Source organism: Vibrio sp. sp1, from assembly GCF_016920955.1.
Lineage (GTDB): Bacteria > Pseudomonadota > Gammaproteobacteria > Enterobacterales > Vibrionaceae > Vibrio > Vibrio alginolyticus.
Genome location: NZ_CP060590.1, coordinates 1728222 through 1785892, shown reverse-complemented (window position 1 = coordinate 1785892; position 57671 = coordinate 1728222). Strand labels below are relative to the sequence as shown.

Here is a 57671-nt window from a genome sequence, read left to right as displayed (position 1 = left end):
GAAACGCAAGCAATTAAATCAACACCTTTTGCCTTTAGCTCATCAGCTAATACCACATAGCCTGGTAGATGAGCTTCTGAACAGGTAGGGGTGAATGCGCCAGGTACAGCAAAGAGTACGACTTTCTTGTTCGCAAACAGTTCTGTAACGTCGTGGTTAACCATACCATCGGCAGTCAACTCACTAAGAGTTGCAACTGGTAGAGCTTGGCCTTGTTGAATCATGATTCTATTCCTTTTTGTGTGCTAGTTTAGCTTTCTCAGTCTAGCGTTTATAAATGCGGTTAACCACAGAGTCTTTGTAGGGTTTTAATACCTACGCGTTTGACCTAAGGCGTGGCACTATGTCTTTATTGCAACGCTTCGTGCTGGTTTACGTATTGGCTAACAAGGTGACGATATTTCGCCTTTAACTCGTTATCGATAAAGCTGGCATCAATCGCGTTCATTGTAAATTGGGCAAGTTCACTCTTACTCATTGGATGTGCGTTGTTGACGGCCAGAAAGTTATCCGTCATGTAGCCACCAAAGTACACAGGATCGTCTGAGTTAATCGTTACGGCGACACCTTTTCGTAGCAAATCCACAATATTGTGATCTTTCATATCGTCGAATACACATAGCTTAAGATTCGATAACGGACACACTGTCAGTGGCATTTGGCTTTCGATTAAGGATTCAACTAATGCTTCATCATCAACACAGCGAACACCGTGATCCACGCGGCTCACGTAAAGCATTTCAATGGCATCGCTAATATTTTGTGCGGGGCCTTCTTCTCCTGCGTGAGCAACGGTAAGTAAGCCTTCTTCTACTGCTTGTTTAAATACGCGCTTGAATTTAGCTGGCGGATGACCTTGTTCTGAAGAGTCTAGTCCAACACCAATGATCTTATCACGGTGTTTCAGAATAGCCTGTAGGGTCTCTATGGCGCTCTCTTCTGAAAGGTGACGGAGAAAACACGCAATAATTTGCGAGGTAATGCCAAGTTTTTCGTGACCATCTTTTAGCGCACGAGCGATTCCATTGATAACAGTGTCAAAGTCTATGCCGCGTTCTGTGTGTGTTTGAGGGTCAAAAAAGATTTCGGTATGAATAACGTTGTCTTCTTTACAGTGCAGTAAGTATTCCCAAGTGAGATCGTAAAAATCTTGCTCAGTACGCAGAACTCCCGCTCCTTGGTAATAGAGGTCGAGAAATGATTGTAAGTCTGTGAACTGATATGCGCTGCGTAGTTCACTCGGAGAAGAGTAAGGGATCTCGATGCCGTTTCGTTTTGCTAATTTGAATAAGAGTTCCGGCTCAAGTGAACCTTCGATATGTAAGTGCAGCTCTACTTTTGGAAGACCTTGAATAAATGCGTTCATATTCCACCTTATGTGTATTGTGGATGCAGTTACTCTAAGAATAGGTATAGATAGAAATAAATCGAACGCTATCACAAAGAGTAAGACCCACGATGATCTCAACTCTTCGTAATCAGCACTTTGCGGGAACTGGTAGAGACCCCCAAACCATATCATTGGGGTTATACGAAGCAAACGAGAGGGATTATACGCAAAAATATCGCTTTGGCTATACGCAAATAACCTAGCTGTCATTAGTCACGGGGTTTCCTGTGAGCGAAACGACTATTTGCAAGTCACTTGAGTATAGAGGAGCCAGTTGTTTTTGCGTGTGTGAGAGGCACGTGTAATTAGAAGAGTAGTCTAAAAGAGTGGAGGTTCGTTTGAGCAAAGGTAGGTGGCGGTACCTTGCACAACGATAAAAGCAGAGAAAGCACTAGAGAGCATTTATAGATCGAATAACTTATCAAATTCTCTTTGTTCCATAATGTCTTCTATGCGGCGTCGAGTTTTCTGCTTTACCGCCGCCGCGTTTTGTTCAGACTCTTTTTTGTCTTTTTCTGACTGCTTCTTACTTTTTCTAGCCATTGGATACCTTCCAAATTAGTTGCATTATCCATTAATGCATGAAAACTGAATCAGTTAACAATAAAACTTCCTAACTTTGAACCTGAATCACAGAGAATAGTTCCAGATTGCGTTTTCTCACAATATTCAAAATCGATCATGAAGCTATGAGAAAGAAGTTTCGGTAATACGTGCCTTCGTAAAATATCACCATTTAATTGATGTATTTTAGCGTTCCAAGAGGTTTGAGGTTGTTCTAAATTAAATTCAATTTCTAACATTTATTCTCCTGTTTTTTATTGATTTTATCTTTGTTAAGTAATTGATACCAATGCCTTTGACGGCCAGTTCTTTTTGAGGACATGATTTTTCCTATAAATAATAAATTAAGCAGTACTATTCAGTTTATTTTAGATAGCACAAAGCAATGCCTAAAATTAGGCTGAGTGATTGATGAAAGAATATTTTTGAAGGAGAGAGGTTTGGTGCAGCATGGGCATGCTACACCAAGAAAAGCAGTCTTATAGAGGAGTTACTTCAGTCGCTTGAGGACCTTTTTTACCTTGCTCTACATTGAAGCTTACTTTCTGACCTTCAGTCAGTGTTTTGAAACCGTCAGAAACGATAGCGTTAAAGTGTACGAATACATCTTGGCCGCCGTTGTCTTGAGATAGAAAACCGAAGCCTTTAGTTTCGTTAAACCATTTTACTGAACCAGTTACTTTAGACATAAAAATACCTTTGAATTAAACATTAAAATTATGATTTGTTTTGTGGATCTTTTCTAAGCTATTGAATGTTCAATCAAGAGGAAGTTGTACGCAGGTGTCTGAATTGGGGATTCAAGATTTTACTGAGAGGAAACTTAAACTAAATGTTGCATTAACAGCTCTCTTCTAAGAGCCAAGGCACACTATACACCTTGTTTAGAAAATAGCTACATTTATTTTAGATAAATTAAATGTGCTCATTATTAACTCGATAAATTGTATTGCTCGAAAAAGTTGAATAAGTAGAACGAATAGTATGGCTCATAATTTTAGCTCATCAACCTAAAATAGAACCTTATCGATAGCCATAGATTGAACATGCGATTTGCAAGCGGTCACATAGATAAACTAGGAGAACTAGTATGAGTACATTCAGAGACATTCGTCAGCTTATTCCTGCGCAAGCTACTGCTGATGGTGATGGAGTGAAAATTCGCCGAGTAGCGGGTTTCAATCATGCTAGCTTTTCTCCATTTTTGATGATGGATGAACTCAAATCAGAAGACCGTGCTGACTATATCGGCGGTTTCCCTCCGCATCCGCACCGCGGTATCGAGACGCTTACTTATATGTTGAAAGGTCATTTCCAGCATCGTGATCATATGGATAATGTTGGCGAGCTTCGTTCCGGTGGTGCACAGTGGATGGCAGCAGGAAGAGGCGTCATCCATAGCGAAATGCCTATTATGAAGGAAGGCGAACTGCATGGTTTCCAAATTTGGATTAACCAGCCTGCGAAAAATAAGATGCAGCCAGCTCAATATCATGACTTTCAACCTGAAACGATCACTGAGTTTGATACTCCGAATACGGGGGTTGTACGTTTGATTGCGGGTCATATGACTATAAACAACGAACGAATTCAGGGGCCGCTAACAGAGACAGGTGTTGCTGCCACGGTAGCCGATTGGAGAGCGATGGGTGGTCAAGCTTTGAATTTGAACACGGAGCAAGATAACAACATGATGCTCTATGTCTATAAAGGTCGTATTCAATTAAGAGGTCGTGAGATCAATCAAGGCGAAATGGCCATTTTATCGAAAGGTGAATGGGTTGAATTGCAGGCCGAAAAAGAGAGTGGTGCACTGATCTTTATTGGTGAGCCAATTAATGAACCTGTGGTGCATTATGGCCCTTTTGTCATGAATAGCATGGGAGAGATAGAACAAGCCATCCAAGACTACAACTCTGGGTTGTTTGAAACTTACTAGTTTTGACAGCCTACTCGCTTTTTCAGTTAGCGAGCAAATTAAAACAGTTTTGAGCCTGAATATTGGGCTCGACCAGAAGCAAATACGATAATCCACTGCCATCGAATTTGCGTTAGCCACGTTTAATCCACGTGGCTTTTTTCTACTTCTGACTCCAGCGTATGATGGCTTCCTTTCCTGCTTCAATTCCTAACTCATAAGCATGACGCAGTGGTGCTGGCGATCGACTCAGCCGTTTCAACTTGAATGTTTCAGGAGGACACACTTGAATGATTTCGATACCAGGTGGAGGGTTGTTGATCAGCGCTAAGGTCTGATTGTAGCGAACTTCACGTGTCAACATCGGTTCAATTAATCCGGGCGTTTCTTTCAACATCCTCTTAGTTAGGGCGCTGAATCTTCCTCTTGGCTTTTGATAGCTTGCGGGCTGACTGCGTAAAACCATAATCTTTTTGGCTCCTCGCTTTATTGCTTCTGCAACAGGAAGTGCGTCTGAGACGCCACCATCAACGTATTGAATTCCGTTCAGTGATACGCCATTTCGGTAAAGTACAGGCAGTGCGCTGCTGGCTTTCATTGTTTCTGCCAAGTCGTCGACATCAGGAAGGTGGTACTCCGCTTGCCCATTGTCTTGACGCGTCACGCCTAAAAAGAAAGGTCGTGAATCAGCTTTGAGCGCAGATTTATCGATGCCAAGTTCTTCGAGGGTGACATTCCACATCCAGTCTAAGTTCATCATATCACCACCACGTAGAAGTTGAGATGGAGAGATAAATTCTTTTCTTAAGCTGTAATCGAGGTAGATTTTTAAGTTACGTCCGGGCATTTTAGCTAAGTAGGCAGCCAAGTTGCTAGCACCCGCAGACACTCCCCAAAAGCTATCAAATGGAGAGAACTCGCTAGCAAGAAAATGATCGAGTATGCCGCATGAAAATACGCCTCGCATGGCTCCACCTTCGACAATCAATGCTCGAGAGCCTACTTTTTCCATCACTTCGCTCCACTCTTTATCAATCGGATAATAGCGTGCAGCTTAACGCATAATGGTTTTATACCCAAGTGGGCCAAAGGTCTAGGTTGCGTTCCTTTGAATAAAAAGGGCATCAACGGATGCCCTTGTCACTTTTAGCCTATGGAATTGCGGGTAATTGAGTCGCTAATTTAGTGAAGGAGACCGAGCGAATTAGCCCCCTTACATAGAGCCATACCTGTAGTCCCATACTGATCGTTGTTGGAATAGTTTGATGATCACTTGTTAAATAGGCATACAAACACTATCCAGAGCGTTGTAAGCAAAAGTAATGGGGTGAATACTTTCTGGATAGAAGCGCCATCAGTTAAATTGTAAATTTTGATGGATTCATTATAGAACGCTCGTTTGAATTCTTTGAAGCTAATGTCGCTCTTCGCATGCGACTGTTCATAGTGCTGGTGCGCAGCGTCCGATAGCTGGTATTCCAAGTCTTGGAGCTCGTACTCCTTGTTAAAAAACGCATCCCAAGCCGAAAGGCGGGCTATCGTTTTAGGAGATGGATCCCCATTTAGTTTCTCTAGACGCTTAGCATAAGCTGCTTGATATTTATCCACGGTATATTCCTGTCTGAATAGACGTTGAGTTAGAACATATGTAAAAAGAAAAATAAGTAATAAAAGGTTTTTTACGTTCTATACCTGTGATAAATGCTAAAAAGTTCAATGCTCTAGCACTCCGATGTCGCAAATGATATTGATGGAATTGCTCTGCGACAAATAAAATAATTACTCTAGATAACAACGAATTTTTGTTGTTTTTTAAAAAAACTGATCATGAGATTGAGTGGGGAGTTTTACCGAGAAGAATTTCGCTACTGTAACTCTCTATATTTACTCAAAAAGAGAAAATCTTAGAAGCTTTCTTTGATTGATGTGAGATATTTTAGGTCGAAAAGCATTAATTTTGGCTATGATTATAGTTCGTCTTTTTGTTGTTGAACTCTACTTCGAGGGGGAAAAAATCCATATTTCGAGCATAGGATAGCTCGCTTTTTCGTTACGTCGTTCTTGGAGTTTGAGTCAGTGACGACGCTATGAGTCTAGCATCTTGAACTCGATTGGGCGTATTAATTAATTATAAAAGTAAAGCAGTGCTGAGCTAGGATAAACTTCAACGTAAAGGTGACGGTATGAATATACAATCAGCCATTATTGAATATGCGATAGCGATTATAGGCTTACTGTTGACGGGCGTTACCCTCTGAGCATGACTGCCCAGAGGATAGAAAGCGCATTAGCTTTTTGCTAACGATTGATGTTGTATCGAGCCATTGCAGCTTCTTCTGACGATACAACCGTTTTACCAATTGGTGCGAGTGAAATAACCGCTAGCTTGAGGTGTTGGAGCGCAAACGGAATGCCGATTATGGTGACAAAGCATGCTGCGGCAGAAAGTACGTGACCGATAGCTAACCAAAGGCCTGCAAATACAAACCAAAGGACGTTACCAATAACGCCGAGCGGACTCGTGCCAATGTCCATTTCATTGGTCAATTCATCGCGTGAGATGGCCTCTTTACCGAATGGGAAAAAGGAAAAATTACCCATAACGATACACGCACGCCCCCAAGGTATTCCGATGATGCTAATAAAGGCCAAAATACCAAAAAACCACCATAGCAACCCCATAAATACGCCACCAAATACAAACCAAATGATGTTACCAAGTGTTCTCATTCTATTTCCTTTATTCTTGAATGTGATGATACAGATACCTGAGAGCACCGTAAAACAAATCTAAACCGTCTGTTTTGTCGATGTGTGCTTTTGTGCCCTCATTCACCTGATTGATAGAATAATCGCCGTAGTCTTAACAGAGAATGAATGCCTTCCTTAAGGCAAGTCTTTTTAGTATAGAGCGTAATACTCAATCAAGCATATAGCCAAGAATCGCATTATCTAGAGACAACTTTCTCGAGATATTGACAAATTTGCTCTGCCAATCGATGGCTGGCAATGTTGCGTGTTACTACTTCATCAGCAATATTTCCAGACTCAACGACGCCAAACCAATCGAGCAACATCGAATGGAAACCTTTACTCGTCAGCATTGGCGTCCAGTCTTTCAAATTGATTTTTTGCTCTTGGTTAGCTTGCCATAGTTTGCCTTCAACGAAGGAGTCGAACTCAACTGCCTTGTTTGCATAACAAGCTTGAACGCGCTCTGTAGTGATACCGAAGTGGCGATTCATCGAGGCGTGGAGCAAAGTATCTCCATGTTGCCACTGAATATCTAAACGCGCCAACTGACCACCTTCAAGTTGATGAGTTACATAAGCATCTTTTAGATCGGCTTTGGCTGTGACGTTAACGCTGTCTAATGGGTGAATAAAATCATCAAATATAAAGGTACGAACATCCCCCGGTAGTTGGTGACGGTTCTTTTCCCAGCGTAGCGACTTTAAGTCATATATGTTGCCTTGCTGCACTTGTGGCATATGTTGGTTGTAAAGTGGAATGTGACGACGGTTAAAGCCCACATAGAGTGGCTGTCTCTCTTTTTCGGCAATGTCGTACAGCTTTTCCACGTCATCAGCACTGTTCGCTAATGGTTTGTCGACAAAGGTTGGAATTCCATGCTGCAGAAAAAATGCCGCTATTTGAGGGTGTACGCTTGTTGCCGCATGAATCATGACGGCATCGACGCCAAAGTGTAGAAGTTGCTGGTAGTCTTGGCAGATCTCTGAGATTCGATACTGCTTAGCCAGGCTCTCAAGTGTGTTTGGGTTGCGGGTACAAAATACAAGTTCGATATTTGGAAGCTGAGTGATAACAGGAAGGTATGCTTTCTGAGCGATATCCCCTAGACCAATAATACCAATTTTCATCCTAGTCCTTATCTCGATGTATGGGTCGCGGACTGTCAGTATAACGCTTGGCGCGGCGATGAGTTTAAATACCTTGTTAGAAAAAGCCTGATTCACACTTTGAGCCAGGCTTTATTGAATGATTTAGGAAACGGCTCGGCAGGCTTTGAATATATCTAACTTGCTATCGTAGGCTTGAGTTTGTACATCCATAATGCCTAATAAAGAGTGGAACACGTTATCATGTGAGTATTGGCCTGCATTCTGTGCTTGTTTATACAAACAGTCGGTATTGATCTGCTTCGCTTGTTTAAAGCCCGAAGACAGCCACATAATCAAAGGAACGCGTTTTTGGAAATCTGGTGCAAGGCCATAAGGCATACCATGTAAGAACAATCCGTTTTCGCCTAGTGACTCACCGTGATCCGATATATAAATTAGCGCGGTATTATACTCAGACTCTAACGCTTTAAGTTTTTTGATGGTTTCTGCCAATACATGATCGGTGTAGCGTATTGTATTGTCATATGTGTTCACTATTTGTTCGATGCTACAGTTTTCGATATCTGCACGTGGACAGTCTGGTTTAAAGAAGGCGTTGTCTCTTGGGTAACGCTGAAAGTAGGTCGGACCGTGGCTTCCTATAAGGTGCATGGCGACCACTCGGTTACCGTGCATATCCGCGACTTCCTGATCAAAATGATCTAATAGCGCCATGTCGTAACAAGTTTGGCCATTACACATAGGGCTTACTTGCTTTCGATCCACTTCGATTTTCTTGATCTTGTGGGCTACTTCTTTATCCCCACCGTCATTTTCTTTCCAAATGAGGTCAACCCCGGCGCGCTGCATTATATCGAGAGCATTGTCCTGGTTATCCGCTTTGGTGCGTTCAAACTCGTTTCGCGTGAGCTGTGAAAACATACAAGGCACAGATACAGCAGTCGCGGTGCCACAAGATGCGACGTCTTGAAATGAGATAACATCCAATTTACTAGTATAAGGGTTTGTCTCTCGTGTATAGCCATTGAGTTGGTAGTTCTGCGTTCGAGCGGTTTCTCCTACGACAAAAACCAGTAGTGTTGGTTTGTGCTGTGCTTGCTGTACGGCGCTATCTGACTGCTTTGCATCTGTGCCGATTTCTCGATATGGCTGTGGCGTGGTGAAATATTTCTCCTTCACATACCCGGTCGCGCTGTAAACGAACTGGGTGGGTATGATGATTTTTTTTAGGTGGCTATTGTTGCGCCCTACAGATGCGTAGTCTTGATAGTACACGCTGGCAATGACGGCGATGACAGCTAGCGACGACAGCATCGATACTAATTTGGTAACAGAGAAGTACAGTAATTGGTGACGTTGAGATTGCAGCTTGACCTTAAAGACAATTATCGCTGGGATAACTCCCATAATCAGCGTCCAAATTACAGAGTGAGCACTCAGGTAAGAACTCGCCTCGCTCGAATCGGTTTCAACAATATTGGCAATCATTCCAGAATCGAAAAGTGTGCCATAGTTATAGCTTGCGTAGCTCACCATACTTGAAACAATGATTAAAATTATAAAGAACGGCTTGCCGATCCAAGGCCAACTAAATAAATTAAAAAGGAAATTGAGCGCGGCAAGAAAGAAAATTGGTATTGTGATAATAAATCCAATCTTGACATTATCTAAGTGTGTAAAGATGCCGATCAGTTCTTTATAAATAGGGATATTTACGACGAGAGCGAAATACAGCGCCAACAGGAAAGTAAAGGTAACGTAAGAGATACCTCTCTGTTGTAAATCATGTGTCTTCATAATGAGTGTCTTGAATAAAAATTAGAGCAAGAACGAAGCCCAAATAAAAAGGGCAAGAGTTAACGCAACAAATACTGCTGCTGAACCAATATCTTTGGCTCTACCACTGAGCTCGTGCCAGTCATCGCTAACACGGTCGACAACCGCTTCTACGGCGGAATTAATGAGTTCGACGATCAATACCAAGAACAGGCTACTGATCATCAGCACTCTTTCGTATGTGGTGACAGGAAGGAAAAAAGCACAGACGGAAAGCACCAAGGCGAGAATCAATTCTTGTCTAAAAGCGGCTTCGTGTGTCCATGCGGCTTTCAATCCTTGAAATGAATAGCCGGTCGCATCCATGACACGGCGTATACCTGTTTTACCTGGCTTCAAAATATGACCTTACTATTTAAGCATTGGGATGGAACACATATCCCAGAGAGGTAACGAGATTAATCGTTACAGCGTGAAACATTTGTGAATAGAATCCATCGCGCGATAATTTAAGAAAAGTGCTTATTTAATCAAGATCGTAGACGGTATAGCCTTTGTTCTGGAGACATTTACGCAATACGAGAGATTGGGTTTTGGTTGAATCATTTGTTCCACTCAAAGCACCAGCTCCAGCTCCTACAGCACCGCCGGCAGCAGCACCGACAGCCGCTCCACCTAATCCGTCTTCTAGCGCACCAGCAGCTGCGCCGATCAATGCGCCTGTAACTGCCCCATTAGTGGCTTCAGATTTCGCTGCCTCTGATTTGTCGACATTTTCTGCATAGCCTTGGCAGTAAAGAAAGTCTTGTTCATATGTACTAGGGTCAACATTGGTCATGTCGACGACAGGTTTTTGGTTGTAGGCGCAAGCTGTAAGCGTAGAAGTAAGCGCCATAATCAGGATAAAAGATTTATACATGAGTACTATCCATTTAGTGTGTGAATCTTATGGATTAAATGTACACTGTTTTATTGTTGGGCTCTGTCGCTTGAGTGTATTGAAGTGTCGTCTTCTGTAAACGGGGTAGGAAGGTTAAGTTAACTGTCTGATTTTTTGAGGCTAAGTGTGAAGCAAGCTCCTCCAAGTGGGCTATGGCAAATCGAAACTTCTCCACGTTGAAGCTCCATTATCTGTCTGACAATCGCCAAACCGAGCCCAAACCCGCTCGTCTTTTTGTTGCGAGATTCATCCGCGCTGTAAAATGGTTCGAATAGATGAGGCCAATGCTTTTCTTCAATACCTATGCCATCATCATGAACATTGATGAAGCAGCGGTGCTGATCGTGTTTTATCTCCACTAAAATCTGCTTATCTGCGTACCGCATTGCATTGCGCAGCAAGTTATCTAAGGCTCGCTTTAACAATTTTGGGTCAGCAAACGCGAGAACGTTTTCTGAGTTTACTTCTTGAAGCGAGATAGCGAGCGTAGTCTCTTTTTGCCATCTCTGTCGTAATTCTTTGACTAAGTTGAATAGGACGACTTCTTCTTGAGTTTGTAATGCTGTGTCAGGACGCTCCATCTTTGCGTAGTAAAGCAATTCTTCAACCATTTCTTCCATCTCGTCAATGTCTTCGACGATACTGTAAACATACTTTTTCTGTTGTTCAGTTAAGGTTGAATCCGATAACAAATCTGCTTGCCATTGTAAGCGGAAGATTGGGGTACGCAATTCATGTGCAACGGCGTTAGTTAGCATTTTATTGCTAGTGATCAAGCGAGATACTTTATCGGCCATCGTGTTAAAGCTTTTGTTTAACGTCCCAACAGACTTAGCGCTTGAGGTACTAGCTCGAGCCTTGAAGTTACCTGAGGCAAACTCAACGGTCACTCTCTCTAGCTCTCGAATCCGACGGCTTAAGAACCAGATCAACAATATGCAATACAGAGCAAATCCAGCTAAAAAGAACAACCAAACGATATTGTCATCAAAGTTGGCAGCTTTAACCACAGGGCTATTCGGATTATCGCTCATTTTAAAGATAGGCGTGCTCGCATCTAGGCGGAACCAGATATCCCTTTCTTCATCGTAAGCGACGTTAACGGAGGTATCATTTTCAAACGCCTTTTTGATGTCTGTTGGAAGCTCTTCAAGCGTATGAGGCACCAACAAACGATGGCTTGATGTGGCAAATTGTTCCAACTGTTGTTGAGTATATTCTAATCCGTGTTCTTTATAGATAGGGTAGATCAGATCGTGAAAAGCTTGACCCTCATGCTCTTGTAACAGGTAGTCATAATCTGTGTTGATCTCATAAACTAAGAACTCGTATCCCCACAAGCTAGCCATAAACAGAATGATAAGGCCAACAAAGCTTTCCAGATAAATCCGTCTCATTATTCATTCCATGCATCAGGCATAAATAGGTAGCCTTTGCCGCGAACGGTAATGATTTTTTGTGGTGAGCAAGAAGCATCGCCTAGCTTCTTTCTCAGTGTCACTATGCGATTATCAATGGTGCGGTCTGTTCCATCGTATTCAATACCACGCAGTGTTTTGGTCAGCCACTCGCGTGATAGTGTTTTTTCAGCATGCGTTGCAAGAACCCACAACAAATCGAACTCGCCGTCTGTCAGCGCAATTTCTTCTTGGTTCATTACGCACGATTTACGCAATCGGTTTAAACACAGAACACCAATTTGTAGGCCGTTTTCGGACTCGGTAGGCGCCGCCTCTTTTCTTCTTAATAGCATGCGAATACGAGCCAGCAATACGCGAGGTTTGATGGGTTTAGTAACAAAGTCATCTGCGCCTATTTCTAATGCGGCGACATGATCGAAGTCATCATCACTTGCTGTCAGCATCAACACTTTGCCTTTGTAGCATTCTCGGATTTGACGACATACACTCAGACCATCTTGCCCGGGTAGCATCAAATCTAACAGCACCACGTCTGGTTGTGTGTCAATAATCGCATTGGGTGCGTCCGTCCCATTGTCGATACATTTGACCTGAAAACCTTGTTCAACAAAATACTCTCCCAACATAGTTTGTAATTTGGGATCGTCTTCCACAATGATTAGAGATGGTTTGATTTGTTGTGCGTTCATTTAAGTGATGTATACAATATTTAATATCAATGGAACTTAAACAAATTTACGAATTATTTCAAATAAAGCTTTCTCAGAATAAGGTTATCGGATGAGTTAACTGGATAAAATTGCCAATTAATGATTTAAATCTAATCACCAATCACATTTCGAGAGATGTAAAAAGGCGCAACGTTTGCGCCTAGGTATGGAATCTTAAAGCGAAATTACCGCTTATTCGGTGGTACATACGACGCTGTTGTCGCTGCCAAATGCATTTGGAACGTAAGCATCAGCTTGTGGGTCATTTTCCCACTTCGCGTCATCGAGCAAGTAACGGAACTGAACATTCTGCGCTTTAGGTAAGCGGGTTTTAAATTTAAACTGACGACTTTTCTTCACTAATTTCATCGGTTCTGGTTGCCAGTTGTTGAAGTCTCCAGCAATTTGGACCGAGTCCCACTGATCTTTATCTAGCTCGAACGTGACTTCGACTTCATCTTTTGTCTTAAAGAATCTCTTTTTAAGCATTGATCTTTCCTTGTTCGTACAAAAACTGTTCTAACTATTACTCGTGTTTCATAATGATTTCAAGTTTTATCGAATTGTTGCTGGTATCTGATGAGGGGAGTATCCGAACGGTGAATAGTTCGTTGTGCTGGTTTCGTGTACTGAGGGATCGTTAGAGAGAAAATTCACTAGCCTAAAATGGTCAAAGAACAGAGTTTGTTAGCGAGCCGAGAGTCCGTATCTTGAAGTCAAACCGTTATCATGTATTATCTTAAATCACCATTTTCCTTGATGTAGCTATGTTGAAGTTTAACCGTACATTGTTGACTGCGATAGTTTGCTTAGTTGCTATGCTTTTGAGTAGTGTCGCTCCTGTGGCGCAGGCTTCCGCTCCGATGAAAACAATTGAAGTACGCGATCTTATTGTTCAACAGGCTGCTCTGCACAAACAACTTGGCGTCAATGACGACTGCGTAGAATCACATCACGATGAGTCAGCCATCAATAAGGCACAACAATCTCACACGAGTTGTAGCTCTTCCTGCATGGTCAAAATTCCCGCCAACTTATCTCAAAACGACTTACTGCTTCTTCCTTATAGCCTTGCCTTGATTGATAGGCCTCTAGTCGAAAAAGTAGTGACAGTGATCACCAAGCTTTATCGTCCTCCGATTGTTTAATTCCTCATCTCAAATTACTTGGGGTTTACCCTTTTTTACCAAATGAAATGATTTGGCATTTGAATGCCACAAGGAAATAAACAATGAAAAAACTACTTGCCTTATGTAGTGCACTTTTACTGACTTTTACCGCTCATGCAGCGCAATTTGAAGAAGGGAAGCACTACAAAGTTCTGGATGTTAAGAAAGCATCGAAACCTGTTGTGACGGAATTCTTTTCTTTTTATTGCCCACATTGCTACAAGTTTGAGTCGCTTATTGAGCGTTTAAAACCTGCTCTGCCAAAAGAGGCAAAGTTTGAAAAGGTGCATGTGGGGTTCATGGGCGGAGATATGGCGATTCCGATGGCCAAGTCCTACGCGACGATGGTGTCGCTCGGTGTTGAAGATACAATGATTCCTGCCATGTTTGCCCAAATTCATCAAAAGCGACAAGCGCCAAAAGACGAAGCTGAGCTGAAACAACTCTTCGTTGATAATGGCGTAGAAGGTAAGAAGTTTGATGCGGCGTACAACAGTTTCGCCGTAAACTCAATGCAGAAAGGTTTTGATAAGCAATTCTCTGCCAGCACGTTAAGAGGGGTTCCGGGTGTGGTTGTGAACAATAAATACATTGTTTTGGCCAACGAAATTCGTACTTACGACGAGTACAATCAATTAGTTAATTACTTATTGACGCTGTAACTATAAATAGCATCGATACTTAAAAATGGCGACAGTAGAGTCGCCATTTTTTATGCTTATCACACTCGTATTATCTAAGAACGCTTGTACATGCTTGAGTCGGAACACTAGTCATAAATATGGCATGCGGATAAAACAAGCTAGCAGCAGTGATTGCAACATTACATGGCTGAGCAATCGTAGTTTTAATCACATTGGTAAGCACAGCACCTGTATTATTTACTGTTTGAGCGGCGGCTTGCTGTGCCTGGTAAGACACGCAACCTGTCGTTGCATTGATCACCGCAGTGCTAAACAAAAGTTTGCGAAAAAACATATTCATATCCTTTGTGAATGCTTTGAATTACTTATATGTGGATTGATTCATAAATGAAACAAAACAGTGTTCAAAATATGTGTGCATTCACGAAATGAACATTGTTTTATAAAAAGACGTTTTTTTGTGATCTTAGTACTGGACAGACCAGGTTATGAAACTAAAGCCAATCCGTGCATTACGATTACGCCGAAGGTCAGTTTGCTCCTCATTCCTTGATATCCCTTGGGCTCGGCGTCTTGTTCGACTTTCCTCACGAGCTTTTCTGCATACCAAACAGCAAGGTACCCAATTGCTAAGAGTAGGGTTGCGACTGCGTAATGTTTGTGGCCCTGCAGTAATGCGCCCCAAGCCAGTAAGACAAAAAGGTTGCTGAGAATTAATATATTTCGGCTAAGGCGATGGTAGTAATGCTCAATGCCATTACCCCAAAGGATGCCGGATAAAAAACTTAATATAACGGCGCTATATGCGATGAAAAATTGCTGACCACTTAAATTGAAGAGTGAGATGTCAGTGAAAATCAGCCCTAAACTAAACACAAATGGAACCAGGCCTAAGTAACCGAGTTGTAGCATGGTTGAGCGTGTTGTCATGGTCGTCACCTTATAATTGTTGCTCTATCATATTGGTAAGCGTAGTACTTGTCGGTGATGTGGAGCTTGGAAAAGTAGCAATAACTTTACCTTCAGAGCTAATTAGAAACTTGTAGAAGTTCCATTTTGGTTTTATGCCTGCTTGGTTAGTAATCTGGTTGAAGACTGGGTTCGCATCTACACCTAATACTGAAGAGCGAGCCATCATTGGAAAGGTTACCCCGTAATCGAGATAACAGACTTTCGCAGTGTTCGTTTCGCTTCCTCTATCTTGTCGAAAGTCATTGCTCGGGAAACCGATAACGGTGAAGTTTTGGTCTTTGTAAGTTTGATAGAGGGTTTCTAACTGTTCGAACTGAGGAGTGAAGCCGCACTGGCTTGCTGTATTGACGATTAGTAGTGTCTTTCCCTTAAAGCTTTCGCATAGATCGACTTCTTCCGTTGAGTTTAACAACCTTTGCTTACCTTGAAGAATATCAGGGCACTCAGATGCAAGAGCAAGCGAATTCATGGAGAGAAAGCTAACGAGAGCGGCGAAGTTCAGTAATCCTTTCATGGTGTTGTTCCCCTTGTTTTCAATAAGTATAACTACTTAAGTGCAAAGAGGATCGATCAAAAAAGCCGCACAAATGCGCGGCTTTTTCAAGAGCTGAGATCTGACTATGCCAGTTTCAACTCGAACTGGTTCAGGTACATTACCATATCTTCAATCGTCAGTACCGGCATGTTGTGCAGGCGACCGAATGCTACGATCTCCGGTGCCTTTGCCATCGTGCCATCTGGATTGGTCACTTCACACAGTACGCCAGCGGGTTGAAGCCCTGCCATTTGCATCAGATCAATCGTACCTTCTGTGTGACCACGGCGAGTCATTACACCACCTGGACGTGCGCGCAGAGGGAATACGTGACCCGGGCGAGCAAGATCTTCCGGTTTTGCGTGCGGGTTTGCCGCCGTTTTAATGGTCGTTACGCGGTCTGCTGCTGAAACACCCGTTGTTACACCAACTTTCGCTTCAATAGAAACCGTAAATGCGGTTTGGTTTGCGCTGTTGTTGTTTACCACCATTGGAGGCAGTTCCAGTTTGTCTGCTTGAGCATCTGTTAAGCACAAACAAACGATGCCGCTACATTCGCGGATCATCAATGCCATTTGCTCGTTAGTGAGGTGCTCGACTGAATAAATGATATCGCCTTCGTTTTCGCGATCTTCATCATCAAGAAGCAGTACGCCACGGCCTTCTTTTAAAGCGATAAGTGCGTTTCCAACGCGAGTAATTGGGTCGCCGAATTCGGCAAGTAGTGATGACTGATTCATGGTTAACTCCTAAATTTCACCAGAATCAGGGCGGTATGAGAGATCGCCGTAAAATACGATCAAAAAGAAGTGCACCAGCATTCTTAGCGATCTGACTCGCTATGCTGGTGTATTCTTATTCTCTTTCATCCGGACTATAACCGTCGGCTCTGGCATCTCACCAGATCTGCTGACCTCGACGAATCGAGCGCTCGCGGGCTCACTTGAAAAAGTATACCGCCGGTGGGGAATTTCGCCCCGCCCTGAGAACAATTAAAAATGTACCACTTCATCCAAGTTGTGAAGAAGTGGAGCTAGGATAGTACTGCGAACTGAATAGCTTGGAAAGTCGATTCCATCTGTATGATGGAAAAGTGTGCTATCGACGGAAATAATCTGTGCGAATAAAGTGATCAATCTGCTGCGGCACGAAGGTGTTGTAAATCAGGCTCGTATGCGTTTGCTTCACTTCGATATGATCTTGCATACCGTCCAGTCTTGTCTCTTCTACGGTAACGGTACCGTCCGACATGGTGTTGTCATTACGGATCAACAATGGGCGAGCGCCAATCGGCATCGTTCCTGCGATACTGCCGAGTTTTTGAGGGAAATCCCAGGCGTCATCATGTTTGTTTAATCCGTGGTGTGGCGAATTGCCTAAAATTGCACCCAATCCGAGATCTTGAATTCGACCTACAATGGACGCGCCTTTAAGAGGCGAACCGATAGCGACAACATGAGAGATTAAGTTAGTACTCGGTTTTCTGTTGGCGAGATAGCGCTTAATCATCAAGCCTCCCAAGCTGTGTCCCACGAGCACGTTTGTGGTCAGTGGATTAAGCGAATGATCAATAGAATCAAACAGTGAAGACTCATCGATAGCAACAGTGTTATAGCTGAGTACTTGCGTTTCGTATCCGAGTTTTCTCAGCTTTTGGCTAAGAGGCTGCATGACCAGCCCATGCATATAAAGACCATGTAAGATGATGATTTTCATAATACCTCCTAGATTTATGACGTCGTAGATATCCTACTCTAATTAACAAAGAACTACTTGTGCTTTGTGGTGCATATTTACGTTTTGCTGCAAAGTTTGACTGCTGTAGCAAGCGACTCAGCCCAGTAAATCCTGTACTTGTTGTTGCAATTGATGACGATTTAAAGACGCAGGACTTAACACTTCACCGATAACAACATCCACTTTTGACCAAAAACGAGTCGGTCGTTTTGTGAGAGCATGTCCGCCTTTGTGGCTGAAAAAAGAACCCCAAAGCCCTTTTAACGCCATAGGGATGACAGGAACAGGGTTACGTTCAAGGATTTTCTCTACACCAGGGCGAAACTCACCCAATTGACCGTTAGACGTTAAGCGACCCTCAGGGAAGATACAGACAACCTCACCGTCGTTAAGTGCTTGTTCAATCTGTTCAAATGCTCGTCGGCAAGTGTCGGCACACTTACGTGGAGAACAGATCGGGATAACACCGGCATGACGGAATACATATTTAAGAACAGGTAGCTCGCTGATGGATTTGTCCATCACAAAACGAACCGGGCGAGTAGAGGTTCCCATCAAAATCAATGCATCGACATAGCTAACATGGTTAGCCACGATTAACGCAGCACCTTGTTCAGGAATATGTTGGCGCCCCTTTACGGACACACGATACATACAATGGCTGAGTAAATAACTGATAAAGCGTTGTGTGAATTCCGGTACTTGACGATAGACATAGATTGCCACGAAGAAGTTACCTATTGCCATCATGACAAACAGTTCCACAATAGAAAGCTCTAGTACGCTGAGTACAACGATCGAAACCAAAGCAGACACCACCATAAACAACGCATTCATGATGTTGTTAGCAGCAATGGCACGTGCACACTCCCCTTTGTTTGAACGCGATTGGATGAACGCATAAAGAGGAACAATAAAGACACCGCCGCTTACACCAACAAGGAACAGGTCAATCATGACGCGTAGATGTTTTGATTCAGCAACGAAGTTTTGCACATCATAAAAGTGCACCGGAAGTGATAGATAACTTGGGACTGCCCATAGCAAGTCGACGCCAAAGACTGTCAGACCAAGGATACCGAATGGCAAAATACCAAGCTCAACGTGGTTGAAAGAAAGTTTTTCACACAACCAAGAGCCAGTAGCGATACCAATGGAAAACAATGCCAACAGTAAAGAAACGACAGTGCTATCTGCGAACAAATGTTCGCGTGCGAAGTTAGGGAATTGAGTCAGGTAAGTCGCACCCATGAACCAAAACCAACTGATGGCTAGAATAGACATCCAAATGCCTCTCTGTTTTTTTGCCACTTTTAACGTGTTCTTTAAACCAGAAATCGGTTCAAACTTCGTTTTGTCAGTCGATTGGCTAGGCATCGTTGGAATATTCACACTGCTCATAAACCCAAGCAAAGACAAGGCAATCACGACACAAGAAGCAATCAAGGTACCATTAGGAATGGCTAACAGCAGGCCTGCACTAAGCGTACCTATAAGAATCGAAAGGAACGTGCCCATTTCAACCCAAGCATTTCCTTTAACAAGCTCATTTGGTTTGAGCGCTTGTGGTAGCAAGGCGTATTTTACGGGACCAAAATAGGCCGACTGAGTGCCTGTCATAAACAGCAGAACCAGCATCAGCATAGCACTTTGGGTCGCAATAGCGGTTGCTGCGCAAGACATGATAGCCAGTTCGATGAGCTTTAGACGTCGGATTAAATTGGCTTTGTCCATGCTGTCAGCGACGGCACCAGCATGCGCAGAGAATAAAAAGAAAGGTAGGATGAATAAGCCTGCCGCCAAATTAACAAATAGATTAACGGATATTGGTAAGTTATCAATTTGGCTGTATGTCACCATCAATAACAGAACGTTTTTGTAGATGTTGTCATTGAGTGCGCCAAGACACTGCGTCACAAAGTAAGGAAAAAAGCGTTTTGAGAAAAACATGCTGGCTCCGATTAAACAAAGTCGAATGAGATGGGAGCACTTTATGCTCAATGAACGATTAAACCAGCTTTCTCTTTCAAGTGACGTTGTAAGCCACCAAAAGTAACGAAATTCGTTACTTTTATTTCCATTTGTTTATTGAGTTACTAATTGCGAGACTTATTGGTGAGTTTTCTTTCCCATGGTTCAAACAAAGGGAACGTCCAGCGACGCATCGCAATAATCAGAGAGGTGCCGTGTTTTTCGTCCATATCGAGAGAGCTATCACTTTGGCAAGCCTGATAAAACTCATCGATGACCTTTTGCAGTTTCTGTTGTAGCTTCTTGTTGCTTGGTACACTCATCAGTCCTGTTGCCATGGAGAACTTTTCATCTTCACCAGAAAAGTAGCTTTGGAAAAAGGCGTCTTGAACTTGCTGTTGGAAGAACCGTTGAATAGGGCCGCCCATCTGCCACTTAAATGTCGGAGATATACGCAAACGAATTTTGTTATTTGGCTGCAAGTCGATGATGTTCAGCCGATCCAAATGAGCAAGCTTTTGCACCAGTTCCAACTCATTGAAGGTATATTGCTGAACGATTTGTTCAAACTGATAGCCATTTACAACACAGATCGCCACGAGCAGCAGGGCTTTATCGTCAACCAGCTGCTTTTCTTGCTCTAACGTTAGCGACTCTAGACCTTTATTGTGCGCAGCCGCGAGCTTAAATAGTTCCGCCATTTCTAAACCAATCAATTGGCAAATTCGTTCTAAGCGCTCAAGGCTAATGTGCTGACCTTCAGCGAGTAAACGTTTGACGCTTCCTTCACTTAAATCAAGGTGTTGTGCAACATCGGCATAATGCAGCCCAGTTAACTTTAGTTGGCGTTTAAGCTCTTTAATTAACGTATAGCTTTCTGACATTTACGCTGTTACCTCGTCGTGTAACTGCTCTAGGTACGTTTGCATAAAGGTTTTGCGTTTTTGCGCTTCGCGTCTCGCTGACTCCGTGTTCATGGTTTCAGCGATTTTGAATAACTTGGTCTGAAAGTGATCCAGAGTGAATTGTTTATCGTTAAGTTCACGTTCTTCGGCAAATATATCGCTGTCGTTGTAAAGTTGCGCGTTAAATTGAGTGCTGACTTGAATGCATCGCGTCACGCCAATTGCGCCTAAAGCGTCCAGACGGTCGGCATCTTGGACGATTTTGGCTTCCAACGTATTTGGCCTGATGTTTGCGCTAAAGCTGTGTGCCTCTATCGCATGAGCAATGGCATCATGATATTGCTGCGGATAATCGATACTCTCTAAAAATGCGACCGCTTTTTTGGCTGCGATGATTGAGCTCTCTTTGCGATTTGGGTGATCTTTCGGGTAAGTAAAGCAATCATGCAAATAGGCAGCCGGTAATACAATCGCGATGTCTGCATTTTCTTCTTTGCAGAGCTGTTTCGCTGTTTTGACCACGCGTTTTACGTGTTTAAGATCATGAGCTGCATCTACTTGCATCTCTTGCTGCATAAATTCCAAAAATTGCGGTTCTATCTGGCTTAATGACGTCATGGTTCATATCTACAACTAAAATGAAGTCAGAAGTATGCCCAACGCTTAGAATAATTTCCAAGTGCGATGGTGTAATTGAGATTCAACCACCAGAACCTTGTGCAACGTTTGGTACTGAGCCGTTTTATATGGCCTTTCAATGTGTTCAGTGGTTTATGAGACAAGAATAGACAGAGCGAGCAGTGATGTTTACCAGTAGAAAAAAGGCCTGACGATGTCGTCAGGCCTTTTTCGTTTCGCCGATCTTTTTAGCGTTTGAACGTTACTTGCTCTGCTTGTTCAAGATGAATATGAGTTGTCGCAGGCTGTGTTTCTGCAATCACTTTACCGTGACGGACAGAGTAACGAACCGGCACTTGGCGACGTACTGCGTCAAAACCATTTTCTGCGGGAAGAATCAGTAAACTACCAGGTTTGCCTTCTTCAATGCCGTGCTTATCTTGAATGTTCAGTGTACGTGCTGAATTGGTGCTGATCAGATCCAGTGAGTTGTTGATTTGGTCGTAACCCATCACCTGGCACACGTGCAGACCCATATGCAGCACTTGCAGCATGTTTGCAGTGCCTAGTGGGTACCATGGGTCAAATACATCATCGTGTCCAAAGCAGACGTTGATGTTGGCATTCAGCATCTCTTTCACTCGTGTTACGCCGCGACGTTTTGGGTAATCATCAAAACGGCCTTGTAGGTGAATGTTCACCAATGGATTTGCCACGAAGTTGATACCGGACATGCGTAATAAACGGAACAGGCGAGATGCGTATGCACCGTTGTAGGAACCCATCGCTGTGGTGTGACTGGCCGTGACTTTATTCCCCATATTAAACTTGTGCGCTAATGCTGCCAGTGTTTCAACGAAGCGAGATTGTTCGTCATCGATTTCATCACAATGCACGTCGATCAGGCGGTCGTATTTTTGCGCTAACTCGAATACGTAGTGCAGCGATTCAATGCCATATTCGCGTGTGAATTCAAAGTGTGGAATCGCGCCAATCACGTCCGCACCTAATTTGACGGCTTCTTCTAGCAGCTCTTTGCCATTTGGGTAAGAGAGAATTCCTTCCTGCGGGAAGGCGACGATTTGGATATCTACCCATTCTTTCATCTCTTCACGCACTTCTACCATCGCTTTTAGGGCAATTAGGGTAGGGTCTGAAACATCGACGTGGGTACGAACGTGTTGTACGCCGTTTGCTATCTGCCATTTTAAGGTTTGTTTTGCGCGCGCTTTCACGTCTTCAATCGACAGCATTTCTTTGCGCTCAGCCCAACGTTCAATACCCTCAAACAATGTGCCAGAGATGTTCCAGCTTGGCTCACCTGCGGTTTGAGTTGTATCTAAGTGAATGTGTGGCTCGCAGAAAGGCGCAACCGCCATACCGCCTTCAGCATCGATGAGGTCACCGTTATGACTAAGCTCCACATCGTTGCTTTCAATGCGCTTGAATTGACCATCTTCAATCAAAATTTGCTGCAGACCTTCTTGTCCTTTTAGCGTTACGTTTTTGATCAGTAGTGTTGTCATGATGGTTCCTTACGCTGGCTGTGTAGCCAGTGCTTTTTTGTTAAGAATAGGATTAAGAATCAGGAAGCTAATTGCGCCGCCAAGTACAGCGTTAATCGGCACTACGCCAGGCAGGAAGTGTCCCGGACCAACGCCAATCACGACAGCTATAATGCCAGCCCAGTTAACGTTTTGGAATTGGGCGGCTTCAAAGTTTGCGTAGCGTTTACGGTTCGTGAAGAAGTCAGCGATGATCACACCGCCAATCGGTGGAATTGCCAACGATAAGAAGGTCAGCCAGCCAACAAAGTTATTGTAGAGCCAGAGAGCGCAAAGTGTGCCAACAAGACCGTTCGCCATTGAGATGTATTTACTTGGTAAGCCTGTGATGTTGGAAAATCCAAGACCCGATGCGTAGAGCGCGTTGTCGTTGGTCGTCCAGATGTTCAAGCCAAGAACGATGATAGCTGGAATAAGAAGACCTTGCGCGATCATCACTTCAGAAATGTCTGATTGACCCGTCACCGACGCACCTGCCGCGCCAAAGATAAACATTAACGAGTTACCGATGAAAAATGCCACCATGGTGATCATCACGGCGCTGCGCGGCTTTTTACCAAAGCGTACGAAATCCGCCGTTAATGTACCAGCACTGACAAAAGAGCCGACAACCATCGCGAGAGCTATTGAAAAATCGAGTGGCTCGGTTGGTTGAACTTGTTGTAGTTCGCCAATACCACCAACGCTATTTACTGCCTCGATGACAGAGTAGCCGCCAAGTAGTGCAATGGCAGGAACGGCGATTGCTGACAACACCATCAGTGCGGAGATGCCAAAGTAAACGGTCGCGGTCATGAGCAAACCGGAGACGAGGATCAAAGTATTGGTATCGATGCCCGTTGCTTTGTGCACCGGAATCGCAAACATCGCGACACCAACTCCAAACCACCCAACTTGAGTACCGCCAAGAAGAGCAGAAGGAAGCCAAGAGCCTTTAGAACCAAAAGAGAAACGAGCAAGAAGGTGAGTAGAGAGACCAGTAGAAGCGCCGATGTAACCGAGGAAAGAAGTGTAAATACCGAGGATTAGGTTACCGATGAGAACAGCGAGGAAAAAATCATTAAAGGAGAGCCCAGTACCGAGAGAACCCCCAGTCCACATACTTGCGGAGAAAAAAGTGAGTCCTAACATCACCATGGTTAGTGACGCCACGCCTTTTCTGGCCGTGTTGGGAACTGGTCCAAGACTGTAGTTATTGTCTCCAGCCATTATTACCTCCGCACATTTAAACATTAAATTATAGCACCTGATTTTCAGGCAAACGGCGCGTATTATCGTGATGTAAATTTAATAGTCAATGATAAAATTGCAATTTAAACGTTTGCTTAGTTTTTTTGTTTGTTTTTTCCTTTAATAACAATGACTTAGTTTTTAATTTGTAAAATTGAAAAGATTGGTTTTACGTATTTTTTATGATTTATAGACAGGTTTTCTATGTAAAATGAATGTTTTTAATTGCTATTTGTTTTTATGGATTAAATTTATCTATAACTCTGGATTGTTCAGTCGATTTCTATGAAAAGAAAACGTTTTCATGATGAGATTTTTGGTTTGGACGTTATTTGTTCTTTTCTTGGGTGTGCTTTCTTGGTTTTATTTTGTGTAGGTGATTTATTTTTGTTGAAACTAGTATTTCTAATGGTTTAGTGGGCAAATATTTGAATTTTATAAACAGTAAACAATCTGTTGTGGGCAAAAAAAGTACAACCGAGCTCGGTCAGAGGATGAGAGAGCAATAGCCACATAAAAAAATAGCCAACCGCAAAGAGTGCGATTGGCTTATATACATGTGAACAAAATCAAGTTCACTAACAACGTCAGTTGGCTAGGTGACCCTCGGCTTAAGAAGGGTCGATTTATATAATGCAGTTACTGTGCCAACTTTAATATGCCCTAAAATACGTAGTTTCTGTGACATGCGTTGCTTAAAGTTTGAGTGTGTTTGCAATTTGCAACTGCGTTATGCAATTTGACTCTATTATGCTAATGATTGATTAATAAACAATGAACCTTTTAAAGCATGACTAAACTCGCCGTTCCTAAAAAGGCGAAAAAACCAACTACATCTGTCACTGTTGTTAGAATCACCGAGCCAGCCAAAGCGGGGTCCAATTTAAACTTATCCAGAATGATGGGAATCAGCACACCAAATAAAGCTGCGGTAATAATATTGACGATAATGGCCAGCGCGATGGTCCCACCTAGAACCGGAGATTGAAACCACAATCCGGCGAGCCCGCCGATGATTAACGCCCAAGCAATGCCGTTCAGAGAGCCAATACCCAACTCATTTTTCAATAGCTTGAAACGGTTACCTGGGGTGATCTGATTAAGCGCCATCGCACGAATCATTAGAGTGAGCGTTTGGCTGCCAGCAATGCCCCCCATGGATGCAACAATTGGCATGAGCACCGCCAAAGCCACCACCTGCGCAATTACATCTTCAAATAGTCCGATAGTGACAGACGCCAAAATCGCAGTAAGCAAATTGATGCCTAACCAAACACCGCGCTTTTGCGAGCTTTTTAATACTGGCGCAAACAAGTCATCGCCTTCATCCATACCTGTACCGGCCATCAAACGTGCTTCGTAGATTTCACGCTGTGTACTCAATGCAAACTGCCAATCGACTTCACCGATCAGTGTTTGGTCTGCATCAGTTACAGGGAGAGCGGGCAGTGTGCTGTGTTCTAATGCCTCTACCGCTTCAGGAAGCATCATTTTACTGTCTAGAACCGTCACAGCCTCAATAACGAGTGTTTTTAAGCGAGTATCGGGGTCACCACGTAAGATATCGAAGTAGTTGACCGTTCCACGATACTGTTTATTACGATTAATCAGATACACCTGTTGAGGCGTGTCGTAGCTATAGCGCTCCATTAACTGCTTAGCTGTCCCAATCGTAATGTTGAAGGGCAGGGTGATGATCTTACGTTCAGCCCAGTGGCCGAGTTCTTCATCAGCATACTCGTTTGCTTGATCGTAAAGTTCCAACTCATCTTTTTCTATCAACGAGAGCGCTTCGTTGATGATCGACTCTGGCAACGAATCGGCCCATTCGATGAGCGACAAGTTGTCGAGTTTAGCGAGAGTGAGCTTTAGCTCGACTTCAGATAACGCATTGATGATAGAGAAACGTACGTCCGCACGCATTTCCGTTAACACGTCGATATGTAGCTCTAGTGGTAAAGCTCGCCATAAGCGAACACGATCGTCGATTGGAAATGCTTCTAGAATCAGGGCAACCGCGCCGGGCTCGAGGCCCGCTTCAATAGATTCATTGAGCGTTGCGACTTGATCCGCTTCTTCGGCTTGGCCAATTTGCTGGATTAGAGTGGAGAGATCTTGAAACTTGCTCACCGAGTACCCCGATAGTTAATTCGTTTTATGGAAGTATGGCATGTTATTGAGATGCACAACTATGCATCTTAACCTTGCTCAAGGTACTTGAAAGTAACAGAAAAACAATAGGCTATTTGCTGTTGATGGTGAGATATGGCTGTACCAATTGGCGAATGTTCACTTTTGCGCCAATACGGGCTGCCAGCAAGTACATTCCGCCTATTTTTCTGTGCAAAAATAGGGCATCTGCTGGTGGAGTATGCCAGTATTCTTGTTCCATGCTTAAAATAGTGCCAGCTTCGCGAAGCTTTTGTGCTAAGCCACTGGCTTTAAAGTCATAAGGCTCATCAACTAACATCGGTTCACATGCCATTTTCACTAGATCGAGAATCGCTTGGCGCTGGTCTGGAAGGATGGTTTGGCTGAAGAAGCCTATTTGTTCAAGCGCATCATTTAAGCCTTGTTCGTCATTATTCACGACAGACGCAAAAGCTTGGCGATAGCCGGTACTGAACCGTTCGCTGTATTCGCGGGTCGCCCCGAAATCTAGCAAGCCGATTTGACGAGTGTTTTCGATATATAAGTAGTTGGCGAAGTTTGGGTCGGTTTGTACCATCTTAAATTCGAACAGCTCCCTGAACAGTAATTCGAGTAGGCTGTGCATGACAAAATCCCGTGTACTCTGATCATAATGTTCGATTTGCTCAATCGGGCTACCATCAATGAATTCCATCGCGAGAACGGAGTCTGAGCAACTTTCAGTATGAATCTTCGGTACGACAAAATGAGGGTGCTCCTTCAAAGCGTCATGATAACGAATGGCAAATTGTGCCTCTCGTGCGTAATCGGCCTCGTCATGTAGCTGCTTTTTCGCTTCTTCGAGCAATCCTTTGTAGTCGACAGACTCGGGAATCAACCCAACGACCTTGAGCAGTGTACCGACATTATCGACGTCGCTATCGATACTTTTCCGTATGCCCGGATATTGCACTTTGACGGCTAGGTTATCGCCCGCATCGCTGTAAGCTTGGTGCACTTGTCCTATTGATGCACTGGCGATTGGTTTGAAGTTAAATGACAGAAACTCAGCTTTCCAATTCGTTCCCAGCGAACTTTCCATTACTGCGTTGAGTTGTTTTGCAGGCATTGGGTCTGCGTTGGAACGAAGACGGGAAAGAATATCGGCAAGTTCAGGTTCTAAAACATCACCAGCATCCATTGATAGCATTTGACCAAGCTTCATTGCAGCGCCACGCAGGTGAGCAAGTTGGTCGGTTAAACGCGCGATGTTCTGTGGCGTCAGCAAGAGGTCTTTCGCTTTTGGTTTGTTGCCTTTGGCTATCTGCTTCGTGCCTTCTGCAATCACATTGCCTGCGACACGGGTAGCAAGTGAAGCGAACTTGCTGAATCTTGAGATGCGATGGGTAGGTAGGCTTCTTTCCTTTACCGACATGAATCTTCTCCGCTATTTACTAACTAATTGTTATACGGGAAAAGGATATGTTTGGATACAAATGAAAAGAAAACCGCCAGCGTAACTGGCGGTTTGCGAGTTTAGATAGAGTAGAAGAAGTACAGTTGAGACTTCATTCGGATGATGATCCCGCGAATCACATCTAAGAAGGCCATGAAGCCTATCGGTTTTTCACCGCTGACCCATGCGAGGCCAACAGAGCCAACAGGGATGTCGTAGCCTTCTGGCTCATCAATCTTAAGACGAACAAAGTGGTGTTTGTTCTGTAAGTTCTTTCCAGTGGTGACACGTACGGAATCATCGAAACCCAGTAGATTACCTTGTGACTCACCTGTTGCTTCAACAATGCCTTCGACGGTCGCTGAGAAGATCTTACCTGGGTAAACGGACGAAGAGAATTCCGCTGGCTGACCCGGTTTAATGTTACGAATCGCCTGATGGTTGACCCGCATCAGCACATACTTCTCGTTAGTGTACATGTTGATACGCGGCATCATCGATACACGCTGACCTTCACGCAGGATAAAGTTGGTGACAAAGCCATCTGTTGGGGCATGAACTTTTGTGCTATTCAAATCCCATTGCGCTTTTGCAATTTGCTCTTCAGCTTGGCGCAGTTCGGCTTGTTTGGTTTCAACTGCAAGTTCCGCTTTATGAATCGCCAGTTTTGCACGGGAAATATCGACTTGTTTCTTCTTGATTTGAGACTCAAGGGTCAACACGTTGTGACGTGCCATATCAACCGCACTCGATTGTTTGTCGATATCGCTTTCCGTGATGGTGTTGTGCACCACTCGGTTTTGCTCAACATAACGATCTAGCATTTTTTTCTGCAATTTGTAGTCAACGTTCGCCGCTTCCAACTGGCTCTTTGATGTTTCTAGATCTTGCACTAGCGCTTCGTGGTTAGCTTCTTCAATCTCGATGTCGCCTTTTGCTGTAGCTAATGCAACGCGAGCAGAATCAGCGGATACGTTCGCTTGATTTAATGCGATTTTGTATTGCGTTGGGTCAAGTTCATAAATGAGCTGACCTTCTTTAACTTGCTGATTCGGCTCAATGTAAATGTGGTCAACTTTACCTTTTACATTGGTTGAATCTGGACGCAATTGGATGTGTGGTGACTGCACGACAGAACCGCCGGATAAATCCATCGGGGTGAAGTTAATCAAACCTACCCAGACGAACATCAGCCAACTCAAACCGCCAAGATAAGCGAACGATTTGGTTGCTTTGTTCCAAGGCATGCCAACCAAACGCAGCAGATAGATGAAGAGAGCCCATACCGCTAAACCTTCTAACATTATGCTTCCTCTTTTGGCTGTGTTTCTGTTTGCGGTTTACTTTTCCATGTATCACGCAGATTGATGATGGCTTTTTCCATATCAACAAATGCAAAGATCACGGCTAGCACCCAAACCCAGTGCCAGACAAACCCTATCCAGGTCAGCGCAGTGATGAGCCCTATCTGATGATGGTCTTTGCTGTGTGCTTTATTGATAGGCAATTCATGGATTTTCCAAAAGCCGTAACACGCGCCCGCGACACTCGCGATTAAAACGACAGCAGCAACAACATGTAACGCTGTATCTGCGCCTGTACCGACAAATGGGACACTCAGTAAACTCATTAAACGCTCCTCTATCAAACTGTTGGCGTATTGTGATCTGAATTTGATTTGCGGCTTTCTTTGTGACAGATTCAATCACTACAGGATTAAATTTGATGTGATTGGTTATGAAAACGGTTCGGTTTATTCGCGCGATGGGCATTCTAAACATGCATAACCTCGCGTTATCTAAATACAATTTGGACTCGGATGAGTTAGGGATCCCAGCATCGGTGTTTCGTAACCCAATGACACTGATCCCGCTAAAAGCCGTTGCGGAATGGTACCGTTGTGTTGAACAAGCCAGTGGTGACCCGGATGTGGTGTTGAGTCTCAGCCGAGGTATTGAACTGCAAAAGCTAGGGCCAGTGGGACGCTGGTTATTCTCCGGCAATGATTTAGCCAGTACCATTCGGCGAGTGAATTATGGTGTGAGCAACCTACAATCAGGGGCGTTTTTTGCTGGCGAACAGTCGGGTAAAATCATCAAATGGACTTACCACAACCCGTTTATAGAAACGTCAGTAAAGGTGCACGATAGTATCCGCTGTGCGGTATTTATGATTAAGGTGTTACGCGAATTTCTTGGCAAAGATTACCAGCCTTTACGTGTCAAGGTTTCAGGCTCGAGAAAAAATACTGAGAGATACCGGGAATATTTCGGCTGCGAGGTGGAATGGAGTCAGCCAAAAACAGAGATATGGATCCCGGGAGATGACCGACTAGCTTCTCGCCAAGTGAGCCATCGAGAAGACAACCGTCTAGCGATGAGTTTTTCCGATTTGGATGATTTGCTTAATATGCCCGACCCAGAAGATGAGTTGAAAGTGATTTATGAAGTGGTGAATTACAGCAGCCATTATGGATTGCCAACGTTAGAGCGCGTTTCTTCTCTGCTTGATTTATCTGAACAGCAGTTTCAACGTCGTTTGCATAAATTAGGACTCAATTTTTCGACGGTTTCTGGCTATGTATTGAGTAATATTGCAGCTGGTTTGTTGAGTAAGCGCGTGAGTATTGATGACATTGCCACGCGCCTTGGTTACACCAATGTGGCGAGCTTCAATCGTATGTTTAAGAAACATCGTGGATTAACGCCCAAGCAGTATACGGGAAGATTAGAGAAGTAGTGCTCCACTTATCTCTATGAGTACAAGCAATAAAAGCCCTCAAAGTTGAGGGCTTTGTTATTTTTTTGTGTCGTTTTATGTGGTGGCTATTTCTTAGGACGCCAACTTAGTGCACTTGCAACAGCGCCGATGGCAATTACATCCTTTTTTTGTTCGCTAAGTTCAGGGAGCATCTGTACCGCAATGGTACCGTTCGTCTGCACTGCGGCAATTTCTTGTGTGCCTTCCTTAAAGCTATAACCCAATGGAATGTCTACCGCCATCATGGCGTCAGGACTAGTATGTACAGTTTCTACATTAAAGTGGGTGCTACCAATACGCACTACGCCTGTCTCTTTTTTTTCAAAGCTGATGTCGATGAGAGCGGATTTTGGCTCCATCGCAAACTCACCGACTTTTTTACCATCTTGAGTAATGTCACAGGTGTAAGGATCATTCCCACCAAAATCGACGCCCATGTAGTTAACCGACATACCGCCTCCGGTGCAGTTCAAAAGCCAAGTTTCCCCGCTGTCGATACGAGTCACTTCTGCGCCCATTGAACCTTCTTTGAAAGAGATACGGTTAAACCAACTTGAGTTAGAAGCACTGCGTGAATACTTGCCTTTGTACTTACCAGCAAAATCAAAATGGCCATCTGCACCGAATCCCCAAAAATCACCGTCGGTTTTGATCAGCATTTCTGGTTGTGCTTTTACGGCATCAGTACGATCCATGACGGCTAGGCCACCACAACCAACAAGGAGCAAGGGAGCGAATAGAATAAGTTTCTTCATGTTTTTCATTGTTTATAGCTTGGTTACATCTAGGGTTTGGTCGGTGAATTGGATGTTCTGAATGTCGTACAACTCGTCAGTGCCTGTATTTGGGCACTCAACAGAAACACTCTTTGCTTTGATAACAGTACATTCCGCCAGTTTGTGTGGCACGATATAGGTGTTGATACCGCCTTCACCATAAATGCTGTTGTCTTTGCTGTTGCCTTCAAAAGTATTGTTTTGATCATTACCGATCACATTCATCGCGTCGTCGCCAATGATCTTCACTTTTGTTAGCCACTGAGATTTGTAGGTGTACGCTTCTATCGAACCGTCTTTGTTGGGAGCCATACGGAAGGTAGGTACTGTGCCTGGATTTGTCTTTTCTGTGTAGAGCTTGACGCCCGCAGAGTCGATATTCGCGGTATATTGCAAGTATCCGTGGAATAAGCCACTGATCCAATCAACGGCTTGTGGATCTTGGGTTTGCATTTCTTCACGCGTTAACGCTTGGTAGCCATCTAAACCATGTCCGTTTGCTTTTGCTACACCCATGTAAGCTTCAAAAGCGGCAGCAAAATATTCGTGAGAATATGAAGGGCCCGTTTTTTTAACACTTTCAGGATCGAAGTCGTCCGATTTCCAATCGTCCCAGTCATACTGAGTAGGGCGCCACACCGTCGGTTTGCCCGATTGAATATCGTTATAGATGCTTAACGCATGAGCTTGAATGTCATTTTGCAGTGCCGCAGTCGCCGTGTTAGGTGCAATACCTTGCGCTTGGACCAAGTGTAAAATTTCTTCAAAAGCGGCGTCTCGTTCGGCTTTTTTGCCAAGATTGGCGCAGTAATCGGCAAAATTACTCATGTAATGGCAATCGCCTTCAACTGTCAGTTCTCGATACATTAAAGATTGGCTATTCCTTAGCCAGTTTGGTGTTTCTTTACTAGTTACTAATGTTGACGCGATAGATGTGACAAGTGTATCCATATCATCTTCGTTAAGTACCATCATGCTTACAACAAACTTTTCTAGAGAACTCGTATCAAAAGAGTGTGCTAAGCCCGAGTTTGTAACTGCGTCGTTCAGTTTGTCTTGGCGAATCAGTTCGTTGATAAAGATTTTGGTTAACATCTCATCATTCTGTTCGTCGTTTTCGGTCAGCATTAGTGTGGCATCACGCTCGGCTAATGTCTTAGCGATACGAGACTTGTCAGCACCGTACTTAGAGTCTGGTTGGTTTGTGAGAAGGTGTTGGATGATTTTGGCTGCACGAAAGATTTTTTCATTATTCGCACCGTCATCAACAGCCACAATGTGAAATGTATCGTTGTTGTTTGCTTCGGAAAGGGAGATTTTCACATAGTGGGTGAAGCCCGAATCAGCAGCCACTTTTAACTTGGCTGGAAACTTTGTAGAAACGACAGTTGGGATTGTGACAGTGCTCAATGTTGGCATTGGTGGTGTTGGAGGTGTCGTTGTCGATGGTTTCGAATTAGATTCACTGCCGCCACAAGCAGTTAGACTTATCGCGCAAAATATGGCTAAAGGTGTTAATTTGGAATATCTCATTTCATGTTACTCGTAGACTTTATTAGAGCAGGAAACTTAGAAGCAACATAAAGTCCTGTCTATATAAGCAAACTAAGTCATATATGTTGATATTATTTTTTGGTAAGACCTATTATTCGATATATTTAAAAATATAGTGGATTTTTATTCCGAATTTTATTTTCTATGTGAAGCTATATTCTGATAATGAATAAAACCTCAGGTTATTGCATGGCTTTAGGGGTATAGAATGATTAGGATTATCGTATATGTATGGTTTGTAAGCGTATGTAAGCCTGCGTTTTATTAAAATTATCATTTAAGTAGGTTGCGCAGTATAGGACGAGCGATATACTCCCTCCATCATATTGGTGGAGTAAATGATTCATGGTGGGTAATACAATCTTACTGGTAGAAGACGACTCAGAGATTGCTCGATTAACCAAAATGTACCTCGAAGCCGAAGGATATACGGTAACTGTCATCGATAACGGTCAAAATGCATTAGAAACGATTAAGGGGCTCAAGCCGGACCTAGTGCTGTTAGATTTGATGTTACCAGGAAAAAATGGCGCAGAAATATGTCAAGAGGCGCGTAAGTTTTATCATGGTATTATCATTGTTTTGACTGCGACCGATGATGAAATGAGCGAGGTGAGCTTATTTAAGTTTGGTGCTGATGATTACCTTACCAAACCGATAAAAGGCAATATCCTTCTCGCCCGTATTGAAGCAGCGTTGCGTCGCTATTGTCGTCAAGTTGATATCGTTGAAGAAGAAAAGCTGAGCCGATATGGCATTAGTCTTTGTCTTCGTCGCTCCCAAGCATTTTATTTGCAAAAAGATATTGGTTTAACGAGTTCTGAGTTTGAAATTTTAGAGCTCCTGATGCTGAATGTCGATAAGCCAGTATCTCGTGAATCATGTTGCCGTCTTGCCCGAGGCATTGAATACTGTATTACTGATCGTTCGATTGATATGCGTATATCCTCACTAAGGAAGAAATTCTCTAAGGCTCATATCCATACGGCTACCATTAAAACCATACGTCACCACGGCTACATGCTGACAGGTAAATGACGCATGTTTTCCCTGTTTACTCGTCTATATGTGGGGTTAGTAACTGGCCTTGCGCTGACTGTTGCTTTGTTTCTCTTTATGGGGGAAGAGTACATGCGCAAAACAGAAGTCGGTGTTTTTTTGAGTGACGGTGCTTATTTTGTCGATCAATACATTGAGCAACGAGGCACTCCGGATTCTCTCTACAAGAAGTTAACCGAAAACGGCAAGCAAGATTTCTTTATCTTTGATTTAACATTGGTTGAAAACTGGGACGGATCACCGCCTTGTCGAGATTGTAATCTGCTGTACCGTATGCAAGGGATACCTGTTTATCTTATTGATGGCAGTACCTATGCTGCGGTATTCCCTTTGCCTAACACTTCGAAGAGTTTAGTTTTCAAAGAAAAAACGGATTTCTTTAGCCCACACGTTGATTGGAATGAAGATTCTGAGATTGTATTTATACTTACTCTACTTTTGGTTGTTGTATGCAGTTTAGGCATTATGGTTTACATACCTGTACGACGTCTTGACCGCCAAATTCGGCAACTAACGGCTGCGCAACAACAATTTGGTTCTGGTGAGTTGAATACGCGAGTCGAGCTAAAGCAATTTTCGCAACCCGTGAAAGAGCTCGCCCAAGGCTTCAACTGCATGTCTGAAGAGATTGAGAGACGAGTGCGCCAAACACACATCTTTACTCAAGCTATTCCTCATGAAGTGCGCACTCCGCTGAGTCGTATTCAGCTAGCGACGGATTTAGCTCGACGCACGAGTGGTGAAATGCAGGCAGAGTTACATGACGATATTGAACGATACGTTGATGTAGTGACGGATTTAACATCCGACATCGTCATGCTGTCTCGCTTGAGTGTGAAAAACCACTCATGGATCGATTCTGTTGAAACCATGGAACTGCCACTTTGGTGTAAAAGCCGCATGAATTACCTAGGCTTAGAGTCCGCCATGTTGAGAGCAGAAAATGAACTCGCGAACCAATTGATTCACTTTCAGCCTACTTTGGGTAACCTCGTCCTCGATAATTTACTGCAAAACGCCAAGCGTTATGGTGAGTCCTGCGTTGAGGTGACGATTCGAACGGTAGCGGATTGCTGGAGCATCGATATTGAGGACGATGGTCCGGGCATCCCTGAGGCGATGCGAGAAGAAGTATTTATGCCATTTTCGCGCTTAGACAAAAGCCGCAACGCCGACATGAAAGGCTTTGGTTTAGTGCTTGCCATCGCTACCAGTGCAGCGCGGCAACTGGGGTGGGAGCTTTCTGTCGGCGAGAGTCACTTAGGCGGCGCACGTTTTACGGTGCTTATTCCTGCCAACGGTTAGAGTAGGCACTGCGGTAGTCTGGCTCTGCGATACCTTCATACAAATCGTCACAAGCTTGCAGTGGACCTACGACGGTTCGGTAGGGTAGGACACCTGCCCAAACAGGAATGTCCATGTCTTCCGCATCGTCGTTGACGCCAAAATTGCTGATTTTCACCGATGCTTCTGTGAGTGGAATACGCAGCAGCATGGTGGCTTTGAGTTCTTTTTCATTACTCAAACGGACTTGTTCTGTTCTCCCCGGAGCGATCTGTTCAATAAAGTGATTCAGCAACCTGTCTTTCTCTTGGTTATCTTCCACCACCTCAAACTGGCCAAAGACCACAGCACTGCGATAATGCGCACTGTGGTGAAACGCACTTCGAGCCAATACCCAACCATCAAACAAAGTAAAGGTTAAGCACGTTTGTACTCCTTGTTTGAGTGAGCGTAACAGTCGACTGTTGTTGGCACCATGGATATACACGTAATCATCGACACGCCATGCCAGCATAGGGATGACCACAGGGCCTGACTCGTTGGTTATCGCAATATGAGCGATTAGGCTTTCATCTATGATGGCGTGCAGTTTGCTAACATCAGAGGCGGCTTTATGTGCGCCTTTCTTAATTTCCGTTCTATTGGTGTTGGATAGCATTTTCTCTCCTTGTTTGCTCACGATTACGAGCGATTGACCTCATTCTTTGATTGCAATGTAGCGTTTAACTGGTAGCTTAAAGAGAGCCACTTTTAACTAATGGATGGATCCAGTTTGTCTTTGATTGATATCGGTGACCTGCATTTAAAAGACAGTGATGGAACGCGTCAGCAAGCGTTGTTTTTTGCTATTCGCAAGAAAATTGTTCAAGGACTGTGGATGAAGAATGGGAAGCTGCCTTCTACGCGGAAGCTTTCACAAGAGCTTAATCTAAGTAGGAATACCGTGATTTCTGCCTACGAACAGTTAGTGGCGGAAGGGTACTTGAACAGCCAAAAAGGTTCTGGTTTTTATGTTGCCGTAGAACTGCCAGAGCAGTACTTGCCTGAACCTAGTTCAGTTCAGAGAGACTCATCACCGAAAGCTCACTTTGATATCAACCGCGCATTTGCACCGGGTGTACCGGATTTGGACGCATTTCCGATGGCGCAATGGCAAAAGTTACTCACTCGCCATATGTCTCGTACTTGCTTGCTGGGTAATCAAGATATTCAGGGTAGTTGGGCATTGCGCTGTGCTTTAGCTGACTACCTCGCATCAAGCCGTTCAGTGAATTGTTCTCCAGAGCGCATTATTATTACCTCCGGGGCGCAGCAAGCGTTGTCAATTGCGACGATGGTAGTGCTCAAACAAGGTGATAAGGTTCTGATGGAGCAACCAGGTTACGCGCAAATGCGGAAGTTGATTCAGTTCCAAAACTATCAATTTGAGCCTTTGTTCGTAAGAGAGAAATTAGGTTTTGATGTGGAAGCGGTGACCTCAAGCGATGCCGATGCGCTGTATATTACACCAAGTAATCAATATCCGATGGGCACCACACTCAATACCGAGCAAAGAGGAAAGATCATCAACTGGGCGGTCGAACAATCAAGTTGGATCATCGAGGACGATTATGACAGCGAATTTCAGTTTGCTCATCGTCCCTATACCAGTTTACAGGGGCTAGCAGCTCAAATGGGTCGAGATGATCGCGTGTTGTATGTGGGTTCCTTCAGTAAAGTGATGTTTAACGGATTGCGGCTTGGCTACCTTGTAGTTCCTGAACGTTTAGTAGAGCAATGCTTAGTGGTTAAGGACGCGTTAACTGGTGATTCGCCGACGTATACACAAGAAGCATTGGCAGATTTTATTACTGAAGGTGGGTTATTACGTCATATTCGAAAAATGCGTCGACTATACAAAACTAAGCATGAACAGATGCATTTATCCATTCAACAGTATTTTGGCGACCGTGTTTGCGTCGTTAGCCAAGCGGCGGGGCTTCATATTACGTTGAAATGGCAAGACGGTATGGATGAGCAGCGTTTTACAAAACTGGCAGAGCATGAAGGGATCATCTTGCGACCTTTGAGCTATTATGAACACCCAGATTTTCAAGCACGTCACTGGCATGGTGCCGTGCTTGGTTACGGCAATATCGCGTTAGAGAACATAGACGCTAGTATCCAACGTTTAGCTCACATATTTCGAAATGGGAAGCGATGACTATTCAACTACACGTGTTTGTCGCTTATGTCGCCACTGTTTCCAAGGCAGTAAAAGTAGAGTAAAAATGCCAAGTGCATAAAACATTGACCAGCCTAAACATATAAAAACACCGGTACAAAGCAGTAGGGACAGTCCCGCAAGTGTTTTACCAAATCCTCGAAGCAATTTAAAAGCGGCTAACATCGCCAACATGTAAACCAGAACGAATACACTGTTTGCGAGTTTTAGGAAAAACTCCAGATCGAGCTGTGATAGGGTTCCTATCACACAAGATATCAATAATATACCGCCAACTAATATGGTGGCTGAGAAAGGGACACCACGACGCGAAATCTTGGCTAGTGGACTAGAAGGACGATGTTCACGAGCTTGAGCCCAGACCATTCGCGCTAGGCTCTGTGTGTATAAGTTAACGCTCGCGAAACAAGCGGAGAAACCTATCAAGCTGATTATCCATTTGGCTCCATCGCCTAGTAGTTGGGCACTAAGCCAGGGGATGGATGCGTTATCAAATTGAGCGTTACCATACGCGCCAAATTTTAAAATAACGACAGAGCATGCCCAATAGGTAGCCCCTGCTACAAAACAACCGACCACAATGGCAATAGGGAAATCTCTTTGAGGGTTTTTGAACTCTTCCCCCATATGGGCAAAAGCCTCTATGCCAACAAAACACCAGAACATCACGCCTAACGCTGCGGTAATAGGCCAAATTGACTCTTGTGTGATGGCGGGCATCACAAGATCGGCGCTGTTAACGTCGCCTTTCCATAAAAATGCGCCAACAAGTGCGAAGACACTCAAAGCAATAAGAGTTTGTAAATGACCTGATGATTTTGTGCCCATCAAGTTGACGAACACAAGAAGTACTACCGTGAGAACTTGTGCAAACAGATTGTTGCTAATAGGCTCTGGCAATATTTGTTGTAGGAAGCCTGCGGCGAGTGCAATCGCGGCCGGAACCCCTACCGGAATGACACTAACAAATAGCCAAGCGACACTACTTTCCAGTTTGGCGTTAAAGGCTTTGCGTACAAAAAAGGCTGTTCCGCCCGCGTTGGGGTATCGTTTACCCAGTTGAGCAAAAGTCAGCGCAATAGGACAAATCGCGATGAACAATAAAATCCAAGCCCATAGTGAAAAATGGCCAGCTATACCTGCTGCGATAGCCGGGATCATAAACAGCCCCGTTCCCATTAATGTGGTGGATAACTGTGCGATACCTGATGTGAGTGAAATGTCTTTTTTGAGCTCTTCCATGCGAATTGATTCATCCAATGTTATGAGGCTTATTACGAAAAAGCTTGTGGCTTCTGGTTATTTCGTTTTATGTGTTTAAGCGATGCTATTTATGTGCTGAGTACTTAAGTTGGGAATTTGATTTCAATGTGTTATCTATTTTCTGTTGAAATGGATAACAGCACTCATCTCATGCCCGCCAAATAGCATATCCAAAATGTTAATAACAAAATGATTTACTAAACCGTCAATATGACGGTTGTTTTAAATAATTCCAACAAAATGTCGGTTTCTTATGCAGTTAGAATCGGTATAGAATGAGAAAAATAAGGAAAGCTTGGTAACGGTATGGACAAGTTTGATCATAAGATTGTGGATCTGCTCAGGCACAACGCTCGGCTGTCGGTGACTGAAATTGCGGATAAAGTAAACCTTTCTCGTTCTGCGGTAACGGCCCGTATTCGTAAGCTAGAGCATGACAAAGTGATTCTAGGGTATCACGCTGAAATTGCGCCTTCGGGTGGGGATTCGATTTGCGCCTATTTTGCCTTAAAGTTCGATAAATCAACCTCTACGTATTATTGCGAATCATACGCGGACGAATTATACAAAATTGATGGCGTAAAATGGTGTCATGCGATCAGCGGTGAGACGGACATGATGGTTTTTGTCGAAGTGCCTACGATGGCTCGCTTGAACGAAATCAGAGATCAAATTCAACGATATCCAGAGCTTCGAAACCTGATGACTCATACCGTCTTAGCTGAATTCTTTAACACGACTGGGAACCTGTTTGTGAAGTGACCATGAATGGATGCCATGTTGAAAACCCTTCTGAGCGAATATGTTAAACAACATTAATTTGAATCTACTTAGATCCTTGCATGTACTTTTAGAGGAGTGTCATGTCAGCCGGACCGCAGACCGTTTGCACATTACGCAGTCTGCCGTCAGTCGACAGCTTGCACAATTGCGCGATCTGTGTGGTGACCCACTGCTTATTCGTCAAGGTAATCAACTGATACCAACGCCACGAGCAATAGCGTTAAAATCAAAGCTTGATGCATTACTGGCTGAGTTTGACCATTTACTCGATGACCAACCTTTTGAGCCGCGGCAGTGGCAAGGTGAGCTTGTTATTGCTTCTAGTGACTACGTGGCGCAATACGTATTGCCCGATATTGCCTCTCACTTGGGTGAACAAGCGCCACAGTTGGATATGGCGTATCGACTGTGGCAACCCAACTTTCTTGATAAACTTCATGAGACGGGCATCCATATCGCGTCTTCTATGTATCCAGAAAAACCACAGAGTGTGTCGAGCGTTAAAATTGGTGAGGACTCATCAGTTTGTTTGATGAAATCTTCTCATCCTTTAGCAAAGCAGGACCAGATCAGTATTGAAGACTTGATTTCATATTCACACATCAAAGTGACTGGCGGCGGAGACAAAGATTCCTACACTGATTTAGCATTGAAAGAGCTAGGGCACACCCGCCACGTTACCTTTAAGGTTCCATTCTTCTCTGCTGCGATCAATCGCTTAGTTGCAAGTGAGCACCTGATGGTGGCTCCTGAACATATTGCCGTTAACCTCGCTAAGCATTGGGACTTAACCCATAAAGCATTACCACTCGAAACACCTATTCATCAATATTGGTTAATGTGGCACCCCAAATACGACACGGATCCTGCGCATAAATGGGTGCGAGAAGAGATTCGCTCAGTAATGCAAATCTCTGAATATTCCATTCGCTAATACGTACACCGTTTAGCTATGACTTGAAGTCATGATTAGTATGAATAACTTTGATTTCTAATTATACCTCTTCCGTTGATAGAGTGAGCTTCAAAGAGGGGAGATTCTTATGACACTAACAGTTTGGTTATCACTTTTTACCGTGTGTTTATTAGGGGCTATGTCACCAGGTCCCAGCTTAGCTATTGTCGCTAAGCACTCGTTGGCTGGTGGACGTATCAATGGATTAGCTACGGCTTGGGCTCATGCGTTTGGCATTGGTATATATGCGTTTATTACCTTGATTGGGCTCGCTGTTGTTTTGCAGCAAAGCCCGATGCTGTTCAAGACGATTAGCCTTGTGGGTGCGGCATATCTTGCGTATTTAGGGTTTAATGCTTTGCGTTCAAAAGGTGGTGTGGCTGCGAAGTTGGAGTCAGGTGAGGAAACAACGGTAATCCAGTCTGCGCGAGAAGGCTTTTTTATCTCGATTTTAAGTCCCAAAATTGCTTTGTTTTTTATCGCATTATTCAGTCAGTTTGTCGCGCTCGGTAATGATTTGAGTAATCAGATGATCATTGTTGCCACGCCGTTTGTTGTGGATGGGCTTTGGTACACCTTTATTACCCTAGTGCTATCGAGCTCTAAAGTCGTTGACAGAATTCGCTCTAAGGCAGTGTTGATTGATCGTTTGTCAGGGGTAGTACTCATGCTGCTGGCTCTTAGAGTGGTCGTAACGGTATAGACAAGCTCGCAAGACAGAAATACTAAAAGCAGCCCGTGTGGCTGCTTTTTTGTCTACTCTCAGTAACCCTTACTCAATTTACGTAATTCTGACGCTAAATGTTGCTAAAATTAATATTATCAATAGTGTTACTTTGGTTCATATTCTCATTTGCTGTGAAAGCTACTTTCCAACGCATTGTTATAATGAGAACGATAGCCACTTAACGTTAATACTAACAGTGTCGCATATTAAGTCGAGAGTGCTTTATTGGATAAAAACGGACTTTCCTCTTACTTACCCTATGAAAGGGGTAGAGACTTCATGACCGTTTAGAAGGTGAGAGCAATATGCAAAGAATAGTAGATTTAGCTCTAGTAGTAATTTTGACCAGTGTTTGCAGCGTTGCCTGGATATTCTTTTCAACAAAGAGCATTTGGGTGTTTTTTGAACTGTTTGTATTTACGATGCTTGGCTTTGGCCTTTTGTACGGGTTACTACAAAAGGCTGATCCTAAACACTTTGACTTTGTTTTAAATCACATCGATGAAATTAAGAAGGAAGGCAAAGATGCTTGCCTAAGCGGCGCTCCGAAAGAATCCAACCCATACTCTGGTGTCGATGGTGATTTATGGGAGGCTGGTTACACAGCCTCCTACAATAAAAAGATAAAGCAATAAACCGCTAGGTGTTTATTCAATATTGTGCTTTTCAAAAAAGCACCCTGCCATTTTAAGGACAGGGTGAAAGCAAGAAGTTTCTCAGGAGCGGTCGGGGGAGAGAAACTCATCTAAATCTTATTTACTTACCGGCGAACCTCTTCAAATTCACCTTCAATCGCATCTGCTTTACCTGTATTAAATTCATATTCTTCGTGTATTTCTCTCTGCATTTTCTTTACGCGCTTTTCAATACGTTTACCGGTAATTAATGCTGCGATGGTCAACGGAATCGCAATGATCAAGCTAAATACTAACGTAAAAAAGCCGGTAATCAGTGCTAGTGCAGTTACAATAATCCGATTCATAATCATGACCTCTCTGTAATTTATGTGCTCAGATTAATGCTGTGAACATGAACAAAACATGAATGCTGACGTTCACTTTGTCCGGAGAGTGTCAAATGAATGAAACGAAAAAACGCCTGAGGGTGATCAGGCGTATAAACGGGGAAAAATATTAGTAATGCGCATGGCGCTTATTATTTAGAACAAATATGAGATATTGTCCGCTACGCTATGTGGTTAACGTTGTGGAGCAAAGTTCACCTATCGAGGGAATGTTTGGTAACGAACACCCATCATTTGTTCCATACAGTGCACAACTTGGCAGCTGTAACCGAATTCGTTGTCGTACCAGATGTAAAGTACACAACGCTTGTCTTGTGCGATAGTCGCTTGACCATCTACGACGCCTGCATGACGAGAACCAACTAAGTCAGTTGATACAATTTCTGTTGAATCGGTGTAGTCAATCTGTGCCGAAAGCTCAGAGTTCAACGCCATTTCACGCAAGTAATCGTTCAGTGAATCACGGTCTACGTCTTCACCTAAGTTTAGATTAGCGACTGCCATAGATACGTTTGGTGTCGGTACGCGAATCGCGTTGCCTGTTAGCTTGCCTGCAAGCTCTGGCAATGCTTTAGCAACTGCTTTTGCCGCACCTGTTGAAGTCAGAACCATGTTTAGTGAAGCACTACGTCCGCGACGGTCACCAGAGTGGAAGTTGTCGATCAAATTTTGGTCGTTTGTGTATGAGTGCACGGTTTCAATATGGCCAGAAAGAACACCATATTTATCGTTCAGAGCCTTAAGGACTGGCGTGATTGCATTTGTTGTACAGCTTGCCGCAGAGATGATGGTGTCATCTTCTTTAATTACCGACTCATTTACACCGAATACAACGTTTTTGATGTCACCTTTACCTGGTGCTGTTAGCAGTACTTTCTCTGCGCCTTTACACGCTAAGTGTTGGCTCAGGCCTTCAGAATCACGCCAAACACCTGTGTTATCAACAACTAGCGCGTTATTGATACCGAAAGCTGAGTAATCCACTTCGCTTGGGTTATTTGCGTAGATGATTTGGATGTAGTTGCCGTTAACGATCAGTGCTTTACGCTCTTCATCGATAACAATGCTACCGTTGAACTGACCGTGAACTGAGTCACGACGCAACAAGCTAGCACGCTTCTCCAAATCGCCTTTTTTACCGCCACGAACCACAATCGCACGTAGTCTTAGTGGGTAACCTGGACCACTTTTCTCAATGAGAAGGCGAGTAAGTAGTCGACCAATGCGACCGAACCCGTAAAGAACCACATCACGCGCTTTCAATGAAGAATCTGCGTCGCGAGCGCCATCAAGTGCAGTGATAAGGAAATCGTTTAGAGAGCTTGTATCGTCATGTTCATTCCAGTACATAGTTGCCAATTGGCCAACATCGACACGGCATGAAGAAATGCTCATTTCACAAAGCGCTTGAATAATAGGCATCGTGTGCTCAAGCGAAAGTGGGTTACCGGTATAACGTCTTGCAACGCGATGAGTTTTGAGAATGTCTATAGTAGTAGCATTAATAAGCGTTTTACCAAACAGAACCACTTCGATTCCTTTTTGACGATATAGCTTACCAATTAGAGGGGAAATAGATTCAGCAATCGTTTGGCTAGTTTGCCAGTCTTGGAGATATTTCTCTGGACTCATTGTTGTATTAGACCTTTCACGTTTTGGGGGCTAACCATACTCTCTGCTGTTGCCTCTTCGGCAGCGTGCAAGAGTGTGGTGGGTTATGTAATCGGGTTGTAATAGTTATGTGTGCGGATTCTAAGGTCGGAGTCCTTATTCTGCTAGGAAAATTAAATCCAGTGTAAAACACTACTTAAGGGGACGTTAGTGGTGGATTAATGTGACTAAAGCAGTGGTTTTCACGTATTGACATTTAGAAAGTAACTTACTTTTTTTGCGATGATAACGTTTGCTTTCAAATTATTTTTGTTGACAAAAATGGATATTTTGCATTTTTGTGTGATTTAACTCGATAAGGCAACTCAATAGGTAAACATACAATAGATGATTTCCTGAAAAGTGATGCGACTCTTAGTTGTGAGTGAAACTTTATTGTTTGCATCCAACTTTAAGATCAAAAAATATGACTTGAATCACAATTGCCACTTCATTAGCCGATGATAAAACACTCACAATAACCATAATCTAGGTAGGTGAATGTTGTTTGAAAGTAACAATGTCGTATATGCCTTTCAATGCAAGAAACTAGTCTAATATTAAATAAACGGATGAAATCAACCATTAGGCTGATGGATGTTGAGATTATCAATAAAAACACGCTTAGCACTCCTCGCACTATTACCCGCTGTGGTAATAGTGGTGTTTGCAGTTCAGCAGTTTTCTGATAATGCGTTGCGCGTGAGCCGTCTCAATCAAACGGTTAGCAATATTCAAGGTTTCCAATTGATATCCAAGGCCTCCCACTTTATTTACTCCATAGAGAAAGTACGCCGACAGCCTGATCTTCAAGTCTCTGCAGCCATTAATATTGAAGAACAAGGTGAAGTTATTTCTTCTTTGCATCAAAAGTTTGTGAGTAACCCTAATACTGCTGAGTATGCTGATGACCTGAAAGAAGCCATGCTGGGGGTATTGTCAGGTAGATTGAGTGAGATGGACGACCTGGGTGATTGGGCATTTCAACAGCTCCAAAATATGTCGCGCTCTTTGTTGCAAAATCATCAATGGTATGGCAGTGACGACGGCATTCGCATGCAAAATTTTATTGCCTACCTTGCTCAGCTCTCTTTTTGGACACAGAAAGAAGCTTGGCTGACGAACCGTTTAGTCCAAGACCCTAAGAGTCGGCTAAGTCAAAGTATGTTTTATCAGGCGATTGACCGACAGCAGCAAAATTTGGATGCGTTTTTAAACTTAGGTGGGTCATACGAGCAAGTGGATAAATTGCTTGGCTTGTTTACTTCGCCGAGATATCAGAGAAACTTGGCGTCTCGCGGACAATTAATGTCAGGAGACATGTCACAAAGTGACTACGCCGCGTATTTAAAAGAACTCGATTTTCGTGTGCAGCGCTTACAAGTGCTCATTGATGGGTTCACCAAACAAACTGAGCAGTCGCTTCTCACGCAGGTTCATGAACAAAAGGCCAATATAGCGATGATCAGTTTTGGCGTCGCCTTAGTGGTTATCCTGCTTTGTTGGCTCGGATTTAGTACTTGGTTCCGAGTTAACAGCAAACTCGATGCGATCATTCATACTTTAAACGCGTTGATCAACTCCGAAGAGAAGCAAACAAAAGTCAAAGTTGATGGAAGTGATGAACTGACCATTTTTGCTCAGCAAGTGAATCGAGTGGTTGAAGAAATGCAGAGACAAACTGAAGAAATACTGCATGCAAAAGAGTCAGCAGTATCGGCTAATCGTGCAAAATCTGTGTTTCTTGCCAACATGTCACATGAAATACGCACGCCCCTTAACGGGATCATGGGCATGACAGAAATACTCTCTCAAAGTGAGTTGTCTTCGCATCAACAAGAAGTTGTTGATGACATTGACTCCTCATCTCAAACACTGCTTACTTTACTTAACGATATATTGGATCTCTCTAAAATCGAGTCTGGACGATTGGAGCTGTCACTAATAGAAGCGGATATCCGAGAAGTCGTGTATCAGTCGATGATTTTATTCCAATCCAAAGCAACATCTAAACAGCTAAAGTTAGGTATTAATTTAGCTGAAAATATCCCCATTCGCGTGATGGTCGATGATCATCGTGTCAAACAGGTAGTTACGAATCTGGTATCGAATGCGGTTAAGTTTACCGAAAGTGGGCATGTATGCGTTGATGTTAGTTATGAAGAGTTACTTGAGAAAGAACGTGGAGTGCTGACGTTTAAAGTAGAAGATACCGGAATAGGCATTGATCAAGATAAGTTAACCACGATTTTTGAACCCTTTACTCAGGAAGATGAAGGAGTGTCGAGGCAATTTGGCGGTACAGGGTTGGGTTTGGCAATTTGTTGTCAGCTTGTGTCGATGATGGGGGGCAAGCTCGTAGCAACATCTACAAAAGGAGTGGGCACATGCTTTGAATTCTCGATTGAGGTTGAAGCAATTCCGGTGTTTGGCTGGCGTTCGGAGGTGATTAATAAAGGGCTTTTGATCTGCTCAAATTACGACTACGCCGACCAAATATTAAAAGAGTGTCGCTTAGCGAAAATCAATCTCTTTGGCGTTAATAATGTGAATGAAGTGCAAGCGATAAATGATGACTTTGATGTCATATTTCTGTGCCACAGTAACGACGCTAATACCGATGAAGTCTTGGATAATCTATCATTTAATTACGATCTTCGCCGTGTGATTATTTGCCAGCATCATTTATCCACTCCCTACGAAAATGCAGAAAAAGTACATGCCGTACTCACATTACCTTTCCTTGGCAATCGATTTAAGCATGTCATTGATGATTTAGCTAAGGTTGAAAAGACTATATCAAGTGACAATGTCACCAATAATGTTGTCAGCTCTGAATATCGAGCGTCGCGCTCTCATCGGAGGATCTTAATTGCGGAGGATAATTTGATGAACCAGAAAATAGCGAGTTTTTTTCTGGATAAAGCAGGTTATGACTATTTGATAACAAGCAACGGCCAAGAAGCGTTAGAAGCCATCACAAAGGGAGAAGAATTCGATGCAATTTTAATGGACTGCATGATGCCCGTGATGGATGGACTGACCGCGACGAAAGAAATTCGTCGTTGGGAAAAGAAAGCAGGACGTGAAAAAACGATGATTATCGCACTCACTGCGAGTGTTTTGGAAGAAGACATCCACAACTGTTTTGCGGCAGGCATGGATGCTTATTTACCTAAGCCGTATAAATCGAACCAGTTATTTGAGCTCTTTAGTGAATTAAAACTCGCCTAGCTAACATTTCAACTTAGACAAGGCGTCAAAACGATAAAGCCCCACTTCAGGGGCTTAGTTCTGATTATTCATTGTTGTGCGTTGGCTTGAGCGCCTGCGAGTTTGCGTATGGTTTGGCGATAGGTTAGGTATGCGGAAACACCAGCTAACAGGTTGCCGATACAAGCGCCTAAGAGTAAACCTCGGATTCCATCCATTTGAGCGCCAACCCACAAGCACGGTAGGAAAAAGACAAACAAGCGCAGCGCTGAAATAGTGAGCGCGGTGTAAGATTTGCCTAATGCATTACAAAGAGAAACCATTAGCATACAAACCCCTAATGAACCCAAACTGATCGGCACTATCAGTAAATGCATTTCCAAGACTTGCTCCACTTGCACATCACTTGTCATCAATAATGCGAGTGGGTTTGCGACGGCAAATGTAATGGCAGCAATCAAAAGTTGGAAACCTAGAATGAATTTTACGGCAATACTGACGAGCCTTTGGATATCTTCATAGTTCTTTGCTCCAAGTAAGCGTCCAACCATTGGAGGCATAGACATTGTCAGCGCCAAGACCGAAACGATAGCAAAGAACTCATAGCGTGAACCAAGCGCCCAAGCGGCGACTGCTGCGGTTCCAAAGCTTGCCAATAATTTTGTTGCTAGCATGGAAGACAACGGTGGCAGCAGTTGGCTAATCATCGCAGGGCCCATAATGTTACCGATAGATGCAACACTTTTGGCTACGTTAAGATCTTGCCATTGTGTCGTTGCCCAGTGATTCTTTTTCACGCGAGGAGCGACGACTAAAATACCAAACCCAAAAGCGACGATGGTTGCTATTGCCGCTCCGTTAATACCCAAGTCAAATGTGAAAATAAATAGCGGATCGAGCACAAGGTTCACGCCGCTGGTTATCATCATCATTGTGCCAGGTAACATTGTATTGCCATTAGCTCGGCAGATACTGTAATAAAAATACAAAACCGCACCAGTCCATGAGCTTAATAACCACCAAGGCCAGTAACTGTCGATTATCGGCATAACAGATTCTGGAGCGCTTAATAGAGCTAAAATGGGGTAGCGCAAAAGCCAAATTAGCCCGCCAAAAATAGCGACACCAATTGAGCCGATCATCAATACTAATCCGCCCAGTTGTTTGGCATACCGACTTTCATTCGCCCCAAGAGCTTTAGAAATGACCGCTGTCGTTGCGATCCCTAGACCGACTTGAATGCCGATAATGACCATTTGCAAAGGCAGAGTGAAACCTTGAGCGGCTAACGGTAAAACGCCGAGCTGACCGATAAACGCGCTATCCACAAGCTGAAAGCTCATTAAAGACAGAACGCCAAAAAGCATTGGCCAGGTCATCGTAAATAATTGTTTTGCAAGCGTTGGTTGTGTACTTGTCGTAGTTGAAGACATAGAAAGCTGAATGCGTTAGGAATAAGAGTTAGATTGATTGTACACGGCGGTTAGTTTAGAGACAAAAATAAACCCCGAGGAAGATATTCTTGCTCGGGGTTCGAAAATCTAGCTTACGCGTTTATTTTTTGCCGCTAGTTTGCTTGTCTTCTTCAGTCAGCTCACGAATGCGACGGCTGATGTCACGACGTGCTTTAGAGATCTCAGCGCTTTTAATGATGTGGTCATCTACACGATCTTCATAGTCTGCTTTCATATTTTTGATGATTGCGACGATTTCATCGTGAGTCATTTCTGGTTTGATGTAGTCTAGAAGGTTTTCTAGAAGATCAACACGTTTGCGGTTATCACGAACTTTCTTCTCGTTATCAAGAAGCTCACGTTTTAGTTTGTTTTTACGACGAGCTTGGTTAACGATTTCAAATACGCTACTCATAGTTCTCTTTCCTAATTTTATGAATATCTTCCTCGATTAAAGCACAACATCCAGTGGCATAACAGTCTTTAGATCAATAGCAATGCAGAGTTGAACATTTCTCAACCAATTGCGCTGTGTACATATAATCGTGCTGCTTTCTTCGAGTTTTGGCCAACATCGTAGAATCCATCGATTCATTGTCATAACGTGGCCTTCACTATATTATCAACACCATTGAATGCAAAATGATGAACTTGATATGGACTCTGGTAACACTGCGGAGCAAGTAAATAGTCAAGATAATGAGCAAGTCACTCGCTCTGTGGCTGAAAAGTTAAAAACGGCGTATATCAACGCCCGTGAGCAACTCGAAATCATCGAAGTTGAGCTTAATCGTTCAAAAATAATGATGGTCGACCAAGATGGCAATTTGACGAGAGTGCCGATTCTCTCGGAGCATTGATACCTGACCCTATTCGTAAGGGGTGTCAGGTCTTACGCTATGCTTTAGCCTGACACCAACACCTGAACCGCTAACGCTTCTTGCACTGCTGTGTGAATTTATGGCGTATGATTTCGAAGCGATTTAGGTACAAAGTCAAATGCAAAAATAATAAGGAAATGCATTATGAAAGTTGAGCTAACGGCAATTGAAGCACGAGTTATTGGTTGCTTGATCGAAAAAGAAGTCACTACCCCAGATCTTTACCCCCTCAGCCTAAACGCATTAACCAACGCGTGTAATCAAAAAAGCAACCGTGATCCCGTGATGTCACTCTCTGAGTCAGACGTTCTCGATGCCGTTGATGCTCTTATTGAGCGCAGGCTCGTCAGTGACGAAAGTGCGTTCAACAGCCGCGTCAGCAAGTATCAACACCGTTTCTGTAATACGGAATTTGGTGATTTAAAGCTGACAGAGCAGGAGAAGGGCATTGTATGCTGTATGCTTTTGCGCGGTGCTCAAACACCTGGGGAAATTCGTACTCGTACTAATCGTCTCGCGACATTTCATGATGTAAAAGAAGTGGAAACGGTCCTTGAGCATTTAGCAAGTGAAGAGAAAGGACCATTAGTGGTCAAATTACCACGTGAGGCTGGTAAGCGGGAGTCGCGTTATATGCATTTGTTCTGTGGTGATGTTGATGCGTCCGAACTTGCAGCGCCTGTGTCTGCTGCAAGCTCGAGCTCCGATCGAGTAAGTCAGCTAGAGCTCGAAGTCGCTCAGCTGAAAGAAGAGCTGGATGAATTAAAAGCTAAGGTTGAGTCACTGCTTTCATGATGGAAAATACAACGCAGCGTTGGAGTGTCTACCTGATACGAAATAACCGCAACGCGTTGTATTGTGGTGTTACCAATGATGTTGAACGAAGATTCAATCAGCACCAAACCGGAAAAGGAGCGAAAGCTTTGAAGGGAAAAGGCCCTTTGGTATTGGAATGGTCATCGGATTTTGACTCAAAGACGCTTGCCATGCGAGCAGAGTACTATATTAAGCAACTAACTAAAGCGAAAAAAGAGCTGCTCGTTATGTCAAAAGCAAATATTGTCGTCGACGAACATCAACAAATGATGTTAGAGATAGTGGCACTCTGATAAGCCCTTGCTACGCAAAGATACACGGAAACCGCCTATGTCACATTGGCGGTTTCTTTTTGTTTTTGGAGTACCATGTAGGAATAAACTGACGCATAATGGGCTGGTGTTCTGTTTAAAGGTCCTGAATATGAAAAGCGCGAAATGTCTCTACGTTATCGAGACAAAGGAAGCGACTCAATGTACTTTATTTGCATCCACTCAGACCAAGAACCAATTTACTATTGAAACAGGCACTAAGAGGAAGGTAGATTACAAGAGTATAGGATGACTCGGCTAGGTAATGAATAGAGCTGAATTAGGCTCATAAAAAAGCTAAAAGAGCAGTAGATGAAAAAAGCGTTAGTATTCTCCCTGATTTCAATGGCCGCTTTTGCGCCGAATGTGCAGGCCACCCAAGTTCTTAATGGGTATTGGGCATATCAAGAGTTTTTAGACCAGTTTCCACAACAGAAGCAGTTAACTAGTGCGTTGGCTGAAGTGGTAAGAGAAACCCCTGTACCCGTAGCAAAAGACAAAAAGCGTCCACTGAAAATTTCTGTTGTTTATCCAGGGCAGCAGATCTCTGATTATTGGATTCGAAACATCGATGCGTTTGAAAAACGCCTAGATAAGCTTGATATCGACTATCAACTAAATCAAGTGTTTACTCGTCCTAATGCAGATATAAAGCAGCAAAGTTTGTCTTTAATGGAGGCGCTGAAAAGCAACTCCGATTACTTGATCTTTACTCTAGATACCACAAGACATCGTAAGTTTGTTGAGCATGTCTTAGATTCAAAGAAAACCAAGTTAATTTTACAAAATATCACCACACCTGTTAGGGATTGGGAACATCATCAGCCGTTTCTTTATGTTGGTTTCGACCACGCAGAAGGAAGTCGTGAATTGGCCGTTGAGTTTGGCAAGCGTTTCCCTAAACATAGCCACTATAGTGTTCTCTACTTCTCAGAGGGCTACATTAGTGACATCAGAGGCAACACTTTTATCAACCAAGTGAACCGCGATAATCAATTTGAACTACAATCTGCTTACTACACCAAAGCAACAAAGCAATCTGGGTATGAAGCTGCAAAAGCCAGTTTGGAGAAGTATCCGGACGTTGACTTCATTTACGCGTGTTCTACCGATGTAGCATTAGGTGCTGTTGACGCTCTTAAAGAGTTAGGTCGTGATGATGTCATGATCAATGGTTGGGGCGGCGGTTCAGCAGAGTTAGAGGCGCTTTCTAAAGGGGAGTTAGACGTTACCGTTATGCGTATGAACGATGATACAGGTATTGCAATGGCTGAGGCCATTAAGTGGGATTTAGAAGGAAAGCCAGTTCCCACCGTTTACTCTGGTGATTTTGAAGTCGTTACCAAATCGGACTCTCCAGAAAGAATTGAAGCATTAAGAAAACGTGCATTTAGATACTCAGATAATTGATGACAACTACATCAAAAACAAGAAAGCGTCGCTCACTGTCGACGCTTATTACCAAAATAATTATTCTCGTACTTGCTCCGATCATTCTAGGCATCTTTGTTCAGAGTTATTACTTCTCGAAGCAGATTATTTGGCAGGAAGTCGACCGAACCAAGCAGCAGACCTCTGCCCTGATCCTGAACATTTTTGATAGCCATTTTGCAGCGATTCAGATTCATCACAACAGCAATTCGAAAAGTGATGTTGTATTGGATTTTTATACAGAACGTGATGAAGAGGCACTCAATTACTTTTTCATGAGTATTGACCAGAGTGATCCTTCCCATACACCAGAGTTTCGTTTCCTAACCGATCATCAAGGTATTATTTGGGACGATGGCAACGCGCATTTCTATGGCATCAACAATCTGATACTTAGCCGACTTGCCAGTCAGGTGACCTTTAGCAACAACTGGTATTATCTACCCTCACAGACCCCGATGGGAACTCGCCATCTGTTACTTCGTCGCGTACCCGTTTTACAACCTAAAACCGGTGAAGTGATGGGGTACTCTTACAATGTTGTTGTTTTAGATAATAACTTTGGGTTGATGGAAAGGTTAAAAAATGAAGGCAACGTCGACAATGTTGTGTTGGTCGCTAACAACACACCATTGGCAAGCTCATTAGTAGGAGATGAGGCTTATCAAATATTTGACGTACTCAAACGACGAGAGTCCCAGCACAAGCTTGACCAATTATTGATCATCAAAACCCCTATTGAGGTAAATGCCGCCGAGACTGACTTGTGCTTGCTTACTGTGCAAGACAATCAGAGCGTGGTGACATTGCAAATCCAACACCTGCTAGCAATGCTAGCCTCAGTTATCGGTATGGTCATGATTGCGCTGATGACTAAAGAATGGATCGAGAATCGAGTAGTTGAAGAGTTAGGATCCCTGATGGCATATACCCGCTCGGCTCGTGAAGAAAAAGGATTTGAGCGTTTTGAGGGGTCAGATATTGAGGAATTCGATCATATTGGTTCGACACTAGAAAACACTTTTGAAGAGCTTGAAGCACAAAAGCGCTCTTTCCGCGACCTGTTTAACTTTGCGTTATCACCTATTATGGTGTGGTCTGAATCGGGTGTACTTGTCCAAATCAATCCGGCAGCACGCAAAGAGTTAGTCATGGAAAACGATGTTGAAACCATGCACCCAGTGTTCAAAGGTTTCAAAGAAAAGTTGATGCCACACCTTCGCATGGCGGCTCAGGGAGCTACGTTGACAGGCGTTAATGTGCCAATTGGAGACAAAGTATATCGCTGGAACTTATCGCCGATTCGAGTTGATGGAGATATTAGCGGTATTATTGTTCAAGGTCAGGATATAACCACACTTATTGAGGCGGAAAAACAGAGTAACTTGGCGCGCAAAGAAGCGGAAAAATCTGCTCAAGCCCGTGCCGACTTTCTGGCTAAAATGAGCCATGAGATCCGAACGCCAATCAATGGAATTTTAGGGGTTGCTCAATTGCTAAAAGACTCTGTGGAAACAGAAGAGCAGAATAACCAAATTGACGTACTTCGGCATAGTGGTGAGCACTTACTTGCTGTTTTGAATGATATTTTGGACTTTTCGAAGATTGAGCAGGGTAAGTTTAATATCCAAAAGCACCCGTTTTCTTTCACTGATACAATTCGAACGTTAGAAAACATTTATCGTCCTATTTGTGAAAGTAAAGGTGTCAACCTTGTCATTGAAAACAAAATAGATCCCAATGTTGAAATCTTTACTGACCAAGTTCGTCTGAACCAAATTTTATTCAACCTAGTCAGTAATTCTGTGAAGTTTACGCCCTCGGGTAGCGTGCGCTTGCATGCGGAACTGGAGCAGTTCTATGGTGCTGACAATAGCGTGCTGGTCGTGGAAATTACGGATACAGGTATCGGCATCGAGTCTGACAAACTCGACCAAATGTTCGAACCTTTTGTTCAAGAAGAAGCAACAACGACTCGAGAATACGGCGGCAGTGGCTTAGGGCTGACCATTGTGAAGAGCCTTGTCGACATGCTGGAAGGTGATGTTCAAGTCCGCAGTCAGAAAGGCTTAGGAACGACTTTTGTCATTACAATGCCAGTGAAAGATCGTGAGCGAGTACTCACCCCTCTTGATTCGAGTTTGCGTGTTAAGCCTGGTGAACTATTTGCAGAGAGTCTCAAAGTGTTGTTGGTAGAGGATAACCATACTAACGCATTCATTCTAAAAGCGTTTTGTAACAAGTACAAAATGCAGGTTGATTGGGCGAAAGATGGGTTAGAAGCAATGGAATTCTTAAAAGATCATACTTACGATTTGATACTGATGGACAACCAACTTCCGCATCTTGGTGGAATTGAAACGACCAAAGAGATCCGACAAAAGCTAAAACTAGGCACGCCAATTTATGCGTGTACTGCTGACACCGCGAAAGAAACCAGTGACGCCTTTATGGAATCGGGTGCGAATTACGTGCTTCTCAAGCCGATTAAAGAAAATGCGCTCCATGAAGCATTTGTGGATTTTAAGCAGCGGTTCTTAGTCGAGCGAACATGAATAATTGGCTCACTACGAGATAACCCAATTATTCATTATCTGAAAAGCACAACACCATGACTGTGGGTTGTGCTTTTTTGTATCTGACCCTTTTACTCTTATACAAATCAGACTTTATTGGTCTCGACGTTTGTTGTGTACATCGCTGCATTTCAAATTCAAACATAGTGTTGTGTTACTTAGATTTCTGCCCCTTCACTGACACACCCAATGTGATTTCAATCACAAAAAGATATTTACTTAGCGTGCTAACTATTTTATATTGCTTAGCACGCTAAGTAATTGAGTAGATCTTATGATTCAAGACATCAACAGTTTGCGAGACCTTTCTCTGGCTGAAAAATTATCTCGTGTTGCTCGTTTGTGGAAAATGGTTGCAGATCGCGAGTTAGAGCCTTTAAACCTAACGTATCCGCGTTGGACTGCGTTATGGAAGCTTTATCGAATGGGTGACAACATCAGTCAGAAGCATTTGGCTGAAGCGCTTGAGATCGAGTTAGCGTCGTTGATGCGAACATTAAAATTATTAGAAGAGCAATCTCTGATCGTTCGCTATTGCTGTGAACACGATAAGCGAGCACGTATTGTTAGCCTCACAGAAGAGGGGAAAACCCTACTAAAGCAAATGGAGGATCGAATTCTTCAAGTTCGAAGCAAGCTCCTAACGGACATCAACGACCAGGAACTTCAGCAGCTTTCATTGATTCTTGATCAGATTGCTCACAATGCGCTTGATTCACTTAGCGAATAAGTCAGAAAACCGAATTAAAAGAGAAGTAAACGCCTATGACTCCAGATCAAAAATTCGCACGTTGGATCAAATATTCTTGCGTCGCGTTTGTCCTTGTCTTTGCCTATTTTCTAGTTGCAGATCTCGCCATGCCGTTGACGCCTCAGGCAATGGCAACGCGTGTGGTAACTAAAGTGGCCCCCCGTGTGAGTGGGCAGATTACACATCTTTATGTTGCCAACAACCAAGAAATAAGCCAAGGCGATCTACTATTTCAGATTGATCCCCAGCCTTATCAGCTTGCCGTAGAAAAGGCTCAACTTAACCTTGAGCGTGTGATTCAAAACAACGAACAACTTGATGCTTCTATTGCTGCGGCAAAAGCAGACGTTGAAGCGAGTAAAATCGTGGCGGAACAAAAAGTTCGCGAAGCAAAACGTCTTAATACCCTGTTTCACCGTAATGGTACTTCGCAACAGCAGCGCGATGACGCACAGAGCAGTGCAACGGCAGCTAAAGCGAACTTACTGGCCGCACGTGCTCGTTTAAAAGAGTTGGAAGTAAACCGCGGTGATTTAGGCGCAACGAATGTGAATATCCGCGTGGCGCAAAACCAGCTAAAACAAGCGGAACTTAATCTGTCTTACACTCAAGTCTCGGCGGAACATGATGGCGTTGTCGCTAACTTGCAGCTGGAGACGGGGGCCTATGCGGCAGCTGGTACACCTCTTGTCGCTTTAGTCTCCGATGACGTGGATATCATTGCCGACTTTCGTGAAAAGAGTTTACGACACTTTAATCAGAACAGCCGTGCGTTAGTGGCTTTTGATAGCTTACCTGGTGATGTATTTGAAGCTCGTATTACGAGTGTGGATGCCGGGGTCAGCTCGGGTCAATTCGATGCGGACGGTCGCTTAGCAACACCAACTGACTCAAACCGTTGGGTGAGAGACGCGCAGCGCTTACGTTTACATTTAGCTATCGATGAACCTCAGCAGCGCGCATTTCCAGCAGGGGCACGAGCAACCGTGCAGTTGTTGCCAGAAAACTCATTATCTGGTTGGTTAGCGAGGTGCCAGATCCAATTCTTGAGTCTTCTTCATTATATTTATTAACGAGGAGGCGATATGAAGTTATGGGACCACCCCATGTCGGAAAACGACTTCCGTCAGTGTTTGCGCATTGCAACTGGTGCGACCATTGGTTTCACTTTATGTAAAGTATTTGGTTGGAACTATGGCGTATTCTTTACTGTAACCCCGATGCTGTTACTTGGAATGGTGCCAGTCATGAGTCTACATGCCGCACGACAACTGATTTTTTCAGCGGTTGTGTGTGGATTAGAAGTTGGTGTGCTTGGTGGGTTATTTGGTGGGCACCCAGGCATGATGACAATCATTGCATTCGGGTTGTTCCTGTATAAATTCGCCTGTATGTCAAAAGGGAGCTTATTCTTATTTGGAGCGAACAGCGTACTGAGCTTAAGCATCATGCTGCACTTTGCGAGTTATCCAACCACTGACTTAAATGACCTAATCTTTAGCAATCTGCAAGCGAATGTTATTTCAGTGATCGTTGCTTATGTGGTGACATTTTTGATTCCCGATGCGGAACCTCGTCAGCCACCAGCGAAACCGTCGCAGCCTAAACAGAGTCATCGCATGCGTCATGAAGCCCTTATGGGGGCGAGTATCGCTACAATGTCTTTCCTTGTATTCCAGCTATTTGACCTCAGTGACTCTATGTCTGCTCAGGCGACAACCTTACTTTTATTGTTTCCTATGCATTGGAACGGTGCTTTAGGGTATGCGCGAAAAAGAGCAATGGGGACCTTGATGGGGGTGACCTTTGGTATTGTCGGACAACTTGTATTATACGATTGGTCGGATACCTTATTGTTTATCGTCCCATTGCTTTGGATTGGGGCTATGATGTTCAGTTATATGCACGTGAAAGAGTCTAGCGGTTCGGGAGCCGGATTTGGCGGTTTAACCACATTAGGCATTTTGTTCGGCCAATATCTTACTCCGGATGGTGACTTAATGTTCAGTGCGCTGTATCGCGTGAGCAGTATTTTGTTTGCTATTGTTGCGACGCTGCTTGTGACCTATACGGTTCACAGAATACTCAACAGCTTTGAGGCGACGCGCTTTAGCGAGCAGTAAGTTCAGACGTTACTGGTTAGAAAGGATTGCTCCAGTAACTCTGTTTTTAGTTCGTGAGTCATCTCAATGGGACTGGCAAACTTAATTCCAACTACCCATCCCTTCACCAATTTCTTAATGTTGGCAATGACACATCGATTTTCTTCTCCGATATAGTGGCTTAACGGGCATTCGATGGTAACACTCTCACCCACGTTGAATTCGGGCTCAATCAAGGTTGATATACCAACACCTGCTAGAGAGAAATCGATAAGGCTACCGTCGTAGACATTCCCTGCATGAATAACGTTACAGTCCATTTGCAACTTGTAACGCTCATGTTCCCGAACTGGTTTGGTTGCAAATGTTCCTGGAATGCGGATAAACAAAAGGGGGGATGGTCGAACGGTCGTCGTCAGCACGCTGGACTTAAACGCAATGACATGGCCTAACTCCGTATCTGATACACCACGCACGATGACATCGGCGTTGGGGAGTTTTCTCATCACTTGCTCTTCAAGCAAACGCATTGGTATATCAAGAATCAAATAAGCATTTTCTTT

The 57671-nt window shown here is 43.6% G+C and carries 58 protein-coding genes and 2 riboswitches (2 of these 60 cut by a window edge); of the genes, 20 read left to right on the top strand and 38 right to left on the bottom strand.

Annotation, left to right across the window (positions count from 1 at the left end; translation table 11 throughout):
* From H9L11_RS23275 to H9L11_RS23255, 5 genes are all read right to left on the bottom strand, one after another.
* Positions 1-224 carry the start of a peroxiredoxin gene (locus H9L11_RS23275; RefSeq protein WP_005373699.1) on the bottom strand. 250 nt of this gene lie to the left of the window's left edge, so the window shows 224 of its 474 coding nt (coding positions 1-224); its start codon is at positions 222-224; the stop codon falls past the left edge of the window.
* 125 nt (positions 225-349) lie between these two features.
* Entirely contained in the window at positions 350-1366 is a 1017-nt protein-coding gene (locus H9L11_RS23270; RefSeq protein WP_017819853.1) for an adenosine deaminase, read from the bottom strand.
* Positions 1367-1455: 89 nt separating this feature from the next.
* Positions 1456-1555, bottom strand: a riboswitch (purine riboswitch).
* A gap of 237 nt (positions 1556-1792) precedes the next feature.
* Positions 1793-1933, bottom strand: a complete 141-nt coding sequence (locus H9L11_RS23265) for a hypothetical protein (protein WP_017633782.1) — start codon at positions 1931-1933, stop codon at positions 1793-1795.
* 50 nt (positions 1934-1983) lie between these two features.
* The gene (locus tag H9L11_RS23260) at positions 1984-2193 is read right to left on the bottom strand and encodes a hypothetical protein (protein WP_064376213.1); all 210 of its coding nucleotides are present in this window, start codon (positions 2191-2193) and stop codon (positions 1984-1986) included.
* Positions 2194-2433: 240 nt separating this feature from the next.
* Complete coding sequence (locus tag H9L11_RS23255) at positions 2434-2643, bottom strand: cold-shock protein (RefSeq protein WP_005373691.1); 210 nt, start codon at positions 2641-2643, stop codon at positions 2434-2436.
* A 401-nt stretch (positions 2644-3044) separates the two neighbouring features.
* Between H9L11_RS23255 and H9L11_RS23250 the strand changes: the two genes are divergently transcribed.
* Complete coding sequence (locus H9L11_RS23250) at positions 3045-3893, top strand: pirin family protein (protein ID WP_064376214.1); 849 nt, start codon at positions 3045-3047, stop codon at positions 3891-3893.
* Between the two features lie 142 nt (positions 3894-4035).
* Here the strand turns inward: H9L11_RS23250 and H9L11_RS23245 are convergent, their stop codons facing one another.
* The 10 genes from H9L11_RS23245 to H9L11_RS23200 form a co-directional block, all read right to left on the bottom strand.
* Positions 4036-4884, bottom strand: a complete 849-nt coding sequence (locus H9L11_RS23245; protein WP_054577745.1) for a patatin family protein — start codon at positions 4882-4884, stop codon at positions 4036-4038.
* 257 nt (positions 4885-5141) lie between these two features.
* Positions 5142-5480, bottom strand: a complete 339-nt coding sequence (locus tag H9L11_RS23240) for a hypothetical protein (RefSeq protein ID WP_017635147.1) — start codon at positions 5478-5480, stop codon at positions 5142-5144.
* A 690-nt stretch (positions 5481-6170) separates the two neighbouring features.
* Positions 6171-6602 (bottom strand): YccF domain-containing protein, encoded by a 432-nt coding sequence (locus H9L11_RS23235; protein WP_005373685.1) that lies wholly within the window; start codon positions 6600-6602, stop codon positions 6171-6173.
* Positions 6603-6820: 218 nt separating this feature from the next.
* On the bottom strand, positions 6821-7753 hold the full coding sequence (locus H9L11_RS23230) for a Gfo/Idh/MocA family oxidoreductase (protein WP_042522689.1): 933 nt from the start codon (positions 7751-7753) through the stop codon (positions 6821-6823).
* Between the two features lie 123 nt (positions 7754-7876).
* The gene (locus H9L11_RS23225; RefSeq protein ID WP_136976615.1) at positions 7877-9532 is read right to left on the bottom strand and encodes a phosphoethanolamine--lipid A transferase; all 1656 of its coding nucleotides are present in this window, start codon (positions 9530-9532) and stop codon (positions 7877-7879) included.
* 21 nt (positions 9533-9553) lie between these two features.
* The gene (locus tag H9L11_RS23220) at positions 9554-9910 is read right to left on the bottom strand and encodes a diacylglycerol kinase (protein WP_017635149.1); all 357 of its coding nucleotides are present in this window, start codon (positions 9908-9910) and stop codon (positions 9554-9556) included.
* Between the two features lie 127 nt (positions 9911-10037).
* Positions 10038-10430 carry a glycine zipper family protein gene (locus H9L11_RS23215; protein WP_005373677.1) on the bottom strand — a complete coding sequence of 131 codons (393 nt, stop codon included), beginning with the start codon at positions 10428-10430 and terminating at the stop codon, positions 10038-10040.
* A 119-nt stretch (positions 10431-10549) separates the two neighbouring features.
* Positions 10550-11848 (bottom strand): ATP-binding protein, encoded by a 1299-nt coding sequence (locus H9L11_RS23210; protein ID WP_042522686.1) that lies wholly within the window; start codon positions 11846-11848, stop codon positions 10550-10552.
* Positions 11848-12561: a response regulator gene (locus tag H9L11_RS23205; protein WP_005373673.1), complete on the bottom strand. Its 714-nt coding sequence runs from the start codon at positions 12559-12561 to the stop codon at positions 11848-11850. Before H9L11_RS23205 ends, H9L11_RS23210 begins: the two co-directional genes overlap by 1 nt.
* Positions 12562-12774: 213 nt before the next feature.
* Positions 12775-13071 (bottom strand): isoamylase early set domain-containing protein, encoded by a 297-nt coding sequence (locus H9L11_RS23200; RefSeq protein WP_005373671.1) that lies wholly within the window; start codon positions 13069-13071, stop codon positions 12775-12777.
* Between the two features lie 278 nt (positions 13072-13349).
* Between H9L11_RS23200 and H9L11_RS23195 the strand changes: the two genes are divergently transcribed.
* A complete protein-coding gene (locus tag H9L11_RS23195) occupies positions 13350-13730 on the top strand; it encodes a hypothetical protein (protein ID WP_005373669.1) in 381 nt (126 codons plus the stop codon).
* 83 nt (positions 13731-13813) lie between these two features.
* Entirely contained in the window at positions 13814-14413 is a 600-nt protein-coding gene (locus H9L11_RS23190) for a thiol:disulfide interchange protein DsbA/DsbL (protein ID WP_005373667.1), read from the top strand.
* A gap of 70 nt (positions 14414-14483) precedes the next feature.
* Here H9L11_RS23190 and H9L11_RS23185 read toward each other — a convergent pair whose 3' ends face one another.
* The 14 genes from H9L11_RS23185 to H9L11_RS23120 form a co-directional block, all read right to left on the bottom strand.
* Entirely contained in the window at positions 14484-14729 is a 246-nt protein-coding gene (locus H9L11_RS23185; protein WP_205391232.1) for a hypothetical protein, read from the bottom strand.
* Between the two features lie 152 nt (positions 14730-14881).
* Positions 14882-15325, bottom strand: a complete 444-nt coding sequence (locus H9L11_RS23180) for a DUF3429 domain-containing protein (protein ID WP_005396352.1) — start codon at positions 15323-15325, stop codon at positions 14882-14884.
* A 10-nt stretch (positions 15326-15335) separates the two neighbouring features.
* The gene (locus H9L11_RS23175; RefSeq protein WP_005373657.1) at positions 15336-15881 is read right to left on the bottom strand and encodes a glutathione peroxidase; all 546 of its coding nucleotides are present in this window, start codon (positions 15879-15881) and stop codon (positions 15336-15338) included.
* Positions 15882-15985: 104 nt separating this feature from the next.
* Positions 15986-16642, bottom strand: a complete 657-nt coding sequence (gene ribB, locus H9L11_RS23170; RefSeq protein WP_205391231.1) for a 3,4-dihydroxy-2-butanone-4-phosphate synthase — start codon at positions 16640-16642, stop codon at positions 15986-15988.
* Between the two features lie 113 nt (positions 16643-16755).
* A riboswitch (FMN riboswitch) is annotated at positions 16756-16896 on the bottom strand.
* A gap of 104 nt (positions 16897-17000) precedes the next feature.
* Positions 17001-17618 carry a hypothetical protein gene (locus H9L11_RS23165; RefSeq protein WP_005373653.1) on the bottom strand — a complete coding sequence of 206 codons (618 nt, stop codon included), beginning with the start codon at positions 17616-17618 and terminating at the stop codon, positions 17001-17003.
* Positions 17619-17735: 117 nt separating this feature from the next.
* The gene (locus H9L11_RS23160) at positions 17736-19589 is read right to left on the bottom strand and encodes an MFS transporter (protein WP_205391230.1); all 1854 of its coding nucleotides are present in this window, start codon (positions 19587-19589) and stop codon (positions 17736-17738) included.
* Between the two features lie 146 nt (positions 19590-19735).
* On the bottom strand, positions 19736-20494 hold the full coding sequence (locus H9L11_RS23155; protein WP_205391229.1) for a helix-turn-helix transcriptional regulator: 759 nt from the start codon (positions 20492-20494) through the stop codon (positions 19736-19738).
* A complete protein-coding gene (locus H9L11_RS23150; RefSeq protein ID WP_017819864.1) occupies positions 20495-21133 on the bottom strand; it encodes an HD domain-containing protein in 639 nt (212 codons plus the stop codon).
* Between the two features lie 248 nt (positions 21134-21381).
* Complete coding sequence (locus H9L11_RS23145) at positions 21382-22659, bottom strand: cytosine deaminase (RefSeq protein WP_205391228.1); 1278 nt, start codon at positions 22657-22659, stop codon at positions 21382-21384.
* A gap of 9 nt (positions 22660-22668) precedes the next feature.
* Positions 22669-23907: a cytosine permease gene (gene codB / locus H9L11_RS23140; RefSeq protein ID WP_205391227.1), complete on the bottom strand. Its 1239-nt coding sequence runs from the start codon at positions 23905-23907 to the stop codon at positions 22669-22671.
* An 804-nt stretch (positions 23908-24711) separates the two neighbouring features.
* Positions 24712-26058, bottom strand: a complete 1347-nt coding sequence (locus H9L11_RS23135; protein WP_005373641.1) for a magnesium transporter — start codon at positions 26056-26058, stop codon at positions 24712-24714.
* Between the two features lie 112 nt (positions 26059-26170).
* Positions 26171-27493 carry an AarF/ABC1/UbiB kinase family protein gene (locus tag H9L11_RS23130; RefSeq protein WP_085569157.1) on the bottom strand — a complete coding sequence of 441 codons (1323 nt, stop codon included), beginning with the start codon at positions 27491-27493 and terminating at the stop codon, positions 26171-26173.
* A 101-nt stretch (positions 27494-27594) separates the two neighbouring features.
* Positions 27595-28818 (bottom strand): biotin/lipoyl-binding protein, encoded by a 1224-nt coding sequence (locus H9L11_RS23125; RefSeq protein WP_191115787.1) that lies wholly within the window; start codon positions 28816-28818, stop codon positions 27595-27597.
* Positions 28818-29144: an MFS transporter gene (locus H9L11_RS23120; protein WP_017635162.1), complete on the bottom strand. Its 327-nt coding sequence runs from the start codon at positions 29142-29144 to the stop codon at positions 28818-28820. Before H9L11_RS23120 ends, H9L11_RS23125 begins: the two co-directional genes overlap by 1 nt.
* A gap of 107 nt (positions 29145-29251) precedes the next feature.
* Between H9L11_RS23120 and H9L11_RS23115 the strand changes: the two genes are divergently transcribed.
* Positions 29252-30253, top strand: a complete 1002-nt coding sequence (locus H9L11_RS23115; RefSeq protein WP_054574582.1) for an AraC family transcriptional regulator — start codon at positions 29252-29254, stop codon at positions 30251-30253.
* Between the two features lie 86 nt (positions 30254-30339).
* Here H9L11_RS23115 and H9L11_RS23110 read toward each other — a convergent pair whose 3' ends face one another.
* Together H9L11_RS23110 and H9L11_RS23105 are read right to left on the bottom strand one after the other, a co-directional pair.
* The gene (locus H9L11_RS23110; protein ID WP_080276951.1) at positions 30340-31029 is read right to left on the bottom strand and encodes a hypothetical protein; all 690 of its coding nucleotides are present in this window, start codon (positions 31027-31029) and stop codon (positions 30340-30342) included.
* A 12-nt stretch (positions 31030-31041) separates the two neighbouring features.
* Positions 31042-32583, bottom strand: a complete 1542-nt coding sequence (locus H9L11_RS23105) for a hypothetical protein (RefSeq protein ID WP_025767940.1) — start codon at positions 32581-32583, stop codon at positions 31042-31044.
* 366 nt (positions 32584-32949) lie between these two features.
* Between H9L11_RS23105 and H9L11_RS23100 the strand changes: the two genes are divergently transcribed.
* A complete protein-coding gene (locus tag H9L11_RS23100) occupies positions 32950-33642 on the top strand; it encodes a response regulator transcription factor (RefSeq protein WP_005373624.1) in 693 nt (230 codons plus the stop codon).
* A gap of 3 nt (positions 33643-33645) precedes the next feature.
* Positions 33646-34968, top strand: a complete 1323-nt coding sequence (locus tag H9L11_RS23095; RefSeq protein WP_205391226.1) for an ATP-binding protein — start codon at positions 33646-33648, stop codon at positions 34966-34968.
* Here H9L11_RS23095 and H9L11_RS23090 read toward each other — a convergent pair.
* A complete protein-coding gene (locus tag H9L11_RS23090) occupies positions 34949-35605 on the bottom strand; it encodes a pyridoxamine 5'-phosphate oxidase family protein (RefSeq protein WP_136976705.1) in 657 nt (218 codons plus the stop codon). The two genes, H9L11_RS23095 and H9L11_RS23090, sit on opposite strands and share 20 nt — an antisense overlap.
* 99 nt (positions 35606-35704) lie before the next feature.
* Here H9L11_RS23090 and H9L11_RS23085 point away from each other — a divergent pair, with 99 nt between their 5' ends.
* A complete protein-coding gene (locus H9L11_RS23085) occupies positions 35705-37150 on the top strand; it encodes a PLP-dependent aminotransferase family protein (protein WP_205391225.1) in 1446 nt (481 codons plus the stop codon).
* Here H9L11_RS23085 and yjeH read toward each other — a convergent pair whose 3' ends face one another.
* Positions 37151-38413: an L-methionine/branched-chain amino acid transporter gene (gene yjeH / locus H9L11_RS23080; RefSeq protein WP_017635168.1), complete on the bottom strand. Its 1263-nt coding sequence runs from the start codon at positions 38411-38413 to the stop codon at positions 37151-37153.
* A gap of 327 nt (positions 38414-38740) precedes the next feature.
* Here yjeH and H9L11_RS23075 point away from each other — a divergent pair, with 327 nt between their 5' ends.
* From H9L11_RS23075 to H9L11_RS23060, 4 genes are all read left to right on the top strand, one after another.
* Positions 38741-39196, top strand: a complete 456-nt coding sequence (locus H9L11_RS23075) for an Lrp/AsnC family transcriptional regulator (RefSeq protein WP_005373615.1) — start codon at positions 38741-38743, stop codon at positions 39194-39196.
* Between the two features lie 40 nt (positions 39197-39236).
* Positions 39237-40151 carry a LysR family transcriptional regulator gene (locus tag H9L11_RS23070; protein WP_017819875.1) on the top strand — a complete coding sequence of 305 codons (915 nt, stop codon included), beginning with the start codon at positions 39237-39239 and terminating at the stop codon, positions 40149-40151.
* 109 nt (positions 40152-40260) lie between these two features.
* Positions 40261-40875: a LysE family translocator gene (locus H9L11_RS23065; RefSeq protein ID WP_005373611.1), complete on the top strand. Its 615-nt coding sequence runs from the start codon at positions 40261-40263 to the stop codon at positions 40873-40875.
* A 329-nt stretch (positions 40876-41204) separates the two neighbouring features.
* Positions 41205-41534, top strand: a complete 330-nt coding sequence (locus H9L11_RS23060) for a hypothetical protein (RefSeq protein ID WP_169628906.1) — start codon at positions 41205-41207, stop codon at positions 41532-41534.
* 125 nt (positions 41535-41659) lie between these two features.
* Here the strand turns inward: H9L11_RS23060 and H9L11_RS23055 are convergent, their stop codons facing one another.
* Positions 41660-41881 carry a hypothetical protein gene (locus tag H9L11_RS23055; RefSeq protein WP_104976599.1) on the bottom strand — a complete coding sequence of 74 codons (222 nt, stop codon included), beginning with the start codon at positions 41879-41881 and terminating at the stop codon, positions 41660-41662.
* A gap of 240 nt (positions 41882-42121) precedes the next feature.
* The gene (locus H9L11_RS23050) at positions 42122-43555 is read right to left on the bottom strand and encodes a glyceraldehyde-3-phosphate dehydrogenase (protein WP_025767937.1); all 1434 of its coding nucleotides are present in this window, start codon (positions 43553-43555) and stop codon (positions 42122-42124) included.
* 615 nt (positions 43556-44170) lie between these two features.
* Here H9L11_RS23050 and H9L11_RS23045 point away from each other — a divergent pair.
* A complete protein-coding gene (locus tag H9L11_RS23045; protein ID WP_064369364.1) occupies positions 44171-46807 on the top strand; it encodes an ATP-binding protein in 2637 nt (878 codons plus the stop codon).
* 68 nt (positions 46808-46875) lie between these two features.
* Here H9L11_RS23045 and H9L11_RS23040 read toward each other — a convergent pair whose 3' ends face one another.
* Together H9L11_RS23040 and H9L11_RS23035 are read right to left on the bottom strand one after the other, a co-directional pair.
* Positions 46876-48219 carry an MATE family efflux transporter gene (locus H9L11_RS23040; RefSeq protein WP_025767935.1) on the bottom strand — a complete coding sequence of 448 codons (1344 nt, stop codon included), beginning with the start codon at positions 48217-48219 and terminating at the stop codon, positions 46876-46878.
* A 121-nt stretch (positions 48220-48340) separates the two neighbouring features.
* On the bottom strand, positions 48341-48655 hold the full coding sequence (locus H9L11_RS23035) for a DUF496 family protein (protein ID WP_005373603.1): 315 nt from the start codon (positions 48653-48655) through the stop codon (positions 48341-48343).
* A gap of 220 nt (positions 48656-48875) precedes the next feature.
* On the opposite strand from H9L11_RS23035, the gene H9L11_RS23030 reads away from it, so the two are divergent.
* From H9L11_RS23030 to H9L11_RS22995, 8 genes are all read left to right on the top strand, one after another.
* Positions 48876-49100 carry a hypothetical protein gene (locus H9L11_RS23030; RefSeq protein ID WP_005385630.1) on the top strand — a complete coding sequence of 75 codons (225 nt, stop codon included), beginning with the start codon at positions 48876-48878 and terminating at the stop codon, positions 49098-49100.
* Positions 49101-49265: 165 nt separating this feature from the next.
* Positions 49266-49916: a YceH family protein gene (locus H9L11_RS23025; protein WP_005373594.1), complete on the top strand. Its 651-nt coding sequence runs from the start codon at positions 49266-49268 to the stop codon at positions 49914-49916.
* Complete coding sequence (locus H9L11_RS23020) at positions 49913-50230, top strand: GIY-YIG nuclease family protein (protein ID WP_005373593.1); 318 nt, start codon at positions 49913-49915, stop codon at positions 50228-50230. Before H9L11_RS23025 ends, H9L11_RS23020 begins: the two co-directional genes overlap by 4 nt.
* Before the next feature lie 330 nt (positions 50231-50560).
* Positions 50561-51658 carry an autoinducer 2-binding periplasmic protein LuxP gene (locus H9L11_RS23015; RefSeq protein ID WP_005385634.1) on the top strand — a complete coding sequence of 366 codons (1098 nt, stop codon included), beginning with the start codon at positions 50561-50563 and terminating at the stop codon, positions 51656-51658.
* Positions 51658-54234, top strand: a complete 2577-nt coding sequence (luxQ, locus tag H9L11_RS23010; protein WP_017635176.1) for a quorum-sensing autoinducer 2 sensor kinase/phosphatase LuxQ — start codon at positions 51658-51660, stop codon at positions 54232-54234. The genes H9L11_RS23015 and luxQ overlap by 1 nt, the downstream gene beginning before the upstream one ends.
* A gap of 295 nt (positions 54235-54529) precedes the next feature.
* Complete coding sequence (slyA, locus tag H9L11_RS23005) at positions 54530-54985, top strand: transcriptional regulator SlyA (protein WP_205391224.1); 456 nt, start codon at positions 54530-54532, stop codon at positions 54983-54985.
* 35 nt (positions 54986-55020) lie between these two features.
* A complete protein-coding gene (locus H9L11_RS23000; protein WP_017635178.1) occupies positions 55021-56079 on the top strand; it encodes an HlyD family secretion protein in 1059 nt (352 codons plus the stop codon).
* Positions 56080-56091: 12 nt separating this feature from the next.
* Entirely contained in the window at positions 56092-57129 is a 1038-nt protein-coding gene (locus H9L11_RS22995) for a DUF2955 domain-containing protein (RefSeq protein WP_017635179.1), read from the top strand.
* Between the two features lie 2 nt (positions 57130-57131).
* Here the strand turns inward: H9L11_RS22995 and H9L11_RS22990 are convergent, their stop codons facing one another.
* Positions 57132-57671: the 3' portion of a flagellar brake protein gene (locus tag H9L11_RS22990; protein WP_017635180.1), read on the bottom strand. Its footprint extends 123 nt past the window's final position; only the last 540 of its 663 coding nucleotides appear in the window; its start codon lies off the right edge, out of view; it ends in the stop codon at positions 57132-57134.

Excerpts from the sequence above, each read along its gene's own strand:
- H9L11_RS23030 (WP_005385630.1), top strand. The coding sequence starts at position 48,876 with ATGCAAAATGATGAACTTGATATGGACTCTGGTAACACTGCGGAGCAA.
- H9L11_RS23045 (WP_064369364.1), top strand. The coding sequence starts at position 44,171 with ATGTTGAGATTATCAATAAAAACACGCTTAGCACTCCTCGCACTATTA.
- H9L11_RS23085 (WP_205391225.1), top strand. The coding sequence starts at position 35,705 with ATGGATGGATCCAGTTTGTCTTTGATTGATATCGGTGACCTGCATTTA.
- luxQ (WP_017635176.1), top strand. The coding sequence starts at position 51,658 with ATGACAACTACATCAAAAACAAGAAAGCGTCGCTCACTGTCGACGCTT.
- H9L11_RS23245 (WP_054577745.1), bottom strand. The coding sequence starts at position 4,884 with ATGGAAAAAGTAGGCTCTCGAGCATTGATTGTCGAAGGTGGAGCCATG.
- H9L11_RS23050 (WP_025767937.1), bottom strand. The coding sequence starts at position 43,555 with ATGAGTCCAGAGAAATATCTCCAAGACTGGCAAACTAGCCAAACGATT.
- H9L11_RS23035 (WP_005373603.1), bottom strand. The coding sequence starts at position 48,655 with ATGAGTAGCGTATTTGAAATCGTTAACCAAGCTCGTCGTAAAAACAAA.
- H9L11_RS23190 (WP_005373667.1), top strand. The coding sequence starts at position 13,814 with ATGAAAAAACTACTTGCCTTATGTAGTGCACTTTTACTGACTTTTACC.
- H9L11_RS23235 (WP_005373685.1), bottom strand. The coding sequence starts at position 6,602 with ATGAGAACACTTGGTAACATCATTTGGTTTGTATTTGGTGGCGTATTT.
- H9L11_RS23115 (WP_054574582.1), top strand. The coding sequence starts at position 29,252 with ATGAAAACGGTTCGGTTTATTCGCGCGATGGGCATTCTAAACATGCAT.
- ribB (WP_205391231.1), bottom strand. The coding sequence starts at position 16,642 with ATGAATCAGTCATCACTACTTGCCGAATTCGGCGACCCAATTACTCGC.
- codB (WP_205391227.1), bottom strand. The coding sequence starts at position 23,907 with ATGGCTGGAGACAATAACTACAGTCTTGGACCAGTTCCCAACACGGCC.
- H9L11_RS23125 (WP_191115787.1), bottom strand. The coding sequence starts at position 28,818 with ATGTTAGAAGGTTTAGCGGTATGGGCTCTCTTCATCTATCTGCTGCGT.
- H9L11_RS23090 (WP_136976705.1), bottom strand. The coding sequence starts at position 35,605 with ATGCTATCCAACACCAATAGAACGGAAATTAAGAAAGGCGCACATAAA.
- H9L11_RS23015 (WP_005385634.1), top strand. The coding sequence starts at position 50,561 with ATGAAAAAAGCGTTAGTATTCTCCCTGATTTCAATGGCCGCTTTTGCG.
- H9L11_RS23145 (WP_205391228.1), bottom strand. The coding sequence starts at position 22,659 with ATGACAACACTACTGATCAAAAACGTAACGCTAAAAGGACAAGAAGGT.
- H9L11_RS23205 (WP_005373673.1), bottom strand. The coding sequence starts at position 12,561 with ATGAACGCACAACAAATCAAACCATCTCTAATCATTGTGGAAGACGAT.
- H9L11_RS23155 (WP_205391229.1), bottom strand. The coding sequence starts at position 20,494 with ATGTCAGAAAGCTATACGTTAATTAAAGAGCTTAAACGCCAACTAAAG.
- H9L11_RS23265 (WP_017633782.1), bottom strand. The coding sequence starts at position 1,933 with ATGGCTAGAAAAAGTAAGAAGCAGTCAGAAAAAGACAAAAAAGAGTCT.
- H9L11_RS23060 (WP_169628906.1), top strand. The coding sequence starts at position 41,205 with ATGCAAAGAATAGTAGATTTAGCTCTAGTAGTAATTTTGACCAGTGTT.
- H9L11_RS23020 (WP_005373593.1), top strand. The coding sequence starts at position 49,913 with ATGATGGAAAATACAACGCAGCGTTGGAGTGTCTACCTGATACGAAAT.
- H9L11_RS23095 (WP_205391226.1), top strand. The coding sequence starts at position 33,646 with ATGTTTTCCCTGTTTACTCGTCTATATGTGGGGTTAGTAACTGGCCTT.
- yjeH (WP_017635168.1), bottom strand. The coding sequence starts at position 38,413 with ATGGAAGAGCTCAAAAAAGACATTTCACTCACATCAGGTATCGCACAG.
- H9L11_RS23225 (WP_136976615.1), bottom strand. The coding sequence starts at position 9,532 with ATGAAGACACATGATTTACAACAGAGAGGTATCTCTTACGTTACCTTT.
- H9L11_RS23255 (WP_005373691.1), bottom strand. The coding sequence starts at position 2,643 with ATGTCTAAAGTAACTGGTTCAGTAAAATGGTTTAACGAAACTAAAGGC.
- H9L11_RS23195 (WP_005373669.1), top strand. The coding sequence starts at position 13,350 with ATGTTGAAGTTTAACCGTACATTGTTGACTGCGATAGTTTGCTTAGTT.
- H9L11_RS23075 (WP_005373615.1), top strand. The coding sequence starts at position 38,741 with ATGGACAAGTTTGATCATAAGATTGTGGATCTGCTCAGGCACAACGCT.
- H9L11_RS23180 (WP_005396352.1), bottom strand. The coding sequence starts at position 15,325 with ATGACAACACGCTCAACCATGCTACAACTCGGTTACTTAGGCCTGGTT.
- H9L11_RS23150 (WP_017819864.1), bottom strand. The coding sequence starts at position 21,133 with ATGACGTCATTAAGCCAGATAGAACCGCAATTTTTGGAATTTATGCAG.
- H9L11_RS23040 (WP_025767935.1), bottom strand. The coding sequence starts at position 48,219 with ATGTCTTCAACTACGACAAGTACACAACCAACGCTTGCAAAACAATTA.
- H9L11_RS23210 (WP_042522686.1), bottom strand. The coding sequence starts at position 11,848 with ATGAGACGGATTTATCTGGAAAGCTTTGTTGGCCTTATCATTCTGTTT.
- H9L11_RS23130 (WP_085569157.1), bottom strand. The coding sequence starts at position 27,493 with ATGTCGGTAAAGGAAAGAAGCCTACCTACCCATCGCATCTCAAGATTC.
- H9L11_RS23000 (WP_017635178.1), top strand. The coding sequence starts at position 55,021 with ATGACTCCAGATCAAAAATTCGCACGTTGGATCAAATATTCTTGCGTC.
- H9L11_RS22995 (WP_017635179.1), top strand. The coding sequence starts at position 56,092 with ATGAAGTTATGGGACCACCCCATGTCGGAAAACGACTTCCGTCAGTGT.
- H9L11_RS23175 (WP_005373657.1), bottom strand. The coding sequence starts at position 15,881 with ATGAAAGGATTACTGAACTTCGCCGCTCTCGTTAGCTTTCTCTCCATG.
- H9L11_RS23025 (WP_005373594.1), top strand. The coding sequence starts at position 49,266 with ATGAAAGTTGAGCTAACGGCAATTGAAGCACGAGTTATTGGTTGCTTG.
- H9L11_RS23215 (WP_005373677.1), bottom strand. The coding sequence starts at position 10,430 with ATGTATAAATCTTTTATCCTGATTATGGCGCTTACTTCTACGCTTACA.
- H9L11_RS23200 (WP_005373671.1), bottom strand. The coding sequence starts at position 13,071 with ATGCTTAAAAAGAGATTCTTTAAGACAAAAGATGAAGTCGAAGTCACG.
- slyA (WP_205391224.1), top strand. The coding sequence starts at position 54,530 with ATGATTCAAGACATCAACAGTTTGCGAGACCTTTCTCTGGCTGAAAAA.
- H9L11_RS23160 (WP_205391230.1), bottom strand. The coding sequence starts at position 19,589 with ATGTTTTTCTCAAAACGCTTTTTTCCTTACTTTGTGACGCAGTGTCTT.
- H9L11_RS23070 (WP_017819875.1), top strand. The coding sequence starts at position 39,237 with ATGTTAAACAACATTAATTTGAATCTACTTAGATCCTTGCATGTACTT.
- H9L11_RS23100 (WP_005373624.1), top strand. The coding sequence starts at position 32,950 with ATGGTGGGTAATACAATCTTACTGGTAGAAGACGACTCAGAGATTGCT.
- H9L11_RS23120 (WP_017635162.1), bottom strand. The coding sequence starts at position 29,144 with ATGAGTTTACTGAGTGTCCCATTTGTCGGTACAGGCGCAGATACAGCG.
- H9L11_RS23230 (WP_042522689.1), bottom strand. The coding sequence starts at position 7,753 with ATGAAAATTGGTATTATTGGTCTAGGGGATATCGCTCAGAAAGCATAC.
- H9L11_RS23260 (WP_064376213.1), bottom strand. The coding sequence starts at position 2,193 with ATGTTAGAAATTGAATTTAATTTAGAACAACCTCAAACCTCTTGGAAC.
- H9L11_RS23165 (WP_005373653.1), bottom strand. The coding sequence starts at position 17,618 with ATGAAAATCATCATCTTACATGGTCTTTATATGCATGGGCTGGTCATG.
- H9L11_RS23270 (WP_017819853.1), bottom strand. The coding sequence starts at position 1,366 with ATGAACGCATTTATTCAAGGTCTTCCAAAAGTAGAGCTGCACTTACAT.
- H9L11_RS23250 (WP_064376214.1), top strand. The coding sequence starts at position 3,045 with ATGAGTACATTCAGAGACATTCGTCAGCTTATTCCTGCGCAAGCTACT.
- H9L11_RS23110 (WP_080276951.1), bottom strand. The coding sequence starts at position 31,029 with ATGAAGAAACTTATTCTATTCGCTCCCTTGCTCCTTGTTGGTTGTGGT.
- H9L11_RS23105 (WP_025767940.1), bottom strand. The coding sequence starts at position 32,583 with ATGAGATATTCCAAATTAACACCTTTAGCCATATTTTGCGCGATAAGT.
- H9L11_RS23185 (WP_205391232.1), bottom strand. The coding sequence starts at position 14,729 with ATGTTTTTTCGCAAACTTTTGTTTAGCACTGCGGTGATCAATGCAACG.
- H9L11_RS23065 (WP_005373611.1), top strand. The coding sequence starts at position 40,261 with ATGACACTAACAGTTTGGTTATCACTTTTTACCGTGTGTTTATTAGGG.
- H9L11_RS23055 (WP_104976599.1), bottom strand. The coding sequence starts at position 41,881 with ATGAATCGGATTATTGTAACTGCACTAGCACTGATTACCGGCTTTTTT.